The organism is Pseudoalteromonas sp. 3D05 (assembly GCF_002723455.1).
Classification (GTDB): domain Bacteria; phylum Pseudomonadota; class Gammaproteobacteria; order Enterobacterales; family Alteromonadaceae; genus Pseudoalteromonas.
Window position 1 is genome coordinate 93186 of record NZ_PDUS01000008.1, and the last position, 57671, is coordinate 150856.

Sequence of the window (57671 nt, forward strand, 5' to 3'; positions counted from 1 at the left end):
CTAGGTGCTAGGTGCTAGGTCAAAGTTTAAAAAACCAAAGCAAAAAAATCAACCACCCTTGGTACCTTCCAAAACGCCAATTAAAGCAGCAAACCCTCTTCTTATATCTCACGTAAAATTGAAACAACTAATTGAATCAAAATAGGAACTCGGCTATGGTTGATTCATCAATAAAAATAAATTTAAAACGAGTTAATCTACAGGCTCGTTATACGTAAATAATTGGGATGTACCGTACGTGATTTTAGATTGTTCAAATTATGAATCCACCAAAAAGTCTGTTCTAGATATTTTTAGTACCACTGAAGACAAGTTAGCCTCAGCTTTGCAATCTATAAATCCATACGAAAGCAGCTATAAGTGCGCTGAAGATGTCTTATATGATGCAGCTTGTGATATTCTCGGGCATCCAAAAGATAATATAAGCGTTGTCTGGTTTCACGGAACGCGAACCGAAGATGAGAGCCTGTTTAATAAGCTTGGCATCCTTACTAAAAGTGAGGCAAGAAAATTTATAGAGCCACGGCTCAAAGAATTATCAGAAGGCATGAAGAACTTTGGCTCCAATCCATTCTCAATCTCTATTTCTGGAAAGCAAGGGGATCATGATGAAGGCCCATTTGCATTTCTAATTCGAGATATTGCTATTCATGCCCCCTCACCAAACCATAATTATCTAGATTCTCCTGAAATAGTAGAGGATATTGCCGGAACATTGCTTGGTGAGAACTATTCACAATTAGTGAACAGTTTTAAAGGGATAAGCGTTCCTTGCCTAGTCTCTTTCACATCTGAATCTAAAGGGTATGAAGTACCTAAAGCACTGCTTTACTTAAAGCTGGTTGAAGATGGAGAAACGCATTTCGAAGCAGCTTCATCCGCGAATACATTTTTCGATTCAGAAAATATTATCGTGTCTCCTGATAGGATTAAATCTGTTGAGATTATTGAAAATGTATAACAAAGCAATTAACTACGCGCCTGCGGCGACGGACGTTCGTACCAGTTTACGGAAATGCCACATCTTAGACTGTCAGACTTGATTGAACCCTGTGAATCAAATCTGACAGTTCAAGTTAAGGCTTATTAAATTATGGGTGTTAACACCAAGCGCAAAAGCTTGGTAAAGTGCAAGACCCACAATTAAGAGCCGAAACCATCCAAGCCCTTAATAATAGCCCCGCGCGCGAGGCCGCGTTTGAGCTATGGACAAAAGAGAGCCTTGCCCGTGTTGAGCGTTACCAATTAGCTCAGCAAGCAAACAACGCCGCTGGCTTAAAAGCCAATGGCCCACGGCCACAACATAAAACCGTAGTAAGCTTTTTAGCAGACGATATAAACCAACAGCTGATTGATAAAGGTATTGAGGCTGGGCGTGTAATTACCCTCAGCGAACCCATGAATGCCATTGCCGCTGTGATGGAAGGTGCCAGCGAAGATGCCCTAGCAGATCAGCAAAGCCCGGTTGATGGCTCGCCATGGCCAGCACTTAGCGATAATTATTTAAAGAACAGGCCAAGCCGTGTTGGAGAGCAAATACTGCAAGCCACAGCTGGCAGACTCGCGGCCTCAATTACAGCAGACAGCGGCGACTTTTGGGCGCAGATTGGCAGTAACAAACCCTATGCCGCTATTCATAACTTTGGCGGCTTACCTGAAATGGCACCCGGCCCCGCTGCGATACCCCAACGTGAATATTTAGGCATGAGCCGCGATAACGAAACCAAGTTACTGGTGATATTGGGTGACTTTTTATTAGAAAGCTAAAAACGCCACAACGCCCCTAAGAGCGCATGCGGTGTTTTAGTCGCGTGAATGTTGCAAGTGTGGTATTAAATAAGCTAGAAATGGGGTTAGAAACGTTTCTAATATGTTTCTCCACTCTGTATGTAGGTAATTTATAGATAAAGGATTTTTAATGACAGATAAAAAGGAAAATAGGGAAAATAAATATCTTTCAGGTATAAGTAAATATTTTCCGATATTGCTGATTGCAACTTGCATATTAATAGTGTGCTCAATCCTGTGGTTATTTACTACTGCTTATACAGGTACATTTGATTCAATAATTCCACAACAGGATTTTACGCCAGATGAGAGCCAGATTAGAGGTAGTCTTGGTGCCCTCGGTGATTATTTTGGTGGAATATTGAATCCAATATTCTCTTTTGTAACAATTTTACTTTTGTTGATCTCCCTTTTTTACCAACGAAAAGAGCTAAGATTAACACGTGAAGAGTTAGCTAAATCTTCTGTAGCTCTTAGTAAAACAGAAAGTCATGCTGCTGAGCAATCTGAAATAGCAAAGAAACAACTAGATCACCTTTTAGCACAAGAGAATAATAAGGTTATTTGTGGCTTAGTCGAACGTCAGAACAGCAAGTTAAGTGGGTTACTTCATAAACAGCCGTTATCTGTTCGAGATTCCCGTACATTTTCTCTATTAGTATCTATTGAAGTATTTTACTTCATGAACAGATCACCCCCTCACGAAATAAAACTAAGAACACACACAGTAGAAACCTGCGCTTTACATTATGCAGAAGTAATAAAAATTTTAATGGCTGAATGTAGTGTTAAATCTTTAAAAACAACCTATTTACATGAGTTTATTATGCTTATATTCGATCTTATGAACATAAATGGTTGTTTTCTTGGAGGCGGTAGATATAAACGGTTAGTTGCTTCGTTATCTGAAATTCATACTTTGTCAAAAGATGATACTTTAGATGATTTAATTAAAATGATAATCCGTGAAAATCAAGATGACAAATTAGAATGCTACGCAAACTTAGCCAAAGAAAGCAGTTCTAAATTTAGAAATAAAGGATAAAAAATGGAAGTTGTAATTTACTCAGAAGATAATACACCTGAAGTTGAGCCGAGTGAAAACTATTATCGAGCGACTCGACTAGAAGAGTTACCTGAAATCCAATTTCAAAAAGTAAGACATCATATTTTTTGTCCTGGTTGCTTTTCTCAAGCAGCTTTTGTATCAAGAGGTAAAGACGGAAGATCTCCACATTTTAAAAGTGTTCACAAGCAGGTGGATGGTAAAGATTGTGATCGAAAGAGTGCCGATACAATTCATATTGATCCAAATGCATATAAATCAGTTAATGAATTAAAAAATGATGATAACGTCTTTGTTGTTGATTTTAATTTTGGAGCTCCTGAACAAGTTGTAAAACCAGCTAAACCCACTAAAGATGTTGAAAAACTTTACAGAAAAAAGCCAGGTACATATCGTAAATTTGGCGAAGCTAATCAAATAGGTAAAAGTGAATGGTCAAGAAGGCTAAGTACAATACTTAGAACCTTATGTGAAAGTGATGACTTCGTTAAGAGTAATGACAAAATAAAAGTTATGGGATACGTGAAACCTATAAACAAAGCGTTCTATCATGCAAAAAGAGTCGTGAAGTATCTCACTCCAAAACCAATACCAGCGTTTTTTTACGGCATGATCGAATCAACAAAAGTAATGCATGACGGTGCGATATGGTTAAACATTGGAGATAACAAAAATGAGCTATCCATCATGATACCTAAAATCGTCTTGGAAAGTTTGAAGTCTCGTCACCCTCAACTTGAAGAAGATGGAGATACCTATCCACTATTACATGGCGCAAACTTTTTAGTTTATGGTTATTACAATAGCTCAAAAAACAACAAACCTTACATAGGCTTATATGAAAAAGCGAATGAGTTTATAGCGTTTAAGTTTGAATAATAATTATAAATGCAGTCTCAAAAACTACCTGCTAGTATGCTAATAACAAATAAGTAGAGTAGTATCATTTGGATGATAATGTAAAAACACAAGGAATATAAAATGACTACTAAATCTGAATTTTTAGAAGCACACGATGAGCAAATACAGCAAGAATTTAATGAAATAATCGAAACCATTTCACCTCACCTCAAAAAAAATGGTGCGTATATGTCAGAATATAGATTCGATTGTGCATACGGCGTAACTAAAAGAGTTGCGGAACTTCTCGTTGAGAAATATGAACCTGATGGCTGGAATATACACATAAATATGAAAAGTGTTCATGCGAATAGTTTTGAAATATCAATCACATAATTTTTAATTCAGTTTAAAATCTACCTCTAAAGAAATCCCTAATACTGGCTACAAGTTAATTTACTTGTAGCCAGTTACATGCCGTTAAACACTCACAACATAGACTTACCAAATACAACCAGTAGCAGTTTGCCACTGGAAGGCATTTCACTTGCTGTGCTAACGGTAAGTAAACCTGCAAACATGGGCCTTGCGGTATGTCGTTTTAATGCCGATGTAACCGCTGATGGCACGAGTCCGCGCGTGCAACTTGCACCAGATGGTTACTTTAGCGCAGGCGATGGCCGCCCAAGCGACACCGAGCAGAATGCCTGGCTAATGGATGAAACTGCATTTAATACTCTTAAAGCAGATACCAACACACGGCAAAACGATTACCACTTTGACTACGAACATCAAACTCTTCATGCGGAAGAAAACGGCAAGGAAGCTCCCGCCGCAGGGTGGTTTAACCTCAGCGATTTAGAGTACATACCAGGCGAAGGCTTGTTTACACTCAACGTGCAATGGACAAAAAAAGCTGCCCAATTTTTGCGTGATGATGAATACCGTTTTATCAGCCCCGTATTTCATTATGGCCCCGATGGCCGTTTTAAAAACCTCAACCCCTGAAAAGGAAACCACTATGAATGAAGCACTCCAGCTGCTTGCACTCTTGTGGAAGGCAATAGGATCAAAGCTTGACTTCAGACATTAAAACTCTTCAACGCCTGAAATTGGCAGGCTTCAGAGAGCTAGGCTTGGTTAAGTCCTAAAAAACAAGCACATAGATATAAGCCCTTTAAACACTGATACTTACATTTTACGAATAGCGTTTAGTTTATTTACCTTGTTGATCACACCTAAATCAAACAGTTGCTGTGCTGTAGACTTGAGTAATTGGGTTTCCTCTGGTGTTCTATGCTCTTTAATGATTAAGTTTGCATAGCTAATTTGCAGTCGGTTTATTGCACGGGTTTTCTTTCGGCATTCAAAGCACTTTATCTCATGTGCATCAATCCAAAATTTTAATTGTTCAAACCAATATTGCTGCTCTTTGGCAAAAAATATAAATGGCCTGTGACAATCGACACATTGCTCTGCTATATCAACGTAGAGTTGTCTTGGGTATACACAGTAACTTTGTTTTTCTGTTGCTGCGGGGATTGCTGTTTCTGGATAGTAACGCACACTTTCGTATCGCCAATGCGCATTATCGATTTCTTGCTTTGTGTAGCTATTACCAGAGGGAATTGGCTCGTTGCCATAGAGTGGGTGGTTCACATAATTAGCCATAGTAGCTAATTACCCACCACAAATAGGATAGCTAAAGCCCCTACTGCTAGCGCAATTATCAAACTTACATTAAATTTAGAAAACAATGGAGGATTAACCGTTGTTTGTTCTGCCAAGTCGCTTGTGCTGTTATTGGCGCTTTGAGCTTGGGGTCGTGCTGGCAGTTCACTGTCAGTAAGCTGTTTAACAGTCATCACAACGTGGTCTGCACCAACATGGTCACCATTGGCAATCGTTATATTTTCAATAATGCCATTACAATCTGCCATCACTTCTAACACGACTTTATCTGTTTCAACATCAAACAGTACATAGTCTGCATAGACTACTTGACCTTCATTAACATAGAGATTAGTAATTTTTGCTGTTGCTACCGAGTCAGGCAAAGTCGGTATTTTAACTTCTCTGTTCATAATCCCTCCTTGGATGTAATACCGCTAAAACTGACGGCTAAACTATTGCCCAAACGCTACATTAGCAAACACAGCGGTCATTAAAATTGGGCACACAAAACGGATATACTGGGCAAACCAAAACTTAAAACCACTGCTTGCTTGATGCAGTTGGTTACCACGGCGCCACAACCAGCCTACTGTAACAAAATAAAACAAGCCCATTAATGGCAGTTGGTATTGCGTTAACACCATAATCACCAAACCAAATAGCCAATCAAAATTAAAGATAATTAATGAAGAGGCTGCAAGCACGGTCAGGCTCACAATAAAGGTCGCTGATTTACGCTCTACTTGGTGATTTTCAACTAAAAAAGCCACCGGAATTTCGGTGGATGAAATAGTTGAGGTTAATGACGCTATAGACATTAACACAAAAAACAATAACCCTACCACTAAGCCAATTTCACCCATGGTATTAAAAAGCTCTGGTAAAATTGCAAAAATAAGCTGGCCTTCACCAATGAGTTTACCGTCACTAAATACTTGTACACCGTTGTGTTGCGCTACATAAATGGCAGGAATAATTAACAACCCTGCTAAAAATGCCACCCCTGTATCAAGCAGTGCCACCGACGCGGTTAAACGCGGTAAATTAGCATCAGGCTGTAAGTAGGAGCCGTATATCATCATGCAACCTACACCAAGCGACAATGAAAAGAATGCCTGCCCCATGGCGGCTATTATCAAGTTTGGGTCGAGTATATGGCTAAAATTTGGCACTAAATAGGCTGCAAACCCTTCATTTGCACCATCAAGGGTGGCGATGTAGGCAATTAAGCCGACTAACAAAACTAACAGCATTGGCATCAAACGGCGTGACCAAGTCTCAATCCCCGATTTAACCCCTTTTAAAATAATGCTGGCAGTTAAAATAAGCATTAGCGGCGTAAATACAAAGTTACGCGCCATAGAGTCTGTTTGTAAAAAATTACTTATATCGGTAAAACCGAAGAAGGTAGTAATAGGCTCAAGCGCATAGGCAAGCATCCACCCTGCTACTATCGAATAAAAGCTTAGCATAACTATGGCGCCCGCTAGGCCTAAATAGCCCGCTGCCGCACCTACTTTTGGCGCTTGATCTTGCCATGCGTTTTTAAGTGCTTTAACTGGATTAGCTTGCGCTTGGTGCCCTAAATAAAGCTCGGTATATAAAGCAGGCACTGCCAGTAAAAATATAACAATAAAATAAACCAGTAAAAACGCGCCACCACCGTGATTAGCCGCTTGGGTCGGAAAACCCCAAATATTACCTAAACCAACTGCAGCGCCAGACGCCGCTAAAACAAAGCCAAGGCGGCTTTGAAAACCATCACGCAATTGTGCCATACATCTACTATCTGTTATTATTTTTCATTAGGGTGAATTAAACCATATTTCACCACGACTGAGTAATAAATTTGCTAATGCTGGGACAGACCATCGCTAAATGCGCATTTTATACCCAGTTTTTATATTTTCATTGCTAGCCACCTGGACTTTATGCCTAACCAATACTTTGAGCAGCACCTTACTGTAAACCCATTAAGAGTGTCTGATATTAATACGCAGTGTGTTTTGCTACTCAACGCAGAATCTATTGACCTTGCTGATTTCCCATTACCTTATTTACTAAGCCCGTTTGAGCAAACTGTTATTGAACGCAGAAAAAGCAGTAAAGCAAAACAAGAGTACCTCGCCACGCGCTTACTGCTTAAATTTTTAGTTAGACACTGTTTTACAGAATTTGCCGATATTCCCGCTAATCATATTAGCTCTGAATTTGACGAGCAAAGCAGCAAGCTTTTATTGCATATAAAAAATACCAATACCGTTTTGAGTAGTTGTTTATCTCATTCGAATGGTTTTGTTGGTGCGGCGCTGAATATTGAGCAGGTCGAATTTGGTTTTGATATTGAGAAGATAAGCTTAAAACGCCCGTTTGAAAAATTGGCTAAGCATTTTTATCACCCGCATGAAGTCGACTTAATCACCGCAAATGAGCAATGTGCCGCTCAGCGTTTTTTTAGGATTTGGACGTTAAAAGAAGCACTCGCCAAAGCAACTAGCCGCCCTATTGCGCAGCTACTCAGTCCACATGTTTTCACCGAGCTTACAGCCGCTAACTTAAAAGCCAAAAGCGCTGTATTTGAAGGCTTTGATATAACTATCGTGAATAAAAAAAGCACTGACTGGCAGTGCTTTTACATTGATGATTTACGTCAGTTACGCGGCGTGTTCAAGCTCAAGTAAACGACTATGTATAGCTTGCACGACTAAATCTGATTCAGCTTGTTCAACTAAAAAGCATAAATTGTGTTTACTTGCACCATGGCAAATTAATCGAATGTTAAAATCGCTAAGCACATTCATTAAAATAACTTCTTGCTGGCGCAGCTGAATTTCAGAGCCTATTAATGCCACCAGCGTTAGGTTATTTTCAACCGACACATGGCAAAATTCAGCGAGTTTATCTAAGCACTCTTGATCAAGCTCTGGACGAGAGGCATTTGGCGCATTATCAAGGGTAATTGCGACACTAATCTCAGAGGTTGTTACCAAATCAACCGAGATATTAAACTCGCTTAATATAGTAAATACACGGGCTAAAAAGCCACTGGCTAACAGCATTTCTGGGCTTTTTAAAGTTAACAAAATTTGGTTTTTACGTTGCGTAACCGCACGAATACCCGGCACTTGTGACTTTTCACGTTCGATCCACGTACCACCTCGCTCGGGTTCACGGCTTGAGCCAACAAACACACTTATGTGGCTTCTACTGGCTGGTAAAATAGTTGCAGGGTGTAATACCTTTGCGCCAAACGTGGCCATTTCTGCCGCTTCATCAAAGCTTAGGCGGGCAATGGGCGTGGCTTTGGCACACAAACGCGGATCGGTGCTAAATATACCCACAACGTCTGTCCAAATGTGTACACTCTTTGCGTTTACGGCTTCTGCTAATAACGCCGCACTGTAGTCTGAGCCGCCTCGGCCCAGGGTGGTTGTTTGTCCGTGGGCATCACTGCCAATAAAGCCTTGGGTAACGACAACATGTTCTTTAAGTAAGGGTATTAAGTGCGTTTTAGCGGCCATAGCAGTGGCTGTTACATCAGGGGTTGCTTTTGAAAACTGACTGTCTGTTTTTAACACTTGGCGTACATCAAAACGCACTGCGTCTAAACCATTTAGGCGCAGTACTTGCGTAAATAAATACGACGATAAACGCTCACCAAAGCTTAATAATTCATCGTGTTGTTGCTTAGATTTAAGGGCTTCACTGGCAAGGGATTTAAAGGCTTTAATTGTTTCAGCAAAGCCATGCGCTAAATCAGCATCAAGTGATAACTCATTCAAAATAGCGTCTTGAATAGCAATCACGCCGTTAATATGTTCGCAGCGCTCTTGCGCTGTTAAGTCTTTTTGGCATAAGGCAACTAGGTGGTTTGTTACACCTGCGCTGGCACTTACAGCCACAACGCGCACTGTGTTATCAGCTACGATAATCTCGCTACAACGGCTCATTGCTTCAAAATTAGCTACGCTGGTTCCGCCAAATTTAGCCACAACGTAATCTGATTTTGTATTGCTCAATTGTTGCGTGTTATCTGTAACTACTTGGGTATTCATGTCGTCTCCTGTTGTGGTATTCATACCACGATAATACAAGAAGAACTTGGCAAGGGGGTGCTTGATAAGAAAAGTCCACTGCCAGAAGCTCTCCACCTAAATTGGTGACAGTTTTGAGGATTCAGCCCCATAAACCGAAAAACCACTGTGACGTCAGTTGTTCTTCTCGGCGAGTATTTCCCTCCTTAATGATCAAAAGCAAACGTCGCTTCACATTAAGTACCTAAATATCGCACCTCTTCTGAATGTTAGGTTAACCGCTTTAAAAAACAGCCAAAATAACAAAGCCCACTGTAAAGTGGGCTTTGAAAGTTATCGTTTAGACGTCTAGCTGTCAAGTTGTTTTATTAAATCTCACTCCATTAAATAAAACTGCCAGCAACATAAGAGCCAACATAACCTACCGTATAAGCAATCAATAAATAAACCGACATACGCAGATAACTCATAAAGGTCAGTGCTTTCACTTTACTCATAGCGATAATACCCGCGGCCGAGCCAATAATAAGCATAGAACCACCCACGCCAGTGGCATAAGTAAACGATAGCCATTGCTGCGGACTCATCATAATATCGGCTTTAAGTAGTGCTGCTGTCAGTGGCACATTATCAACGGCGGCTGACAAAATACCCATTAGATAATTTGCATATTGCGCTGGCATTAGCTCATATAGGTGTGTGAACTTACTAAGCATGCCCACTTCTTTTAATGCGCCAACGAGTAACAGCACACCAACAAAAAATAGTAAGGTGTCGTATTCTATTTCACGAATGTAATCGATAATTTTTTTGTTTACGTCTTTTTTGCGCATTAAAAACTGGGCGGTTAAAAACATCAGTGACAAGCCAAACAAAAAGGTTAACAACGGTGGTACTTGGTAAAGTACGCTAAGTGTTAACGTAGCCATAATGGTTGATAAGAAAATAACCGCGATGGTGATATCGGTTTTTTCAATTCGGCGCTCTTGTTGTTTGGTAAACTCAACGGCACCATTTAAGCCAAACGACAGCATAATTGCCAACAGTGCAACACTTGTAAGTGCTGGCACAATAAGTAATAGCAAGTTTGCAATGCTGACTTTGCCATCGAGGAAAATCATCAGTGTGGTTACATCGCCAGTTATCAGTGACACCCCACCAGAGTTCACACTAAAAACAATTAACGTAGCGTATTTAATAAGCTTTTTCGGATCGAGTTTTAACGACATCACCACAGCAAGAGAAATTAGCGTGGCGGTAATATTGTCTGAAATCGACGAAAATAAGAAAGAAAACCCACCTATTAAAAACATCAGCCTTCGTTCGCTTATGGCGCTTGGCATTACTCTGTGCACAATATTTTGGATAAAACCTTTGGAGTTCAAATAGGCAACAAAAGTCATTGCAGCCATTAAAAACAACCAGAGTGTGGCAATCTCTAAAATATTGTGATCAAGTTGATGTTGTATATTTTCGGGGCTTTGCCCGTTAAGCGGCGAGATAAATAAGATAATCCAGCATAAAGTACCAAAGAAAAGCGTAGTTTTGGCCTTGTTTACATGGATAATATCCTCTATAACGATGAGCACAAATGCGACCGCTATCAGGGTTAGGATAATTGACGTTACCATGGTGTTTGAACAACCTTTAGAAAAATGTAAAAATTGCATTCTTATGTCACCTGTGTGACACGGCGCGCAGTCTAGCACCAAAGGCTTTGTAAAACTATTGCCATTTACCTATTTTTAACTAATCGCTGAAACTGCCTATATTAGATTTACTGGAGCGTTATGATCCCAGCTAAAAAGTTGCTAAATACCCTTACCGAACACTGGGGAATGTTAGAACTATTATTTAAACGTTTTAAGATGGCTGATTTTAGCTTAAAAGACGTACAAAATGCGATCAAACAAAAACAACCTACTTGGTCAAATGAGCGCATTTATAAAGAAACCAACCGACTTTTAAATCAAGATATTATTATTCCTTTAGCGAAATCGTCTCAGTTGGAAATAAACCGTGCTATTGCCGATTTTGCCACTTTTTTATTGCAAGAAGAGCATTTAGGACTGGCACAAGAAATTAGCGTGTTGGTTGACGATTTAGCCCGATTAGGTAACCGCCTTGCTAATGCGGGTGAAATTGAAGACTACGATGAACTACGCCGCTTTAGCCGTATTATGGATGATCGGGTGCGTAAAATAATGAAGCTGTTTACCCATAATGAAAATGCTATTTTAAATATTGTTGAGCAAGCAAAAGCTAACAATGCAGTGCAATCGCTGCAAAAGCGCTACAAAGCCGTGATTGAAGCCTTTGATGAATACATTGAGCCCATGCTTGAAATGGTAGACATCCGCGGCGATTTTCATGCTTGCTTTAGTAACATTGAAGAACAAATAAGTACCCAAATAGCGCATATCGAGCGCTCAGGCAAAGCGTATCAAGATAAACGCATGCTAGAGCAATTACGTACACGTATTTTAGAGATGCACTTGCTTGGGCGCGAGAGCTTGCGCAAAAGTGCTGATATGCTGATGCCCCTGCGTGAAGAATTACGCCGTAATAATATGATCACCCGCCAAGCGGCGAAGGTACTTGGTTTAATTCGTAAAAATGGCGTGGATAACATGCTAAGCAGTGTGCAACCACACTTTGTGTCTGACGCACAACGTTTTTCATTGGGTCAGCAACGCCATATGGTCGCTTACATGGCAGGCTTGGTTGAATTTGAGCACAGTGAATATGAATTGCCCGACCAGCAAGATGTGCCTGCATACGTAACGCCGAATATTCCTGATTATAACAATGTTAAAACCAGCTTTAAAAAGCGTTTGAATGCTAAACGTAAAAAGCCAGAGCCTTTATTAACTTTCCTGGGGGAAAGCTACCCTGAACTTGAAGCCGACGAAATGCTATTTTTATATCAAAAACTCGTTAGCGATACTGATATTGAAATCAGCCAAAGCGATGCAAAAATGCGGGTCAAAATCGCCGGACAGCACTTTTCGCTCTTTCCATTTAATACCAAGCCTGTTGACACAGAACAAAATCAAACAGGGAATGAGTAACTATTATGAGCCAAATTAATTTACATGAATTAACCCACCTACAAGCCATCAATAAAAAACTGGTAACGGGTTATCACATTAGTGAACAAGACACCTTGATGTGGCAAGAGCTTGATCAACACATTGAGCAATACAGTGCGCTATTTAGCTCACTTGGTCATGACTTACAGCACGATAGCCGCGGCTTTTATTATTTTGCTAGTGACGAGAGCACACCCAACATGGGCAAAATCTCTCGTGCAATCGCACTCACCGTGTATATTTTAATTGAACACTACGCTAATACCGGTAAAGATCCGATGCGTGCACTGTTTGATGAAGTAAACGATTTAGAATTAATGCAAACTTTGGTGCAAATGAACAAACATTTATTTGATCAGTTAGAGATTTTTTCAGGCTCAGATTTACGTAAAGATGTGTACTTACGTATGGTTCGACTCGGCCTTGCTCGTGAAGTTGAAGGTGGCTTTATGCTGCAAGCCCCTGTTTATCGTTATATCGATGCATTGATGGAAGTAAATGAAGAAACTTACCTAGGAGAGGACGAGTAATGCAAAATCTATACGGCCTCAGTAAACTGGCATTATTAAACACCGCAGGTTATGCCAAGTGTGTTATCCCGCTGGATAAAAGTAGCTCTATTTGTGCCCCTAACAACACCGGTAAAAGTTCGGTAATAAACGCCCTACAATTTCCACTTATTAACGATTTACGCCTAACAGAATGGGACGGCCATGATTTAGACGAAACCCGAAAGTTTTATTTTTCGTCTGATCAATCTTACATTTTACTCGAAGCAAACTTACCACAAGGCCCAGTGGTCATTGGTGTTGCGGGGCTTGGTAAAATTGCCGGTTACGCGCATCAATTTTTTTGTTACCAAGGCAAGCTCAACCTTGAGCAATACACTCAAGGCAAAACCATTATTAAGTTCACCAAGCTGTTTAATCACCTAAAAGAGCAAGGCTTTAACCCGATTGAGCTTAAAGCCCAAGAGCTAAACGCCCTACTTACAGGCGGCGCAACACCGTTTGATGGCGACATTAACTTAAAAATGATCCCGCTTAACAATGTGCAAGACTCGGCGATTTATAAAGAGATTTTTCGCCGTATTCTAAACTTACACAAGCTTGGCGCTGCCGATGTTAAACGCTTTATGCTGCGCGTGTTTGAACGCCATATGTCGAACTCGAAAGTTGATTTTTATGAAGTATGGCGCCGTTCATTTGATAAGGTAAACCGAGCTAAACGTGAATTAAAAGCCCTTGAATCGATGCAAGAGCCAATCAGCGCGCTTGAATCAATGCTTGAAAACCAAACTGTTCTCAAAGGCAAATTGGCCGCCTACGCCCCTAAAATTGACCAAGCATTAATTGATTTTGATACTTATCAAGAGGCACAACTTAGCGAACTCAATGTCGCCCTTGAGGACATTGAGCACGAAAAACACGAGTTTGAACAAAAACAACAGCTCTACGTTCAGCAATCAAGAGATATAGAACGTAAGCAAACCCAAATTGAACAATGGTTTTTAGACTTTAATGCGTTAAAAGCAGAGTTTGAACTGGTTAATATGGCAACGCTCAAAGTGAACCTTGGTCAGTTAAAACAAGATTATGAGTCACTGTCGCATTCCATTAATAGTGCGCAGGGGCAAAGCTTACACACCCTTGATTACCGTATCAGCGAAACTCAAAAACAAATTAAAAGTTTAAAGCTACAACTTAAAAACCTTGAATTTAATTTGTTTACTCGCATGCGTGAGGACTTATCACTTAAAGAAGTGGAAGAAATTTCACGTATTTTAAACCCAGATATTCTCTCGTTTGCAACCACCAGCAGTGGCGATATTGATATTAGCGACGAAGATGCCTTTGGCGAATTCCTAGCGCAGTTATCTGATAACGTCAAAGGCGGCATACTTACCCTGCCCGGCGCGACCATTAAACTGAAAAAGCTCTCCCCTGTACAAATGCAAACAGGTGAAAACAAAGAGCAACTTACAGCCCAATTAAGCGCGCTTGAAAATTCATTAAAAGAATTTAAACAACAGCGTGAAGTGGCTGCTAATGTTGCTGATAAACAAAAAGAAAAAGATGCCCTATACGATGAGCTAATGAGCTGTGAAAGCGCGTTAAAACGCTTTGAGCAATTTGATGTCATGCTGCAATCTATCGATGCCCAAGCCATGTTAAAAGAGCAGTTATTAGCCGAGCGCGATCAGGTTGATGACTACTTACAAGATATTCAAAAAAATAGCGGCTCAATTGCGGACAGACGTTCGATTATAAAGTCTAAAAAGGAGTTTATATCACGCCAAGCCGATCGTCTGCGCCAAGTTAAATCTGAGCGAATCGACCACACCCTTGATTTGTACAGCGGTAAAGTCACCCCTTACATGATTGATATTCAAATCGACTTTGATAACTTAAGCGATTTAGTCCATCACTTTAATAAAGACTGCCAAGAGCTGCGCAATTTTGATATCAACGTACGTAATACCTATTTACATATTTATAATGCGGGTATCACAAAGTTTGATAATGAAAATGACGAGTTTACTAAATATCAAAAACTGATCAGCGCATATCATAATATTGATAACGAACGTGATGCCGTTGAACGCCATGCCCGTGTTGCACTGACCGAAGTGGCTGCCACAATAAAAGGCCTACGTGAAGACTTAGACCGCCTGCGCCGTGAAATGAATAGCTTTAATAAAGGCATAAGTCAGCATCGGATTTCAAACTTACAAGCATTTAAAATTAACGTGATACCGCGCAAAATGTTGGTAGATAGTATTGATACTATCATCAGCACCTCAAATCAATTTGAGCAAGGCGATACCCTCGATTTACTAAGCCAAGAGCCTTACAGCGAAAGCGCAGTGAATGAAGCCAAAGATCACCTTATTCAACTGGCCTCTGATAAAGCGGGCTTAACGCTGACCGACTTATTTGATATTCGCTTTGAAGTGGTCAATCGCGCAGGTGAGACTGAACACTTTGATAAAATTGATTCAGCCGGTTCAAACGGCACCCGTATCACTATTAAATTATTATGCGGCATGTTGTTTATTCGCTATTTATTGAGTGATCAAGAACAAAACCTGTACCGTATTCCAATTTACATTGATGAGGCCGCCGATATCGATCCGCAAAACCAAAAGGCGATTATCGAAACAGCCTTAAGCTTTGGCTTTGTGCCAATTTTTGCTTCAGTTAAACCACAAGTCAGTTGTGATTACATTGTGCCTATCCGCTCGGTCAAAGATGGCGCTCAAAACTGGGTAGATGAAAAAGATTGGATTGAAGTAGAACATGAGTAAAGACTGGATTATAGTCAGTTAATCGGTTATTCAGCTAGTAATAACTAATCTTGCTCTATGGTTGTATATATTTTAACTAGATTGACTAAAAAGATAACATTTCGTTGAATTATTTTTATGTTATGTTATCAAACAAATAGAGCTATAAAATTTGCCAAGGAGCAAACCCATGAGAAACCTATTTATTGCAGCTGCTGTATTAATGTTGGCAGCATGCGCTAAAACCCCTGACATTGATTATGATAAGTCAGTTGATTTTAATAACTACAAAACATTTGCTTGGATGCCACAAGCGACGTTAGCTAATGCAGACAATTATCAAATCAGTCCTTTAATGGAACAGCGCGTTCGCGAAGCTGTAAATACACAATTGCAAGCGCAAGGTATGTCACTGGTAGATGAAAGCAGTGCTGACGTATTACTTAACTATCATGCATCTGTAGACACCAAAATTGACTCTGATACATTTAATGTTGGTTATGGCGCTCGCTGGAATTATTGGGGCCTTGGCTACAACACACAAACTACCACTCATGAGTATGAAGTAGGTACTCTTATTCTTGATGTTATTGATCGCGAATCAAACCAATTAGTTTGGCGCGGTGCCCGAGAAGGCCGATTAAAGAAAAAACAGTCACCTGAACAGCGCACTGAAGCAGTAAACAAAGCCGTAGCAACTATTTTATCTGGCTTCCCACCAGGAAAACTAAATAAATAAGACTATATAGAGCTCACTTTTGGTGAGCTTTTTTATGCTTGTAAAGAAACTAATTGGTTTTATATTTATGCAGTAAATCCCGCGGAATGTGGCAGTAATCATTTGGAAAACGACTCAACCTGTCTTGGTGTTCCTCATCACTTTTTACATAATTTATTAGTGGCTTTATTTCCACGACAATTTTGTTTGCATCGTCACGCTGGTTTATGTAATTGGTAGCAGCTGTTAAATGCTCAGGCTGTTGGCTATAAATAGCCGTTCGGTATTTTTCTCCTTCATCTTCCCCCTGCTTGTTGACACTGTAGGGGTCTATGATTTCAAAGAAGGAGTCGAACAACTGCTCTAGCACGATGGCTTCAGGGTTAAAAATAACTTTTACGCATTCCGCATACCCATCATATTCACCCTCTGTTGTATTGCTGCTACCGTTTGCTCGCCCTGCTTGCGTGTTTACAACTCCTGGGACATGCTTCATAAACTCTTGCACTCCCCATAAACAGCCACCAGCAAAATAAACTGTACTTTGCTGCAAGCTTATCGCTTTATCTTCTTTGCTCATTGATAAATTAACCTAAATTCTTAAACACACACAATTTATGCACCCACTGGATTAGCTATTTTCGCATGCAGTTTTTGTGTATTAATGTACAATACGGCGCAAAATCGCCTTGCAATACGCTTATATTATCACGCACATAATGTGATACGCATTTAATTGTTAGCACTAAAACATAAAGAAGATTACTAAAAATGAAACGTGCCCCGCACTTTATTATCCCAGCAATAATGACTTCACTATCAGGCTATACCCTTGCTAATGAGGCAACTGAATTAGCTGAAATAGAAAAAATTACCGTTAGTGCATCCCCCACGGCAAACCAACTACCAGTAGGTACTTTCGATGCCCCTGTGTCTAACTTAGAGTATGATCCTCGAGTTGACTTGCAATCACGCAATATGGCCGAGGCACAAGCCGATGTCACGATACGTGGTGGTATCTTTGAAAACACTGGTTTTAGTGTTGGCAGCGTAACCTTATTCGACCCTCAATCGGGGCATTACTTTGCTGAAATTCCTATTGCGCCACAAATGCTTAGCAGTGCTAAAATATTTACTGGCGTTGATAATGCTTTTTATGGCATGAATAGCTCAGTAGGAACAGTTGCTTTTGGGTGGACACCAATCAAAGCCGGCGGCAGTGCTTCTTTAGGGGTTGGTAGCAACGACTTTAATCTACAAAGCGTGAATGCGGCCGTTGCTATGCCTCTTGAGGGGCTGAAAGACTGGCAATTAGGCTTTCAAGGTGAATATTCGCACTCACAAAGCGACGGCACCATAGAGTATGGCGATCATGACTTTAGCCGTGCATCAGGGCGCGTACAATTAAGTGGGCCACAATCACAAACTGATATTTTTTATGGTTCACAACAAAAGTTTTTTGGTTGGCCAAATATGTATACTCCTTTTGGTGTAAATGAAACCGAAGACTTGGATACAGAGCTGTTTTTAGTTAATCACCAACAAAACTATGCAGCATATAGCTCATTTGAGGTATCAGCTTATTATCGTAAAAACAACGATCATTATATCTATTCGCGTGAGAATCCAAGCGCCTTTGAAGCCTTTCATGAAACGACTGTTAAATCGATAGGTTTCTCTGGTCGTCATGCCCAAAGTCAATCATTTGCTTTAAACTACTCAGCTCAATTTATTGAAGATTCAATTGAATCCACCACGCTTGAAAATAACTTTACCTCGCGTAATTATTATAAATTAAGTGTGTTGCCTGAATATCAAACAGATATTGCCAATAATCAATTACTCACAGTTCGTTTAGGTGCAGCCTATGATGATACCAATAGAGATGATTCAGAATTTTCCCTATTAGGCGATATAAATTGGAACATCGTTAATACTGATGGCTCTGAGCGCACTGTTTATTTATCGTTTGCACAAGCAAGCCAAGTTGCAGGCTACACAGCCATTGGCGGTAGTGATTCCGGTGGGTTATTCAGAAGTAATTACAACCTTGAGCGCGAAACCACACAGAATCTAGAACTTGGTTTGTTACTTGAACAGCAAACTTGGCAACTAAACTCAGCGCTGTTTTATCGACAAGATGAAAACTTAACTGACTGGACTTACAGCTTTGACTCCGTATTTGCCCGTGCTGCCAACCCCGTTGATATTGACACTTCAGGCGTAGAGTTCTTAGCAACCAAACACTTTGATACTCTCGAGCTTATCAGCAGTTATAGTTACTTGCACAAGTCAGAAACCTATAGCGCACAAGATATTGATGCCAGCTTTTACGCACTTAACTTTCCTGATCATCGCATTACCCTTGGCGCAGTTTGGACGCCTACAGATATGTTAGAGTTTCGCATTGATAACGAATGGCGAAAGCAACATGAAAATGCATTACGCAGTGGCGATGATTCGGCGCTATTTACCCACTTAACCGTAAAACTAACACCTACGGGGGTTGATAATTTATTTATTACGCTTGCTGCTGATAACTTATGGGGCGAATCGTTTGAAGAAATACCCGGTACACCGGGTCGCGGTGAACAATACACTCTCAGTGCAACATACAGTTGGTAAAGAGCAAAAAAAGATATGTCAAAAAAACCGCGTTTATTACGCGGTTTTTTTATTTTTTCAGCTCAAAAAATCACGTCATTTGCTCTAATTCTGTAATTAAAGTTAACGCTTGTTCATTTGTTTGCCCACACACATCTAAGGTAGCAGTAAAATCACTGCACACTTTTGGCCTGCTTGCATCACCAAATAACTTACATAAGTTATTGTTATCTAATTGAATACATCGTTCACCGGCTTTTTTACCATTTGGCATACCGGGGATTGGAGAACTAATACTGGGTGCTATACAGCATGCGCCGCATCCCAATCGACAGCTCATTGGTTGTATTTTCACATTTACCCCTTTTTACCTAATAACGCCACTTTGTTAATGATGTAATGACTTGTTACATCTTCACACGACATATAAATACTTTATTCATTATCATTAGGCTGTCACCTAATTATGAGGAAAGCCCTGTGGCTACTAAAAAACAAATAATCTTACCTATTGCCGTATTGGTTGGCGGCATAGCACTGGCAGCTGGTTTCTCATCAATGAAACAGCCTCCAGAAGAAAAACCAGAACAAGATACTCGCCCGCTCGTTTCTGCTGATGTATTGAACCTTGATGCCATCACCTTAGATGTAAAATCATATGGTGTTGTAAAAGCAAAAGATCACACACAACTGGTCGCTCAAGTCAGTGGTCAGGTCGTGTTTGTATCTGAACAGTTTGTTCAAGGTGGATTTGTTAGCCAAGGTGACATTCTAGCACGAATTGACCCAAATGATTATGAGGCTGCATTAATTGAAGCGCAAGCTGGCTTAGCTCAAGCAAGTTCTGATTTAGAAATTGAGCGTGCACAAGCGCATGTCGCTAAAGCAGAGTGGGATCGCATAAAAGATGACTCTAACCAAGTTATTCCTTCTAACCTTTATTTGCGTAAACCCCAACTTGCAGAAAAACTTGCGCGCTATCGCGCGGCACAAGCAGCTGAAAAGCGTGCAGTTAGAAACCTAGAGCGTACCTATATTAAAGCCCCTTACGATGCCATTATTGCTGCACGTGATATTAGCTTGGGCAGCGTCGTCAACCCGGGAAGCCAGTTTGGCTCTTTAAGCTCGACATCAATTGCTGAAATACGTTTACCAGTTGCCGATAAAGAACTCCAGTACCTAGAAAATGGTGGGATTGGCGCAATGGCAACCTTAACCGCAGAATTTGCAGGTAAGCCAACAACATGGCAAGCTAAAATAGTGCGCAGCGAAGGGGTAATTGACCAGAAAAGTCGCATGAGTTATCTGGTTGCGCAAGTAAATACACCCTACCAGAGTAAACAACCACTGCGTTTTGGGTCATACATTAACGCGACTATTACAGGGCAAACATTAGCTAACGCAATCGTTGTTCCACATCACCTTGTAAAAGACGGCAAAATTGCCGTATTGAATGATGATTTAACGTTATCATTCAAAACACTCAACATTGTGCGTGAACAAAATGGCATGGTAATCGCCAATGAAGGACTCAATCAAGGTGAACAATTAATTACCTCCGCGTTAGAGTTCCCCACCGAAGGGATGCAAGTAAAGCTGAATGATTTAGTATCTCCTAAAGGCGCAACACAGCTTGCGTTAAAAGAGGAATAAGCCATGACCATTCACAGTGAAAAAGGCTTAATAGCCTGGTTTGCACGCAACCCCGTTGCTGCAAACTTACTTATGATTTTTATCTTAGTAGGCGGTATCTTAACGGCCTTTTCAATACGCAAACAAATGTTTCCACAGTTTGAAAATAACTGGATCAGCGTACAAGCAGTCTACCCTGGCGCAGCGCCTCAAGAGGTCGAAGAAGGTATAACGATTAAAGTTGAGGAAGGCCTCGAAGGGCTAGAAGGCTTAAAACGTAAAATTACCTATTCAAATCGTGGCTTTTCACAAGCATGGATTCAAGTAGATGAAAAATACGATACTAAGGAAGTACTCGACGAAATAAAAATGCAAGTTGACGCTATCAATACCTTTCCTGCAGGTATGGAACGCCCTATTGTTCGTCACAATAAGTTCGAGCAAGAAGTAATGATACTCGCACTATACGGTGATATGAGTAATTATCAGCTTAAAGAGCTGGGTAACAACATAAAAGATGAGCTACAAGCACTACCACAAATTAACCTCGTTAATTTTAACGGTGGCTTAGACTACGAAATAGGAATTGAAGTAAGCCCAGATAAACTGCGTGAATATGGCTTAACCTTCAGAGATATATCAAGCGCTGTTCGTGCCTTTTCAGCGAATATGTCAGCGGGGCAAATACGCTCTGAAAATGGCTATATTTCGATGCGTGTTGAAAAACAAGCCTACCGTGGTAATGAATTTGAAAAACTGCCTCTGATATTATTACCTGACGGCGCACAAGTCTATTTAGGAGATGTAGCCACGATTAATGACGGCTTTGAAGAAGGTTTACAATACTCTAAATATAACGGCAAGAACTCCCTCTCTTTCGAAATAAATGCATCCAAAGATCAAGACATAACCAAAGTTGCTAAAGTTTTAAAGCAATACTTAGCGGATAAAGCTGACACTCTTCCTGCTGGCGTAAAATTAACACCCATTGTTGATTTAACGTACTACCTTGAAGGGCGTTTAGACATGATGATCGACAACATGGTATGGGGCGGCATTTTAGTTATGGTCGTGCTGGCACTCTTTTTACCATTACGCTTGGCATTTTGGGTAATGATGGGATTACCTGTATCGTTCTTGGGTGCTTTTTTAATGATGCCTATGGGCTTTTTAGATGTCACTATCAACTTGGCCTCATTATTTGCATTCATACTGGTATTGGGGATAGTGGTTGATGACGCCATTGTTGTTGGTGAGTCTGCCAGTGCTGAAATTGAAAAACACGGCCACTCTCTTGATAACGTCGTGCGCGGCGTTAAACGTGTCGCAATGCCTGCAACCTTTGGGGTATTAACCACCATTGCAGCCTTTTTACCACAAACGTTAGCGACAGGCCCAGGGGCGGCGTTTTCTAAAGCTATTGGCGGGGTTATTATTCTCTGCTTAATTTTCTCATTAATTGAGTCAAAACTGATACTCCCTGCTCATTTAGCAGCAATGAAAGTGCGTAAGCCAAACCCTAAAAACCCACTTCATCGTTTACGTACCGTGATGGATGGTGGGTTAAAACGTTTTGTAGAAAATTACTACACACCGTTTATTGCCCGTTGCATTCATTATCGCTATACCGTAATCATTGGGTTTGTGTGTGTACTGATTGTGAGTGGCGGTATGTTCGCGGGTGGTTTAGTTAAATTTGTTGCAAACCCTAAGATACCGCATGATTTTCCACGCATTTCTGTAGAAATGAATTTGGCGTCATCTGAGCAAGCGACACTCGCAACGGCACAACAAATTGAACAAGTTATCTTAAATGTTGATAAGCAACTAAAAGAACAGTATGGCACGGCGATGGTACGCGATTTATCAGTGAGCCTGCGTGGCCGCACAAATGCCAGCATCATGGCGGTATTAATTGAGCCAGATTTACGCCCTATTGATACGTTTGCCCTCAGCGCCTTATGGCGTGAACAAATGCCACCTCTGCCTGGTGTTAAAACGCTAACAATTCAAGACAGTATAATGAATGGCGGTCGAGATGATGGCGATATTAGCTTCCGTTTAGAAGGTAAGGACAGTAAGCAACTTAAAGAAGTTGCAGCCAAGCTGAAAGAAAAACTAAATAGCATGGAAGGTGTGGGTGATGTAAATGACTCAATGCAAAGCGCTACTGACGAAGTACAACTTGACCTTAAACCACTTGCTTACAGCATGGGGCTGACACTGTCAGATGTTGCATCACAAGTGAGCTTTAGTTATTACGGTCTTGAAGCACAACGTATTTTACGTAATGGCGAAGAAATCAAGGTCATGATCCGTTATCCAGAAGAAGCACGTAACTCAATCAGTGATATTGAAAGTGTACGCATTATTACACCAAGCGGTGCTGAAGTGCCATTGGCAGAAATTGCACAAGTAAATCTAGTTGATGGTGTTAACCGTATTCGCCGCGAAAACTCAAAACGTACAATTAATGTCTGGGCAGCGGTTAATTCTGAGCAAGTTGAACCATTTGCAATAGCACAAGAAATACGTGATGAATACTTACCTTCCCTACTGAAGAATTACCCAGGCGTACAAAGTAGTGTTGCTGGACGTATTCAAGAAGAAATGGACAGTGTGGCTGAGCAAGTACGCGATTTTGCACTTTCAATGATGATTATATTTGCATTATTAGCGATACCACTTCGTTCGTATTCACAGCCACTCATCATTATGTCAGTGATCCCATTCGGGGTGATAGGCGCCATGTTTGGGCATATGATTTTAGGTATGACCATGAGCGGTTTATCAATTTTTGGCATAATTGCCGTAGCGGGTGTTGTTGTTAATGACTCATTAGTTATGGTTGATTTTGTTAACAAAGCCCGTGCTGATGGTGTGTCCATTAAAGATGCGGTTATGCAAGCGGGTGCTCGTCGCTTTAGAGCTATATTACTGACTTCAATCACCACATTCATCGGTGTACTCCCGATCATAATGGAAACCAGCTTACAGGCTAAAATCGTCATTCCGATGGCTGTATCGCTGGCATTTGGTGTGCTGTTTGCCACCGTAATTACTCTGATTTTGATTCCGTGCCAATATGTAGCACTGGAAGATCTTAAACGTGTGATTCGTAAAGCCCGTGGTAAAGACCCTGTTATTGATGTTTATGCAAAAAATGGTGCTATTGATAACAAAGCTAACCCGACTCAGTTATAAAATTTAACATCCCAACCAACAAGCCCGCGTTGTTTACAGCGCGGGCTTTTTATATTCTAAAAAGCAATAATGCATATTTTAATCACAATAAATCAACACGATATAGATTTACTTTGTCAACTATCCGCGCTAACAATAGTTCACTAAATAAACGGTTTTATTAAAGGATAAACATGAAAGTCACCGTTTCTACTCTTTATTTTATCTTGCTGACGATTGTACTGCTAACCACGGCACAGGCAGTAAAGGCTAACTCAGTTGCCAAAGAAATGGATAATTTTGTCAATTCGTTTCATCAGTTAAAACAATTTAACGGCAATGTGTTGGTGGCAAAGCAAGGCGATATTCTGTTTGAGAAAAGTTATGGCCATGCTAATTTCGAATGGGATATTAAAAATACCGCCCAGACAAAGTTTCGAATAGGCTCAATTACTAAACAGTTCACTGCGTTGCTTATTTTACAATTAGTACAGCAAGAAAAATTACAACTCGATGCGCCTTTAAGCACATACCTGCCAAGCTACCGTCAAGATATTGGTAATAAAATTACTATAATGCAGATATTAAACCACACATCAGGGCTTGATAATTACACTCGTACAAAAGACTTTAGAGCACGAATTAGCCGTAATCCATACACAGTTAATGAGTTTATTGAATTATTGTGTAGCGAGGACCTGCTCTTTGAACCGGGTACACAATTTAGTTATAGCAATTCAGGCTACTTTATTTTAGGTGCGGTTATTGAAGCGGTAACTCAAAAGCGCTACCAAGATGTATTACAACAGCGTATTTTAACCCCGCTAAATATGCATGATACAGGTTATGACTCACACACAAAAATAATCCCACAGCGTGCATCAGGGTATAGCAATAATTTAGATGGTTATAAAAATGCTGATTACTTAGATATGTCAATCCCCTACGCTGCGGGCTCTATGTACTCAACTGCACGGGACCTTGTTAAATGGGATCAGGCTCTTTACACAAACGTATTATTAAATGAAGAACTAAAAAACCAAATGTATACGGTCTCGGAACAACGTAATTATGCTCTTGGCTGGGAAGTAAATCAGTTAGAGTCTAATAAATATGGTAAACCCCTCACACAAATTCAGCACGGCGGAGGAATTGATGGATTTAATGCATTTATCAGCCGAATCATTGAAGACCAATTATTGGTCGTTATTCTTAATAATACCGGCGGTGCTCCACTTACACCTATGAGCAGAGGTTTGACTGATATTTTTTATGGCAAGTCATATAAGCCTGCAACTGAAAATGTCGATAGCCAACTTTATAATGCTTTGAAAACTGGCGGCATTGCAAAACTAAAGAGCAAGTATAACCAGTTGGATGTGCAAAATATCGCACTTAGAGAAAGAAGTATTAATTATTTTGGTTATGAATTGATGGCAATGAAAGAGCTGGAGGCCGCAATAACTATCTTTGAGCTAAATGCTATTAAATACCCTGATTCAGCCAATACCCATGATAGTTTAGGTGAAGCATATATGGCAGCAAAAAAATATTCACTTGCTTTACAAAGCTACCAACGAGCGCTTGAGTTAGAGCCGAAAAGTGAAAGCGCTCAGCAGGCTATTAATCAGTTGCGAACAGATAAAAAGCACAGCCAGTAAGCGACTAATTAAAATAAAAAATGCGCTTGTTTTTACTCAAGCGCGTTTCAATTTATTCCTTCAACACACTCTTATCGAGTATACCTTTATCTATTAATGCCGTAAGTTTTGCTTTTGCTTTTTCGCGACATACATCGCGAAGCAACCTCACCGCAGGTGTAATTGATTGTCTAGTTGGGCAAATAAGCCACAGCTCGCCGCAGGTATGTTGGTAATCAGGCATGAGTGTAATTACTCTGTCATTAATAAGATCATCTGCAATATCCAGCGCCGATTTTACGGCAAGTCCTTTACCGCCAACACACCAACGCCTCACTAAATCGCCATCGTTAGATGCCCGCCTACCTTGCATTTTTACTTTGTATTTGTTTTGACCGTCCGTGAATTCCCATACATTATTGATTATGTCTTGGAGTTGATAAAAAAGGCCTTGATGGTTCAGTAAATCGTTCGGGTGTTGTGGGTTTCCATGCTCAAGGATGTACGCTTTAGTTGCACATAATAAACGCGGAACATTGCAAATTTTAAAGCCATATACGTTTGTATCACTAGGCGAACCATAGCGAAGTGCAATGTCTACAGAATCACGATAAAAGTCTATATTACTATCACTTATGTGGGTACGTAAGCTGACTTTAGGGAACCTATCTATTATTTCATCTATCCAGGGGATCACCAAATTGCGTCCCAAATCTGATGAAAGCGCAACGCGTAACTCCCCTTCTATTTCATCGTGTTCACCTTTGAGGTTTTGCTTTGCAATTTCGAGCACCGCAATCGCCTGCTCACATTGAGGGATATAGCGTTCACCCGCTGCAGATAACCTTAAATGACGAGTGGTGCGTACAAAAAGTTCAGTACCCAAAGATGCTTCAACCCGTTTTATGGCTGCACTGGCTGTTGCAGCGCGCATATCAAGTTTTGCTGCTGCTAAGGTAATACTTTTAAGCTCAGCAACTTTTAATATCAGCTTTAGATCATCAACCTGCATATTATCTAATTATATTTGATAATGATTCGATTATTATGCTGTTTATTAACCCTAATGCAAGCGTTAATATTCGTGCAACGCCAAGCAATTGTAAAAGATTTATACAGGAACCCATTATGACACACCCAATCATTACTGATTTAACAACACGCTATACGGCTAAAAAATACGATAAAACTAAACGTGTATCTGCTGAAGATTTAGCTGTCCTCATTGAAGCTATCCGCCTTTCTCCTTCATCGATCAACTCTCAACCATGGAAGTTTATTGTAATTGAATCAGATCAAGCAAAAGATCGGATGCACCGAACTTTTGAAAACAAGTTTCAATTCAATCAACCCCATATTAAAGCGGCTTCGCACACTATTTTATTTGCTTACAACCCAACATATACCCGTGATGATTATGCGCAAGTAATCGATACAGATATAAAAAGTTGCCGCACTAAAAGTGAAAACCGCGAACAAGCTTTTGGCGCTTACGCGTTTGTAGATTTAAATACTGACGAAGCTGGTAACAATGCCACTTGGACCAAAGCACAAACTTATATTGCTTTAGGCAACGCTATGCACGCAGCGGCACGTTTAGGTATTGATTCCACCCCAATGGAAGGTGTTGATGCGCAGCTTATCGGTGAAGAATTTAAACAAGAATTGGATGGTTATATTTGTGATGTAGCCTTAGTTATTGGCTACCATGACAGTGAAGAAGACTACAATGCTAAATTGCCTAAGTCTCGTTTAGCAAAAGAGCATGTTATAACACTATTATAAATAGTAAAGCCCATGCCTGTGCATGGGCTACTCAGTCTATTTTAATGAAGTTGTTACACTCACTTCACTGGCTAGTCCTTTATTAATTTTCGCTTTTAAAGTACAAAAAGCACCATTAATTAAGCTCATATTGGGTGCAACATGACCAATGTCGGCATCAATGATTACGGGGAAAATACATTTACCGAGGGCAAGCTCAATTGCATCATAATAATCAATATCTTGGTAAGGTGATTTTACTAAGGCACTTCGCCCCAAAACAATACCATTGATGTCTGCAAAAACACCATTGAGCTTCAATGCCATTAAGCTACGCGCTACAGCCGTAGGAGACAGTTCTGCATTTTCGAGATAAAGCACCAAACCCTCTTGCGCATAACTTTGTTTAAATGAATGTAAATCAAGGTATCGCGTCGCAAGTAAAACATTGAGACTGTCTAAACAGCCACCAAACAACCGCCCTGTGAGCTCAATGTCTCTGACATCCTTGTAATTTAAACAACGCCATTGGCTAGGCTGCGTAAGATTAAATAATGCATTAGGCTCTGTTGCATAATTGATTGTTTTGTCTTGATAATACTCGGCGGGTAGTTGCTCAAACTGCTCACCCTTGTTAAGCGCTAGTACATCAAATACTTGCAAACAATGAGGGTCTGTTTCATCAGGGTGCTGTTGCATCAAATTTGCAGTGTGTAATGTAGCCCACCCGCACCGCGCTGTTAGTATGCACATAAAAGTGCTGACATCAGAAAAACCAACAATCCATTTTGGGCGATAAGATTTAATGGCATCAAAATTAATATACTGCAGGATTTCCATTGCCAACTCGCCCCCCCAAGGTGGCATAACGGCAGCAATTGAATCATCCTGTAAAAAACGAGTTAGTTCATCGGCTCTTTCTTTCGCTGACTTTAAATGTCGAAGACACTCTCCTTCAACAACCTGATAACCACGTAACTTTAGTCCATGAATAACTGCATCTAAGCGAACATGATAAGGCTTTTCAACACAGCTAGAAAAAGCACATATGGCAATTTTGTCACCTCTATTTAGAGGCGCTGGGAAAATTATTGACTCCATAAATCTCCTTGTACTGACGTTAAATGCAAAAATATCCCATCAAAAATGGGTTCCGTAAGCCCAACGTACCTAAATTTTTTACAGATGTCGAGTTTTTAACTGTGCTCAGTTAAATCTTCTAATGCAGATTTCAGGCATAAAAAAACCGCTGAATATCAACGGTTTTTTTTAAACGCAAAGTCAGTAAAGTATTTAAACGTACTCAACTTCGATTACTTCGTATTCAACGTCGCCATTTGGCGTTTTGATAATAACAGCATCATCTGCCTGCTTACCAATCAAGCCACGAGCAATCGGTGAATTGACCGAAATACGATTGTTTTTAATATCCGCTTCATCATCACCTACAATTTGGTAGGTTACTTCTGCATCTGTTTCAACATTTACAATTGTCACAGTGGTACCGAAAATAACTTTACCTGTATTTGGTAATTTTGTTACGTCTATAATTTGTACGTTTGAAAGCTTCGCTTCAATTTCTTGAATACGGCCTTCACAAAAACCCTGTTGCTCACGCGCAGCATGATACTCAGCGTTTTCTTTTAAGTCACCGTGTTCACGCGCATCAGCAATATCAGCAACGATTTTAGGACGGGTAACTGTTTTTAATTCGTTAAGCTCTTTACGCAGTAACTCTGCGCCACGAACTGTCATCGGAATTGTTTGCATACTTTTCTCACTTAATCCCAAGGCCGCGAATAACGGCCTTGGCACATTTCCTTAGTTCAATCGCTGGTGTAGTTCTTGAACTGACGTCACTTTGCTGCGGTCGTCTGCTTGGTTTGCAGTACAGTTAGCAAATGCCGCATTCAAGGTCGTGGTATAGTTAGTTTTGTGTTGCAATGCACCACGACGTAACACCTTCGAATCTTCGATCGCTTGGCGACCTTCGGTGGTATTCACGATATAGCTATACTCGCCATTTTTGATTCTATCAAGAATATGCGGGCGACCTTCAAATACTTTGTTTACTCGACGAACGGTAATTCCAGCGTCTTCAAGGGCTGCAGCTGTGCCACCTGTAGCATCTATTTCAAAACCGAGGTCTGTCATGGTTTTTGCAAGTTCTACAATACGTGGCTTATCGCTATTACGAACAGATAGTAACGCGCGACCGCCGCGTGGTAAAGTATTGCTTGCACCTAATTGTGCTTTAGCGAATGCTTCGGCGAAAGTATCACCAACACCCATTACCTCACCCGTAGAGCGCATTTCTGGGCCACGGATTGGATCAACACCTTGGAACTTAGCAAACGGTAGTACAACTTCTTTTACGCTGTAATACGGTGGGATAACTTCTTTGGTGATGCCTTGGCTTGCAAGTGATTGACCCGCCATACAACGTGCCGCTACTTTTGCAAGTGCTACACCTGTCGCTTTAGATACAAATGGTACTGTACGCGCTGCACGTGGGTTTACTTCGATTAAATACACTTTGCCATCTTTAACAGCAAACTGAGTATTCATCAAACCAACTACGCCAAGCTCAAGTGCCATATCGGTTACTTGCTTACGCATAACATCTTGTACTTCTTGCGTTAATGAATGCGCAGGTAATGAACAGGCAGAGTCACCTGAGTGAACACCTGCTTGTTCAATATGCTCCATGATGCCGCCGATGATAACTTGTTCGCCGTCGCAAATTGCGTCAACGTCAACTTCAATCGCGTTATCTAAGAAACGGTCAAGTAGGACTGGTGCTTCGTTTGACGCAGATACGGCTTCAGTCATGTAACGACGTAAGTCTTGCTCGTCATACACGATTTCCATCGCGCGACCACCTAGTACGTACGAAGGACGTACAACCAGTGGGAAGCCAATTTCAGCTGATTTAGCAATCGCTTCTTCTGTTGAAGTCACGGTTGCGTTTTCTGGCTGTAATAGGTCTAAACGTTCAACTAACTGCTGGAAACGCTCACGGTCTTCAGCGCGGTCAATTGCATCCGGTGAAGTACCAATCACTGGCACGCCATTAGCTTCAAGCTCACGAGCAAGTTTTAGTGGTGTTTGACCACCGTATTGCACGATAACGCCTTTTGGCTTTTCAACACGGACGATTTCTAGTACATCTTCAAGCGTAATTGGCTCAAAGAACAAGCGATCAGATGTGTCATAGTCAGTTGAAACCGTTTCAGGGTTACAGTTAACCATGATTGTTTCATAACCGTCATCACGAAGCGCAAGCGCTGCGTGTACACAACAGTAATCAAACTCAATACCTTGACCGATACGGTTAGGACCACCACCGATAACCATGATTTTATCGCGGTCAGATGGGTTCGCTTCACACTCTTCATCGTATGATGAATACATGTAAGCAGTATCAGAGCTAAATTCAGCTGCACAGGTATCTACGCGCTTATAAACTGGCACGATGTTTAATTGATGACGCTTTTTACGAATTTCAGCTTCAGATACACCGGCAATTTCAGCGATACGTGGGTCTGCAAAACCTTTACGCTTTAATTTACGTAGGAAGTCAGCATTTAAGCCTGCCATGCCTACTTCTGAAATTTTTGCTTCGTCTTTTAAGATATCTTCAATCTGTACTAAATACCAAGGGTCAATCTTAGTCAGTTCAAATACATCATCAACACTCATACCGTGACGCATTGCATCAGCAATGTACCAAATGCGCTCTGCACCCGGCTCGCGTAATTCACGAATGATTTTTTCTTTCGCTTTCGGGTCATCAAGTGCCACTATCGGGTTAAAGCCCGTTGCGCCAACTTCAAGACCACGTAATGCTTTATGTAATGACTCTTGTTGGTTACGACCAATCGCCATTACTTCGCCCACTGACTTCATTTGCGTTGTTAGACGGTCGTTTGCACCGGCAAATTTTTCAAAGTTAAAGCGAGGAATTTTTGTTACAACGTAATCGATTGACGGCTCAAACGATGCTGGAGTTTTACCGCCAGTGATATCGTTTTGAAGTTCATCAAGGGTGTAACCTACTGCTAGCTTTGCTGCGATTTTAGCAATTGGGAAACCCGTTGCTTTAGAAGCAAGCGCCGATGAACGTGATACACGAGGGTTCATCTCAATGATAACCATACGGCCATCAACAGGATTAACACCAAACTGTACGTTAGAACCACCGGTTTCAACACCAATCTCACGTAGTACTGCCATAGAGGCATTACGCATGATTTGGTATTCTTTGTCGGTTAATGTTTGTGCTGGTGCAACGGTGATTGAGTCGCCTGTGTGCACACCCATTGGGTCAAAGTTTTCAATAGAACAAACGATAATGCAGTTGTCTTTTTTGTCGCGAACAACTTCCATTTCGTATTCTTTCCAACCGATTAATGATTCATCAATCAATAATTCACTGGTTGGTGAAAGGTCTAAGCCACGCTCACAGATTTCTTCAAATTCTTCCATGTTGTAAGCCACACCGCCACCGGTGCCGCCCATCGTGAAAGAAGGACGAATGATACATGGTAGGCCAATGCGCGTCATAGTGTCGCGAGCTTCATCCATTGAGTGAGCAATTTCAGCACGTGGACATTCTAAGCCGATGTTTTTCATTGCAACATCGAAACGCTCACGGTTTTCTGCTTTATCGATTGCATCAGCCGTTGCGCCAATTAGCTCAACGCCGTGCTTAGCCAGTACACCATGCTTATCTAAGTCTAGCGCACAGTTTAATGCAGTTTGACCACCCATAGTTGGAAGGACTGCATCAGGCTTTTCTTTTTCAATAATTTTTTCAACAACTTCCCAATGAATTGGTTCGATGTACGTCGCATCAGCCATTTCAGGGTCAGTCATAATTGTTGCAGGGTTAGAGTTAACTAAGATAACTCGATAACCTTCTTCTCTAAGTGCTTTACACGCTTGAGCACCAGAGTAGTCAAATTCACAGGCCTGGCCGATTACGATCGGGCCAGCGCCTAAAATAAGAATGCTTTTTAAATCGGTACGTTTTGGCATTATTACTCCAGTCTAATTAGTTGTTACGCGCTTGCATCAGGTCGATGAAGTGGTCAAATAATGGGGCTGCATCATGCGGGCCTGGGCTTGCTTCTGGGTGACCCTGAAAGCTAAACGCTGGCTTATCTGTGCGATGAATACCTTGCAATGTACCGTCGAATAATGATTTGTGCGTTGCACGAAGGTTAGCTGGTAAGCTTGCTTCGTCAGCAGCAAAACCGTGGTTTTGCGCCGTGATCATCACAACATCTCGGTCTAAGTCTTTCACAGGGTGGTTACCGCCGTGATGACCAAATTTCATTTTTGCGGTTTTTGCACCCGATGCTAATGCTAATAATTGGTGCCCTAAACAAATACCAAAAATTGGCGTTTCTGTTTCTAAAAACGCTTTAATTGCATCAATTGCGTAGGTACATGGTTCTGGATCACCTGGACCATTTGATAAAAAGATACCATCTGGGTTTAGTGCTAACACGTCCGCTGCTGAGGTTTGTGCAGGTACAACGGTTAGTTTACAACCACGGTCTACTAGCATACGTAAGATATTACGCTTTACACCGAAATCGTAGGCTACAACGTGAAACTTTTCATCAGCCGCGTCTAAGGTTTTAAACCCTTCGCCTAATGTCCAGCTTGATTCACGCCACTCAAAATTTTCCTTGGTTGAGACTACTTTTGCTAAATCCATGCCTTTTAAGCCAGGGAAGGCTTGCGCAGCTGCGAGCGCTTTGCTTTCATCGATATCATCACCTGCAATAATACAGCCGTTTTGAGCACCTTTGTCGCGCAAAATACGAGTCAACTTACGAGTGTCGATATCTGCAATACCTAAGATATTGCGTTGTTTTAAGTAATCATCTAACGATTGCTCGTTACGGAAATTACTTGCTAGCAGTGGCAAATCACGGATCACTAGGCCTTTCGCCCAAATGTGACCCGCTTCTTCGTCTTCGCTGTTAGTACCCGTATTACCGATATGTGGGTACGTCAAAGTTACGATTTGTTCCGCGTATGAAGGGTCAGTCAGGATTTCCTGATAACCAGTCATAGACGTATTGAATACTACTTCGCCGACTGACATGCCGTCAGCGCCGATTGCAGTACCGCGAAACACTGTGCCGTCTTCTAGAACTAACAGAGCGGATTTAGTCAAGTTAACCTCCTAACAGTAAAAAACGGGCGTAAAGTCATTTGCTTTACTACCCGTTTATAGCGATTGGAAACACGCAATTATGAATTTTTGGCAAATTGGAGCTATTCTATAGTAATTTACGCTTTAGGTCTAACGGTAATTCATTAAATAGCAAAAATAAGCGCTATTAGCTGGAAAACACGTCAAACCGCCAAAAATGCACCTTAACTACTTCAAGTCAAGCACATCTTGCATATCATAAAGTCCAGCTGGTTTGTTTTTCAACCAGCCTGCAGCTCTTACAGCACCTAATGCAAAGGTCATTCGAGAACTTGCTTTGTGAGTTAATTCAAGCCTTTCGCCAGAAGTTGCGAAATATGCGGTGTGTTCACCAACTATGTCGCCACCTCTAAGCACTGAATAGCCGATTTCTTTTTGTGATTTGGCTTGCTCAACTTGACTTCGATCGTACACCGCAACGTCATCATGATCCCACCCTTTCGCCTGGGCAATTGCTTCTCCAATGGCTAACGCAGTGCCCGATGGGGCATCGATTTTATGGCGGTGATGCGCTTCAAATATTTCAATGTCTAAATCGTCACCAAATTTAGTGGCGGCAGTTTGTACTAAGTTAAGCAGTAAATTAACCCCAACGCTATAATTACGCGCAAAAACTATCGGGATATGTTTTGCTGCATCGGCTAATTCTTGCATATCTTCACCATTGAGGCCGGTTGTACCAATAACCATTGGGATTTTATTTTTCAATGCTAAAGCTAAGTGGTTTTTCATACCCGCAGGCAACGTGAAGTCAATCGCTACCTCAACATGAGCAAAACCTGAATCTTCTTGTGTAAAAATGATATTTGAATCAACACAATTAACGACACTTTTAACGTGCGTACCTATCAAATCATTTCCTTCACGCACGTAGGCAGCCACTAACTCGTTACCCGCTGAAGCATTGGCTGCTTCACATAATACTTTACCCATTCGGCCATTCGCGCCGAAAACAGCAATTTTTGTCATAGTGAATCCTCATTCAAATTTTTATTGTTATACCGCATCCATCGTGATGTCGACTTTCGTGGCATCATAAGCACTGCATTGGATAAATCGCTTTTAATCCCAACGACACTCGTGTCTTATGTGAATTTTGGCATATTACTACAAATACCATTGAACAATCATTACCACTTTTTAAATAGAGCTCGCTCGCGTTGAATGAACATGAGCGATAAATCGATACAAAATAAAACTAAATGCTGCCGTTAATGCAGCGCTGACTAAACCATAAGGCATGCTCAACGATAAGTTGACACATAAAGCGCCAACGGCATAACCTAAGGTATGAAGTGTCGCTATATAGTTTGTGAACTGCTTCCCTGCCTTTGAAACAATGATATTGGTATAAGCTAGCGTTGCACTATTGAGTGCAACGAATGTAAATGCAATAAACACACAAAGCGCCATAATAGAACTCATTAGTGAACTAATCAAAGCCATTAAAAAAGCAGCCCCGACACTTAAAACAAGCAAGGATTCTGAATCAATCTTTTGTTTTTTAATAAAATATAATTGAAAAAATGTACTCAGCCCCGCTGTTAATGCGAGATTTACTGCCACCCACTGACTGACTGCAACGCTATTAGCTGTGAGGGTTTTAGACAGTACTTGCACAAGACTGAATTGCCCATAACAAAGACTAAATGAACATATAAATGCAACGGCCAGCAGCCCCCACTGTTGATTGGGCTTTGCTGGTTCATGAGCTTTTATATCACAATGAGGTATTACCGGTGTTGCCAATAATACGAACACACCCAATATGATCGGCAGTGCAAATACCCATATTGGCGAAACAAGTAATAAACCTAAACATACTATGGGTGTGAGGCACCTCGCTAAAGTGCCACCTAAACTGACCTTTGCTAAAGCACCAATACTATTTTTTGAAAAAATCTGCAAAGCACTAATTTGCAATTGAGGCACAACCCCACTGCTGAATATCCCGTGCATAATGCGACTCAAAATAAACAGGGTTAACATTAATTCGACTGAATAATTTGTTTGTACTAACCACACACACATCAGGAGTAAATTGCTGAGAATAAATCCTGCAGATGACACTTTTATAACAAAGCTACAGCCTTTATTAGCGACCACTTTAGCCCAAAAAACACTTGAAAATAAAAATAGAAATGAACCAGCAGCCTGCCAATTAACAAGCGCCTCATAGGGAGTTTGCATTACATCAGCTAAAAGCGGCAACACGACTAACGCAATCTGTTGGCTCACACCTAACAATCCACCACCGACCACCAACCAAATAACGCGATTTTTCATAAGTTCTCAAAAAAGGGTCAAATTTTCATTGACACAGTAATGCAAACCCTTATCATTCGCAATAACTTTATTGTTCTAAGGATTCAGACAGTGTTAAATAAAAGTTTTTGTTGGTCGAGTTTTGCCAACGCCTACTTGCGAGAAAATAGCAATTGGGATGTTATCCCCCACACTGAGGGGCTTAAAGCAATTAGCATTCGCCTTGAAGAGCAGCACCACCTTCTGTTACCACTTCATTATTTTTCAAAATTAGGGGTTCACGGCTTTACCGGTGACGTGCTCCTACAATCCAATAACACGCAAACCAGCATTGAATTTGAACAAGCAATACGCTTATTAATGCCTCGAGCTGATAACAGCGCCGCATTTTCAAAATCCCAAATTGATGAATTCATTACCCAAGTGCTTCAAAGTCAACGCTTCATTGCTCAATCTTTAGATAATCATCCTAGGCTTGCACAATTAAAAACGGGTCCTTTGAACTTTATTGAGGCTGAACAAGGCCTTCTGGCGGGACACAACTTTCATCCTGCGGCAAAAAGCCGACAACAGCTCACCGATGATTTATGGGCTAAATATAGCCCCGAATTTGCAGCAAAATTTAAACTTGTGTGGTTACGCGTTTCAAAGAGTATAGTGGTTGGTGAATCAGATGGCGACTCACTTGATGGCTACTTATCTGAGCTTGTTTCTCAAAGTGCCCCTCAACTGTTGAGCAAACACAATGAGCAATATGCAGTAATTCCGATGCATCCATGGCAATGGCAGCATTTAAAAACGCTTTCTACTATTCAAATGCTGTTAAATGACAAGCTCATAATTGAATTAGGCGAGCACGGTTTAGCATGGTCGGCCACCTCATCTGTTCGCGCAATTTGTCAACCCGACGTCACATTTCAGCTGAAATACTCTTTAAATATTAAATTGACTAACTCTGTTAGAACCTTATCAGTCAAAGAATGTAAACGTGGGCTACGTGTTTTTGATGCATGCCAGACTAACAAATATAAAAAATGGCAAGCGCAGTACCCTGAATTTAATGTTCTACAAGAGCCTGCTTGGTGTGGCTTGAGTTTTAATGGTCAGGTGATCGAGCAAAGCATTTTCTTATTCAGAGAGAACCAACAACTAAATCATAAAAATGAAAGCCTCGTATTAGCCACACTTTGTCAATTGCCAATAGACGATGAACATCACCTATTACTTGAGCAACTTAAACAGGTGAGCCTAAATCAGCAGGTCACATTACCTGAGGCTGCTGAGCTTTGGTTTAAAAAGTTTAGTGAGAAAGTCATCTTGCCACTCTTTGATTTGCAAGCAAATTTAGGCTTAGTGTGCCTTGCCCACCAGCAAAATATCGTTATTGAATTTAACCAGGGACTTCCTTTCAAAACCTTTATTCGTGACTGCCAAGGCATTGGCTTTTCTACATTGGGGGTTGAGCAGTTTAGTGCGTACTGTAAAGACATTTCCGGTGAAATTGAACACCACTGGAGTCAAGATCAAATATCACGTTACTTTCCTTATTACGTCATTATAAACAGTAGCTACGCGCTCATCGCTGCACTTTCGATGTTAGGGTTTGGTGATGAACAAGCCTGGTGTAACAAATTACACCGCACATTAGCCAGTATCGCGAATTCTGCAATCGATCCAATCTGCCTTCAACAAGTACTCCAACAACCTCATTTCCAATGTAAAGGCAATTTTTACTGCTATTTAACTGGTGATAACGAAAATACCATCGAAGACCCTGCAATCATCTATTTTGACATGCCTAATTTAGTCGCTCAAACCGACCAACAGGAGCGTTAGCATGTTATTAAAGCACCACCTTCCCATTGAAAAATCTCCTTCAGGTGTGGTTGATCATTACAACAATATATCGCTTCAGGGTGAAATCTGCTTTGGTTATAACTTTGTTGCTGAATATGATGAAAACATTCATTCTTTGCCACAGTTGCTATGCCTGCTTGATGCCCTTTTTTATCTAAACGATCATATCAAACACGTTCAATTGCCAAAAAAGCAATGGCAACAATCTAAACCATGGCAAGCGTTGGTTCGGGCTTTTAATACTGAGAGCTTGTCACGGTTCGAATTTTATAGTCATCCTTTGAATGGCTTAAATGAAACACAAAGACCACTGTTTAATCACATCGATTCTCAAAGAATGAGCCCTAAACGCCCTATTAATTTAACGCAAGAAGTTTATCGTCGCTTTGATAACGAGCTAGGCAAATTCATAAGCTTTAAAGTAGCGGATCCTGATGCAGATATAGGCATTTTTCACCAGTGGATGCACCACCCCCGTGTTAGTGAGTTTTGGGAGATGGACTTACCCAAAGAAGAACTTAAAAGCTATCTAACCGATAAATTTAATACCCCGTTTAACTTGCCCTTAATTGGTTACTTTGACGACGAAGCATTTGGCTATTTTGAAGTTTATTGGGCTGCTGAAGATAGGATCGCGCCCTACTACGCATGGCAAGGATACGACAGAGGCTTGCACCTGTTAGTAGGTAATGATGCATATAGGGGCACGCGCTTTTTTAAAGCATGGTGTAAAGCTATTAGTCATTTTATATTTTTAGACTGCCCCATGACACAAAAAATTGTCCTTGAACCAAGACACGACAATCAAAAATTGTTCAATCAAATCACTAAACTTGGATTTATAAAGGAATATGAATTTGAGTTCCCGCATAAGCGTGCAGCGCTTATATCAATCGAAAAAGTTAAATTCTACAAGGAGAATTTTCAATGTTAGATCTAGCAGGGATCGGAATTGGTCCATTCAATTTAAGCATCGCCGCACTTTTGAACGAATCCAACGAGCTTAATTATCGTTTTTTTGATAACAAACCCAGTTTTGCATGGCATCCAGGTTTACTGTTACCCGATGCCCACATGCAAACATGTTATCTAAAAGACTTGGTAACTGCCGTTGCACCGACCAGTCGCGTAAGTTTCTTGTCTTATTTAGTTGATAAAAAGCGGTTTTACCGATTTTTATCAACTGATATTGCCATGATAAGCCGAACCGAATTTTCTGACTATATGGCGTGGGCAGCAAGCAAATTAAAGAACCTCAATTTTAACGATGCAGTCTCTGCAATCAATTATTCCAACGGTCAGTTTGTCATTACAACGAATAGTGGCGAATACACTGCGAAAAACATTTGTTTGGGAACTGGTAAAGCGCCATACATTCCCCACGAATTCGTATCGCAACTGGGTGATAAAGTATTTCACGCAGCTGAGATTATGAGCCGTGATATTGATTTAACAAATAAAAGCGTCGCTATTATTGGTGGGGGGCAAACAGGTGCAGACATTGTACTTAATGCCTTAGGGGAATATTGGGGCAAACCGAGTTCGTTATATTGGGTGTCCCGTCGCCCTAACTATCAGCCTCTTGATGAAGCGACTTTTACAAACGAATTTTTTACTCCGCAATATACTGAGTGTTTCTTTGATTTACCTGAGCTAAGCAAAAAACGCGAGATTAAAACCCAAAAGCTTGCAAGTGACGGTATTACAACAGAATGCTTAAAACAAATTTATCAATATTTATATCAACACTTTGACGTCAAAGGTGAAGAAAAGTGGGTTCATTTACTCCCCAATCGGACAGCGCAAACTATCTCACCTAATAATAACGGCTTTACTGTGAAGTGCCATAATACATTGAATCAAAGCGATGAAGTACTTAATGCTGATTATGTTATTTTAGCTACAGGCTTTGAGTCTAAATTACCCACATACCTTGAACCACTAAAGCCACTACTTCACTTAAACGAAGACGGCGGACTTCAGCTAGATAGTCATTTTAATATTAAATGGCAGCACCAAAGCGAAAACCAAATTTACGCAGTCAATGCTGGCCTTGATAGCCATGGCATCGCCGAACCTCAACTGAGTTTAATGGCATGGCGAAGTGCCACAATTATTAACCATTTAGCAAACAAAACTTTATTTGATCTCAGTGAAACGCAAAGCTTTATCGACTGGACATTACCCAACTCATCTCATTTTTTACCTTTAACAACGGCAGTTTAAATTAACATGAAAAAGTATACTCTTACATTAGTAGCCTCTAGCCTTCTATGTGCATTTAACTCATATGCGGCCTCACAAACGCAAGTGCATCAACCGTTAGATCGAATCCTTATAACGGCTAACCGAACAGAGCAAAAAATATCAGATATTGCTGGCACTGTGTGGCTTGTCGATCTTGAACAACTGCAAGCACAAATCAATGCAGGCCACGATTTTAAAACGTCATTAGCGCAACTAATTCCAAGCCTTGATCTAGCCAGTACAACCCGAACTAACTATGGCCAAAATATGCGTGGTCGCCAAATGGTGGTAATGATAGATGGCGTGTCTTTAAACTCTTCTCGTGGTATTAGCCGCCACCTTGATGCTATTGATCCATTTAACATATCACGAATTGAGGTACTTTCAGGGGCAACCGCTATATATGGGGGTGGCAGCACCGGTGGTGTAATTAATATCATTACTAAACAAGGCATCGAAGACAATGCTGTTAAAGTCGGTTTTGTTTCTGGCTTTGCTGGCAGTGATGATTTTGACACAAACTTAGCCGGAGCATATGGCTTTGCTAACAAACACACTAAAGGTCGCGTTTCAATTGCCTATAATAAAACTGACGCCATGTATGACGGTGAAAGTAACCCCATAATAATGGATACAACTCAAAGTGGCCTGCAATACTCTGAAAGTCTTGATTTAATGGCGTCGATATCTCATCAACTTACAGCAAACCAATCACTATCAGCCATGGTGCAAAAATATGAAAACCAAAGTGATGGTGAGCATGGTTTGTATTTTGGCCCAAACGCTAATGCGTTATTTGGTGATATGGCAGGTGTTGAAATTAGAAAAGGGCTAGCATCGGACCATATTCCAAAAACAGAACGCACATTGATTAATCTCAACTATGTAAATAAAGATCTTTTCTCACAAACTTTAAATATACAAGCGTTTATGCGCGAAGAGGTTTTTGATTTTTATCCTCGCCCCCGTCTAAAAGGCAACGCGATTTCAAGTTTCTCAAGCTCAGAGCAGAACACAGATGCGCACGGCTTTAAAGTGGTTATGTCTGGAAAAGCAGACAAACTGACTTACGCTTACGGCTTTGACTATGATAGTGAGGAGTTTGAGGCTATACAAACTTATTACGATACTGAGGTTGCACAAAGTTCGGGCGGGTTGGTAATGAATGAACTGTACGGGGTTGACCGCTACCCTGGCTTTAAAGTTGATGCCCGTGCTTTGTTCGCTCAACTACAATATCAGCTACTAGACAATCTAGGCCTTGCTGTAGGCTACCGCCGACAATCAATGGATAATACTGTAAATGATTTTGTTGGTACTAGCGCTGCAATTAAAGTGAAGACAGGGGTTGCATCAGAAGCTGAAGCCATCAAAGGCGGCAGCACAGATTATGACGTTGGACTATTTAATTTAGGTGTCATCTTCGATATAAACGATAGCCAACAAATGTGGTTTAACTCAGCTGAAGCTTTTGAGCTACCTAATGTAGCAAAATACTATGGCAAAGGCAGTTATGAGCAATCAACCAATACAACTGCATTAACATTAGTTGAAGGCAGTGTGGTTGATGTAAATAGTTCTGCGCTTTCAGGTATTAAAACCGACTCTATGGAACTTGGTTGGCGTTTTGATGACGGAGCATTACGTGCACAACTGGCTGCCTATTACAGCACTTCAGATCACAAAATTTCATATAACTCTAAGACATTGCTTATCTCAGTATCAGACTCTAAAACCCGCACAAAAGGGGTTGAAGCACAACTAGACTATGATTTTGAGAACGCGTGGCAAGCGGGATTTTCTGCGCATTTAATAACAAAAGAAGCTGAAAACGCGCAAGGTGATTGGGAAAAGGTCACGGTTACACAAGCCTCAAGCTCAAAACTAACCAGTTATATTAGTTGGCAAAAAGCGGACTTTAATCTTCGCTTACAAAGCAAAACAATGTTTGATTTAGAAGATGATGCGGATAAAAAAATTGATGGTTATACGCTTTTAGACCTGACAGCGCGCTACCCGCTAGAACACGGCCAAGTATACTTCTCTATCAATAACGTGCTTGATAAAACTTACACAACACAATGGGGTAAACGAGCCATTTACTTCTACAGCCCTAAATATGGCCCAGAAACACTTTATGACCATAAAGGGCGTGGAAGAAGCTTCGCTTTGACGTATCAATACAATTTTTAAACCAACGGTTTGATGTGAAATTATAAGCCGCTAACGCGGCTTATAATATGTTTAATTTTATTCAATTGATTACCACCAAAGTAGTACCGTCTATTTATAATTTTATCTTTGCGGACATAAGTGAACTAGATTTTATTTTAAACTCATGTAATAGTCAGAAAACTCTTTTAAAAATAATAATAATAGATACCCATAGACTTTAGCCGTCTATACATTTAAACTTCCTTCTTTGCGCCGATTTGGTCTTTGGCTTGCGGGCGCTGTTGAATTACTTATCACTTTGATAAGAGAACAACGAAATGCTGCTAAAAGAAGGATATTTTGGCTGTAGTAGTTGTTTATGAGTTATCTAACGAGGAATATGATGCAGCCATCATTTAATAAAACTAAAGCAAAGTTATCTTTGCTGCCACTGCTTACCTTTGTAGCCCTATTTTTAGGCGCTGGTTTGTATCTTCAATCGCAAGGTGTTGATTATGCTTTCTATCAACTGCCCGCTCCTGTTGCCATTCTACCAGCGATTATGCTGGCGTTTATCCTAAATAAAAACACCATTAACCACAGTGTAGAAACCTTTATAAAAGGTGCTGGTCACAATAATATTATAACAATGTGTTTGATATACCTTCTTGCAGGTGCATTTTCTGCAGTTGCAGGGGCAACTGGGGGTGTTGATGCGGTTGTGAATGCGGGTTTATCACTGATCCCCCCCGCTTTACTATTGCCTGGCCTCTTTTTAATTGCCGCGGTTGTGTCAACTGCAATGGGTACATCGATGGGAACTATCGGAGCAATTGGCCCGATTGCCTATGCGGTATCAATGAAAACGGGTATCGATCCGGCCTTAATGGCAGGTACTATCGTATCGGGTGCGATGTTTGGCGACAATTTATCAATTATTTCAGATACTACAATCGCAGCCACAAGAACTCAGGGCTGTGAAATGAAGGATAAATTTCGTGAAAATTTAAAAATTGCTCTTCCCGCTGCAATACTTACTATCGCGTTACTTGTCTTTTTAACACCTGCATCACAGGCAGTTGAAGCGAAAGAGTATGATTTGTTATTAGTCTTACCTTATGCCTTTATACTCGTGCTTGCGGTAATGGGCTTCAATGTTTTTGTTGTTCTATTTAGCGGAATCATTTTTGCTGCGTTGATGGGCTTTACAGGCAGCTACGAAGGCGCAAGCTTTGTAAAAGATATCTACAAAGGCTTTACCGACATGCAAGAAATCTTCTTGCTATCGATGTTTATTGGTGGTTTATCTGAGTTTATCCGCATTAATGGTGGTCTTGACTACTTAGCACGCAAAATTCAAGCAATAACAAAAATCATTGCTAAATGGCACAGAAAAGTAGCTGACCAACTTGGGATTGCAGCGCTAGTGATGACTAGTAACCTGTGTATTGCGAACAATACAGTTTCAATTATTGTCGCGGGACCTGTGGCTAAAAAGCTAGCAACAGATGGTGAAATTAGCGGTAAACGCTCAGCAAGTTTATTAGATATATTCGCTTGTGTTACTCAAGGCTCATTGCCTTACGGCGCTCAAGCATTATTACTTGGCGCAACCTTCAAAATTAGCCCTTGGGAAGTATCTACATCTTCTTATTACTGTTTTATATTGGCGTTTACAGCAGTGACTGTTATTTGCCTCAGACGCAACAAAACTGAGATTTAACGTTTTTTAATAGCAGATACGCTCAATTCTAGGGGTATCTGCTATAATCTCGATTAGAAATAGTAAATATTTAAATCCGAGATTCCTACATTGAATAAAACAATCGTTTTTACTGCCATTTTCATGGCTAGCGCTTCAAGCCACGCTGCTAATTGGAGCACCACTGCGTTACACCTTAATAAAGGGGATTTTAAAAACCCTTTCACAGGACAAAAATCAACCACCACGATTGCTTCACTACAACATGCCTCTGGTTATGATTATGGTGATAACTTCTTCTTTATTGATTATATAAATGATACCACTGACGATGGCTACCAAGACAAAGACTTTTATGGGGAATGGTACTCTACTTTTAGTTTATCCAAAATATCGGGTAGCGACATGTCTTATGGTGCAATTGCGGATATTGGCTTAACGGCAGGATTTAACGCCGCAGGCGATTCTAAAGTATTAAAGTACTTACCTGGCGTAAAGGTAAACTGGCAAGCACCGGGGTTTAGCTTTTTGTCAACGCTAGTCACAGCATACATCGATGATAATGAAGGTGTATCACGTGGTGGAGCTCCTATTGAAACCAATAGCTGGATGCTTGATATTGCGTGGGGCTATCCGTTTTCGATTGGCACACAAAAGTTTAATGTGACAGGCCACATTGAGTATATCGCCGCACGTGAAAATGAGTTTGGCGAAGATGTTAAAGCTTGGGTCTTAGCGCAACCTATCATAACGTGGGATTTAGGTAATGCGATTAGCATGAAAGAGAACACCTTACTTCTAGGAATTGAGTGGCAATATTGGCACAACAAACTTGGCACAGATACCGCAGAGTCTGTACCACAATTACATATTGAGTGGACGTTTTAAGGACCGCCTAAAACTTCTCCCTCGCGAAGCTAAAAATAAAGGCACAACATTGCATGTTGTGCCTTTTTAAATTTATTTAAAACTACTATGGCAGCAAACTAGAGCGTACAGGCTGGCGTTTTTCCTGACTTGTTGGCATTATTCTTTGCTACTACCGCGCCTGACATGTTTGCTTGTAACTCTTTTATACGATTACCAGGTGCTGGATGAGTCGACATAAACTCAGGTGTTGCTCCACCTCCAGCTTGGCTCATATTTTGCCATAATGTGACTGACTCTTTCGGGTTAAACCCTGCTTTAGCCATTAAGTCTAAGCCGATAATATCGGCCTCTGACTCATGAGAGCGACTAAAGGGTAAAATAATACCAAATTGCGCACCCAAACCGAGACCTTGCATTATCTCATTACGGTATTTTACATCGCCTATATCAAGTGCTGCACTGCCTACCTGCATGCCTGTTTGCAACAGTGAACTTTGTGATACACGTTCATTTGAATGCTCCGCGATAACATGCCCCACTTCATGACCAATGACTGTTGCAAGTTGGTGTTGGTTTTTAGCTACATTGAGTAATCCGGTATGAACACCAATATAGCCCCCAGGTAATGCAAAAGCATTGGCTGAATCGTCTTCAAAGACGACCACTTCCCAATTTTGGCTTGCGTATTGTTGAGGCAAAACAGCAATTACATCCTTGGTAATGCATTTAACATACGCATTCACAGCTGGATCTTTATTTACTTTTTGGGTCTCTTTCATTTGAGCAAAGCTTTGCTGGCCCATTTGGCTCATTTGTTGATCACTATACAAAGCGATTTGTGTCCGACCCGTTGGTGATGTTTTACACCCGGCTAACACGGCTGTTGCGAGTACTGCTAAAACTAGTTTTTTCATTGTATTCCCCAACTAACATTCCGTTTATTGATATTTTGTCAATATAGCAAATAACGCCTTAACATAATATTACTATTGAACCCCCTAAGCACGCTGACAAAATTAATCACAGACTAACCCATACACTGGCTATCGCATTGTAAATCTCGCAGATATACCTAAACCACCTCAAGATGCACAATTCAGCGCTCCACAGTGACTTAATATCAAGATGTTGCTTTGCAAGAGTGGCACTCCCTTTTAAGAAGGAACAACGATGAGAGTAAGTGCCAGTGAAACACCCAGCGGGTTGGTTTAAAAGCGATTTATACCGCGTTATTGATTTTAACGAGGAAACAACCATTATTTGCAATCAATGCCTTGCCTAAATCGTTTTTAATTCCAACGACGCTCGCATCTTGAGGTGGCTTGGGTATACAATGCGCACCAAATTCTGTTCACGAGTAGCGCATGCAAATTCAATCTTCTCTCCTTAACAAGCGTATCTTACTGCCTCTTTTAGCGAGTATCGTTGCTATTACCCCCCTCGCAATCGACATGTATTTACCTGCAATGCTAATTATTGCAAACGACCTCAATACAAGTATGCCTAATGTACAAATATCACTCAGTTTGTACCTAGCTGGTTATGCTCTGGGCATGCTTTTCTTCGGCCCAATTGCCGATCAAATAGGACGGCGAATACTCGCAAAGATCGGGTTAGCCTTATTTGGATTAAGTTCCCTTGCTTTAGCATTTTGTAATGACATACACCTTTTTTGGTTTTTGCGTGTTGTTCAAGCTTTCACTGGTGCGGCAGCAACAGTGGTTGTGCCAGGTATTATTCGTCACATTTATCAAAAGGACACGGCTAAAGGCATGTCTTATGTGTCTATGATCATGATGGTGGCTCCTCTCGTGGCGCCTACTGTTGGTTCAATGATAATGGGGCTTTCTCATTGGCAGACGATTTTTATCGTACTCGCTTGTTATAGCTTTACTATTTTAGCGCTAACTCAAAGATACTTGATTGATATTCCAATATTTAAAAGCCCTCTTTCAGGTTTTGCACTTTTTTTTGATAGTTATAAAACCGTATTTAAAAATAAAAATGCGCGCGCAGACATAGCCAGCTCAATGTTTGTTTCTTTTGGCTTTTTTTGCTTTTTAACTGCTGTGCCCTTCGTATACCTTGATTACTTTGCTGTATCTGAACAACTATTTGGATTATTGTTTGCATTTAATGTGATGGCATTGATGTTTGGTAACTTTTTAAACACGCGTTTAGTACCGCGAATTGGTTCTCGAAAGATGCTCTATTATGGTTTGTTTGTAGGGTTTATGTCGGGAAGCGCGTTGTTATCATTTAGCATGTTTCATTTATCGCTGTACTTTATAGTTGCAGCTATTGCACCTCTTATGATGAGCCTAGGTATTATTGCCAGTAATGCAGATGCACTTATTTTGATGCAGTTTGAAGAAAAGTCAGGAACGGCAACCGCCGTCATTGGTACTTTACGCTTTGGCAGCGGTGCACTTGTTGGGCCAATACTCGCATTAATGCATGCGCAAAGTGCCGTGCCCTTTTCAAGTTTAATGTTCAGTGCGTTAGTGCTAACTTTGCTTGCTCAAGTTTGGCACCGAATACAAAGCAAAAAAAATGCCCGTAATTAACGGGCATTTCTAAAATATTTTAGATTACTCAGCGGCTTTTGACACCATCACCATTGCAGGGCGAAGTAAACGACCATTTAAAGTGTAACCCTTTTGCATTACTGCTAGTACTGTATTAGGTGATACATCATTACTTGGCTGGATAGACATTGCTTGGTGAAATTCAGGGTTAAACTGCTCACCTTGTGGGTTTACAATTTCAACACCAAACTTAGCAACAGCATCATTAAAGCTCTTCACTGTCATATCAATGCCTTCAAGTAACGGCTTAAGTGTTTCGTTCTCTTTGTCTGAGAATTCAATTGCACGTTCTAGGTTATCAATCACTGGAAGTAGTTCGTTAGCAAACTTTTCTAAAGCAAATTTATGCGCTTTTTCAACATCTTGAGCTGCACGACGACGAATATTTTCAACATCAGCTGCAGCACGAACAACACCATCTTTTTGGTCATTGATTGTTTGCTTTGCCGCTTCAAGCTCTGCGTAAAGCATGGCGATTTCAGCTTCCGGGCTAACTTCTTCAGCCTCATGTGCATCAGCAGCCTCTACCGCAGCTTCAACGTCTGCTTGCATTTGCTCTAACTCTTCATTTAATTCTACTTCTTGCTCTGGTGATTTTGTCTGCTCAGACATAATAAACGTACTCCAATTCTTTTCAATTGCGGTAATTATGGGGATTGAATAAAAAGATTCAAGAGTCAGATGACTCGATTAGTTTAAATTCTTGGATGATTGCTTCAATTTGCGCCGATTTTGGACAAATAATACAAAAACGACTTTGATATTCTTGATTTTGAAAATACGGCACACTTATCACCATTAACTCAGCGCAATCTTCAAATGGCAGTTGTTCTGAATTAAGTACAGAAACACCATTTTTGAAAGCCAGTTTATCTTCCACATAATTTAAAAATGATACGCCAATATTTAAACTTTGCTGACAATCCATTTGCTTATATAAGTAGTTTTCCCCTACCACAATACTGTTGTCTGAACCAAGCTTTTGGCTTAGTTCGCGGGTCCACTGTGTTAATGAATCATGGCAATTACGTGGCGCTGTATTTGCCATTGCCTGCATACGATACAAGCCTTCCATCAGCGTTTGTTGACTAAATACCGTGTTCAGCCAAGTCGCAAATTGATATCGAACAGCGTCTGATGAATCAGACGGTTTGTGAATACAAATATTATGACTTTGGCCAGCTCTATCAATCAATAAAATAAGCCAATCATTGCTATCGAAATCAAGTACTTCTACTCTAAAAACATGCTGAGAGCGGACTTGAGGCAAGCCAACACAACAACACACTTTAAAACGTTGACTTAAATCGTGGGCTAACTCTACAAGTTTTGACTGCGCTGGGTGCCAATATTGGGCTATCTCATTTAACGCAAAAAACTCCGTTAACCAGTACTCAAAACCGGCATTAGTCGGAACGCGTCCAGCAGATGTGTGGGGGGAGTATAATAACCCCACTTTTTCAAGCCGAGACATTGCATTACGCACGGTGGCCGAGCACACTGCCATACCTTTTTGCTTTGCAATTTTACTTGATGCCACAGGCAGGCCTTCACCATCACAGTACAAACTCATAACGGCGGAAAATATTTGCTGATCTCGAGGATTTATATTCATATTATCTACATCTTGGTGCATAAAGCATATATCGGGGCAAAGAGAGGTTATTTCAAGGCACTGAGGTTTTCAATTCACTCATTTTTAAGTACTCTAGCATTATTATAATTATTTGCGTGAATATCATGGAATCACCTTTTAAAACCATAGGCTTAATTGGAAAAGTAAATCACGATGGCGCAACCGCAACATTAATACGCTTATACACTTTTTTAAATGCATTAGGCTTTTCTGTTATTGTTGAGCAACGAACTGGACAGCAAATAGACGATATACCTAAAGACAAACTTGTCAAATTAATTGAGCTTGGTGAAAAAGCTGACTTAGCAATTGTGGTTGGAGGCGACGGCAACATGCTAGGTGCCGCACGTGTACTTGCTCGCTTTAATGTTGCTGTTATTGGAGTGAACCGAGGGAACCTAGGGTTTTTAACAGACTTAAACCCCGATGGCTTTGAAGCAAGCTTGGAGCAAGTATTGAGTGGGCAATTTATCGAAGAAAACCGCTTTCTGCTTGAAGTTGAAGTCTATCGTCATGCTGAACTCAAAAGTGCAAATTCGGCTGTGAACGAAGCAGTTCTTCACGCAGATAAAGTTGCTCACATGATAGAATTTGAAGCATTTATAAACAATGAATTTGTCTTTTCTCAGCGTTCTGACGGTTTAATTGTTTCAACTCCCACAGGTTCAACAGCTTACTCACTATCTGGCGGCGGACCTATTTTGACCCCTGAGCTGAACGCTATTTCGCTGGTCCCAATGTTTCCTCATACCCTATCAAGTCGTCCTTTGGTCGTCGATGCCGATAATGAAGTTCGCTTAAAACTAAGTTTAGAAAATACGGATAGCTTACAAGTGAGCTGTGATAGTCATGTTGTGTTGGCCGTTTTGCCTGGTGATGAAGTCGTGATAAAAAAGGCTGATAAAAGACTTCGGCTTATTCATCCTAAAGAATACTCTTACTATCATGTTTTACGTACAAAGCTAAATTGGGGTAGTCGTTTGTATTAATTATATTGCGCTAACTCATACTTTAGCGCAAAATATCATGAAATTTATAATCACATAAATCAGGAATGTTTATTAGCGATGACCTACGTTGTATTTTTTGCTATTTTGTTATTAATAACGTTATTAGGTACATACCTTGTAATTGAAAATAACCGCCGTAATGCACGAGAGGCAGAAAAAAAGCTGTTTAATAACCGTGTAGCAGAAGTAACGAGCAATTTAAAAGGGAAATTAAATTACTTTTCTGAGGCTCATATACTTAGGCCTAAATATATCCCGCGATTACAAGTCATTGCTAGCAACTTTTTTGTTGTACAACCCCATAGTGATGAAAACCTATTGTATTTAGAACGAATTGTCGAATCTTTCATCTCAACAGTAAATAGCGAACTGACTAAATCGTTTGTCACCGGTGAGCGTGACAAATTAGCTGAGCAACTTTCTCTTTTTGTTGCTGAATTACCCTATGCGGGAATTGAATATAACCGTGATTTTTATTATGAAATACTACCTTCATTAATTAAAACATTAGAATCACCGGATATCGCCAGTGATCAAGGTGTACCCGAGGTAGAGGTAGATGAAGAACAAGAATCTGATGATTCAAATACTCAGTCTTTTACACAACAATTAAGTACTAATAGTTAAATCACAGGGTGCTTCTGCACCCTAACCTTTGCATTTCAAGCCCTTTCCCGACGTCATATCAACTTTTCTCGTTACATCTACTGCTTTGTAATCCGAACAAAATAGAAATTTTATTTGCAAAAAAACAAAACACTGTATAAATTAACAGTTAATTGACTGGATGGATGAACAGTATGTTAATCGGACTCGAAATTAAAAACTTTGCCATTGTAAATAACCTTAGCACCGAGTGGCATAGCGGTATGACCGCTATTACAGGTGAGACTGGCGCAGGTAAATCAATTGCAATAGATGCATTATCACTTTGCTTGGGTGAACGTGCTGATGCCGCAGCGGTGCGCCCTGGTACAGAGCGCGCAGAAATAAGTGCTCACTTTGATATTGCTAACCTGCCTAATGCGACTGACTATTTACAACAACAGTTATTAACAAATGATGAAAACGAATGTTTATTAAGACGTGTCATTTGTAAGAACGGTCGTAGTAAGAGTTATATTAATGGTAGTCCTGTAACAGCCACACAGCTAAAAGAATTAGGACAACACCTAATTTCGATTCATGGGCAACATGCGCACCAATATCTTTTGAAAGCAGACCACCAACTCAATTTGTTAGATGCCTACGCAGGACACACTGATTTAGTCTCTAATGTGCGTAAACGCTATCGCGAACACCAAAACTTGCAAAAAGAGTATGCCATTCTCGAGCAGTCTCAACTGAAAGAGGCGGCGCAAAAACAACTGTTAGAATACCAAGTAGCCGAACTTGACGAATTTGCTTTACAAGAAAATGAATTCCAACAGATTGAAGCTGAACACCATAAGTTAAGCCACAGCCAGACGATACTTGAATCGTGCCAACGTGAGCTACAGCATTTATACGAAAGTGATGAGCAAAATGCTTGCTCAATATTACAGCATAGCGCTCAACGCTTTGCTGAGTTAGCGCATTACGACAATAGCTTAACGAGTGTCGCTACTTTGTTAGAAGAAGCCGCTGTGCAAGTAGAAGAAGCCAGTCGCGAGATTAGAAATTATGCTGATCAAACAGAGCTAGACCCAAGCCGACTTGTTGAAGTCGAAGAGCGCTTGAGTGGTGCTTTAGATTTAGCGCGTAAACATCATATAAAACCTGAAGAACTAGTAGATTTTCATCAATCAATCAGTAGCGAGTTGGAATCAATTAGCAATAATTCATCACGGTTAGAACAGTTAGAATCTGAAATAACCTTGTCCTTGGATCTTTATAAAGAAGCCGCTCGTGTATTGAGTAATAGCCGGATAAAAGCTGCCAGTGATTTAAATAAACTGATTAGCCAAAGCATGGCCAACTTATCGATGGAGAATGGGCAATTCGAGATTGCACTTAGCCAAGAGCCATCACGCGTACCTACTAACCTAGGCTATGACTGCATTGCTTTTTTAGTCTCCACAAATCCAGGACAACCTTTACAACCCTTGTCAAAAGTTGCATCAGGTGGAGAGCTTTCACGAATAAGCTTGGCCATACAAGTCATTATTGCGCAAAAAGTAACAACGCCAACACTTATTTTTGATGAAGTAGATGTGGGTATTTCTGGCCCTACGGCATCTGCTGTAGGAAAATTATTACGCCAACTAGGCAAATCAACACAGGTCATTTGTGTGACACACTTACCTCAAGTGGCAAGCTCTGGTCATCAACAGTTTTTTGTAGCCAAAGAAATTGCAAACGGTGAAACATTTACCCATATGAAACCCTTAAATAAAGACGGCAGAATCGACGAAATTGCAAGGCTGCTCGCTGGTGATAACATTAGTAAAATGGCCAAAGCGAATGCCAAAGAGCTTATCTCTGCACATGGCTAAACTTTGCGTGCCCGATTTATTTAAACATTTTAAGCCACTATAAAATTAGACAGAATTTATGAAGAATTACTTATTAAGGACCTCAGCCCTGTTATTAGCTTTAATTATGCTTGCTGGGTGTGAAACAAAAATAGCTCAGTCAATAAATACTAATGGATTTCATTGGGGTCCGATTCTAACACTTATCTACGCCAGTATATTATTGACCCCCATAGTGAGCACTGTATTACTGGTATTTAGCCAATATAAGCCACTTTCTTTTAAGGTTAAGTTGCAACAAATTATCCACATATCGTTGCTTGGAATGCTTTTACTCGCGTGGTTTATAGAGTTAAGCAACATAAATATCATCAATAGTCGGTTGGATTTAATCATCATGCTAGCTGCACTATTTATACAAATGTTGGTCGCAATTTTAGTTTTTGTTTCTGTAAGTAAACACCAAAAGAAACATAACAAAGACAGGTACTTTTTGTAATGGCAGTTTTACAACAATAAAGCAAAGTTTTATTTACAAATTTGACACACTCCAACTGACAGCATAATATTTTGTTTAATCAATCATGGAGCGAATTATGGGTATGCTATTTTCTGACGTTACGCAGCTAAAAAGCAGCTACGCAACACTGCAACTTGGTTCAGCAAAAGCTGATGGCCGATTAACGTTGACCGAACATTTGCTTCACTTTGAATCACTAAATAAACAATTAAATTAAACACCATTAGTCGTGTTGAACGCTGTGCAGGAAAAGCCGCTGGTATTATTCCAATAACACAAAGCGGCATTAAGATTACGACCAAACAGAACCATAATATCGAGTTTCTTTTGCCCGACCCTGAACAATGGCTAAACAGCTTAAGAGCAGATCATTAGAGAAAAATCTGTCTTTAGTAGTTCATTAGTATGATTTAAAGGGCCGTTTTGATTTGTCTGCCTCGCTTTTTCTTAAAGCTTATTATCATTAGTTTAATTGCAATAACATGAACTACGCTTTTAGTACTAAAAAATGTCACTAAATCTAATTATTACTGCTATTAAACTTTACATCTTTATTAATTCGTCTCACACTTGAATCATCTGGAATCTGTAAAACAATTTAAAATGAAATATTTATTAACGCTTTTTACACTCATTTCTATTCTTTCACTATCAGGCTGTGGTAGTGAAGAGTCTACTTCTGGTGACTCAAGTACACCAGGGGAAGGTGCGACTATGTATTTTGATGCCTTGTATAATGCGAAAGACCTCAATAAGGCGATGACAATGGCTACGCCTAAATTAGGCAGAATAATGAAGTCATATGGTACTTCTAAACAATTCGCTCGCAATTTAGTTAATATGCAATATGACGAAGTAGTTATTGAAGTAGACATGACAAACATGAGCCTTCGAGAGCAGTATGGTGATAAGGCTAATATAAACCTTATATTTACCGGTTACTTTAATGGTAACAAGGTTGATGATATGCGCAGTGTTAAAATGGTACGTAAGAAAGGCAAATGGTACGTGGATAAAATAAACCCAGACCCATTTGCCAGATAATTTTCAATAACCTAAGCTCTGGTTATGAGATGTATTACATATTGATATTAAATACTGAAAGCCTTTATTTTAAAGGCTTTTTTCGTTTTAAAGTGTGCCTTTTGAAAAGTTATCTACCGCTATGGCTTGTTTCCTAAGCTCATTTGCGTCTTGTAGACGCCTACCCTCTTGCTCTGTAATCAGTTGTTTTTCAACTGCTTCATCAATTACTACTTCGACCGATGCATTACGATTTAAAACGCCCTCACGCTGCCACTTCTTTATACGTTTGAATGCATCAGCAGTGTCATTCATTGCTGCAAATGCTTGCTCCATTACACCTGTACCTGCATTATCATCAACATAGCATAAGTGAGTTAATCGATTTCTGAAAACGCCCGGTTTAGTCATATGCTCGCATATTGTTTGAGCTATATTATCACTAGGACGATGGTAATGATTACCCAGTGGGAAAACTATTCGTTTGAGTAAAAAATTAACGAATGGATTTGAAAAGTTTTTAAAGAAGCCATCAAACGCTTGCCCAATTTCAAATAAATTTCGCTCCACTGAATACTGAACAAATGCCAAGTCTGCTTGTTGTCGGCCTTCATCTTCAAAGCGTTTGAGTACAGTTGAGGCAATATATAGGTGGCTCAACACATCACCTAAGCGTGCAGAAATCATTTCTTTTCGCTTCAGCTCTCCGCCTAAAATAAGCATAGCTACATCAGTGCAAAATGCTAATCCGCGACTCATTCTGCCTAACTGCTTATAATAGTTCGTTGTTGCGCCACTCACAGGAGACTTAGCAAAATAGCTTCGAGTCAGTCCATGTACAAACGCCATGCCTGCATTGGTACCGGCAAATATAATATGCTGTAACAACAACCCATCAAATTGCTTTAAAGCAAGCTCATCATCTTCCATGCCAGCCGCTTCCATTTCTTTAAGTACAAATGGGTGACAACGTGTTGCGCCTTGTCCAAAAATCATTAAATTACGTGTTAATATGTTGGCGCCTTCTACGGTTATAGAAACCGGGATCCCCATGTATCCATGAGCTAAATAGTTATTTGGCCCTACTTGAATACCCTTACCTGAGTGAATATCCATTGCATCATTCATCACGGTTCGACCCATCTCTGTCATATGGTATTTCGCAATAGCTGTGACAACCGATGGGCTGAGTTTTAAATCAATTGCACCTGCGGTCATTAGTCGGCAAGACTCCAAACTATAAGTTAAGCCACCAATACGCGCTAACGCTTCCTGGACCCCCTCAAACTGTCCTATTGATACACCAAACTGCTGTCTTACCACAGCATAAGCTGATGTCATGCGTGAACATAAATGCCCTGTAGCACTACTCAATGCAGGAAGTGAAATACCACGACCTGCACTAAGGCACTCAACGAGCATCCGCCAACCTCTGCCTGCGCCCTGTTGACCACCAATAATCCACTCTAGTGGTATAAATACATCTTTACCGTAGGTCGTTCCATTCATAAACGCCATATTAAGCGGATAATGACGCTCGCCGATTTTAACACCCTCATGATCTGTGGGTATTAGCGCACAAGTAATACCAAGCTCTTTCTCTTTACCCAGCAAGCATTCGGGATCGTACATTTTAAACGCAAGCCCAAGCACTGTGGCCACAGGTGCCAATGTTATGTAACGTTTAGACCAGTTTAAACGAAGTCCAATTACTTCTTCACCATTGAACTCACCTTTACACACCACACCAGAATCAGGAATACTGCCCGCATCGGAGCCAGCTTCAGGCCCTGTTAGGGCAAAACAAGGCACATCTTCGCCAGTTGCTAAAGTTGGCAACCATCGTTCTTGCTGCTCTTTGGTACCATAGTGAAGCAATAACTCACCTGGACCTAAACTGTTTGGCACCATAACGGTAACCGCAGCAGTTAAGCTTTTAGTCGCAATTTTTGCCACAATAGTAGAATTTGCAATCGCTGAGAACTGACGTCCGCCAAACTTTTCAGGAATAATCATTGCGAAGAAACCATTTACTTTGAGGTAATCCCAAACCTCTTTAGGCAAGTCTTTATCTTTTTGAACAATTTGGTAGTCATCAAGCATTGCTAGTAATGTTTCTACCTCATTATCTAAAAATGCACATTCCTTTTTACTCAACTCTGGCTTAGGGTAGCTATGAAGAACTTTCCAGTCAGGGTTACCACTAAACAGCTCCCCATCCCACCAAACATCGCCAGCCTCCATAGCTTCCCGTTCTGTTTGTGACAAAGGCGGCAATACTTTTTTAAAAAATTTAAAGGCTGGGCGACTAATTAAGCTGATGCGGATATCTTTTACAGCAAATACAACTATCACCAAAACCAGTAATAAAATGAACACTGACATGGAAACGATCCTTTTCAATTGATGGAAATTAATTGTTTTAAGTATGACCGATCCTTTTATAAATACAATAAAACCATCATTCTCTGGTTACACATATGCAAACAAAAACTTAAACCAATTCGCTTAATTAAGTGCTCTATTTTGAGGATAGAAAAAAATGTTGATAGCAAGGCAAAAAATTTGCTATCTAGTTGCTCTAAATGAGAGTTTTTTAACGCAGGTAGCCACACGTTTATCCCCGCAAAATGATTAAGTACTGTTACAGATTGGAATTATATATTTTGCCATGCTTTGAGACACTGCTATCATCCATAGCGATAAATAACAAATATAAGGGTAAATATGACTACTCCACATTTTAAGCTTAGTCTGAGCGTATTAATGGCCACGAGTGCATTAGCACTATCAGGTTGTGACCAAAACACTTCTGAAAAACAACACACTACTGTTAGCACTTCAGTAAGCGCAGCTGATGCACGAAACTTTATAGATAAAACGGAACAAGAACTTAACGCACTCTATTTAGAATCAAGCCGCGCAGAGTGGATTTATGCGAACTTTATTACGCATGATACCGCTGCGCTTTCAGCAGAAGTAAACCGCAAGATGACGGAAGCGGTTGTGCGCCTTGCAAATGAAGCGGCTCAGTTTGATTCTTTAGACCTTGATTACGATGCCCGACGTAAATTAGATAAGCTAAAATTGGCACTCACATTACCTGCGCCTCAAGATGCTGAAAAAACGGCTAAACTATCGCAGTTAGTGGCAGAGCTTGGTGGTATCTACGGCAAAGGTAAGTACTGCAAAGAAAATGGCAATTGTTTAAGCTTAGGCGATATGACAGCAAAGATGGCCACTAGTCGTGATTACAATGAATTACTTGACCTATGGCAAGGCTGGCGTCAAGTTTCTAAGCCAATGCGACCTCTTTATGAGCAACAAGTAACTTTAACAAATGAAGGTGCTAAAGAGCTTGGTTACGCTGATACCGGCGCGATGTGGCGCAGTAAGTATGATATGCCTGCAGATGATTTTGCAAATGAACTTGATCGCATTTGGGGACAAGTTAAACCACTTTATGATTCATTGCATTGTCATGTACGTGCAAAGCTAGGCGAGAAATATGGTGAAGATAAAGTACCACAAGACCAACCAATTCCTGCACATATATTAGGCAACATGTGGGCACAAACATGGGGCAATATCTATGACGTTGTTGCCCCTGAAAATGCAGATCCAGGCTATGATGTAACAGCGTTACTCGCTGAGCATAATTATGATGAACTAAAAATGGTGAAAGGTGCTGAGACGTTTTTCACTTCAATGGGGTTTGAGCCTCTCCCAGAGACGTTTTATGAACGTTCACTATTTACCAAACCCAAAGATCGTGATGTGCAATGCCATGCAT

Annotated in this window: 47 protein-coding genes and 1 riboswitch (1 of these 48 only partly in view); of the genes, 29 read left to right on the forward strand and 18 right to left on the reverse strand. The window is 40.6% G+C overall.

The annotated features are described in order from the left end of the window. Window positions 1-238: 238 nt before the first annotated feature. The 6 genes from CSC79_RS10255 (at window position 239) to CSC79_RS10280 (ending at window position 4702) form a co-directional block, all read left to right on the forward strand. Entirely contained in the window at window positions 239-961 is a 723-nt protein-coding gene (locus tag CSC79_RS10255) for a hypothetical protein (protein WP_099295715.1), read from the forward strand. A gap of 167 nt (window positions 962-1128) precedes the next feature. Continuing rightward, window positions 1129-1767 (forward strand): phage virion morphogenesis protein, encoded by a 639-nt coding sequence (locus CSC79_RS10260; protein ID WP_343255898.1) that lies wholly within the window; start codon window positions 1129-1131, stop codon window positions 1765-1767. A 151-nt stretch (window positions 1768-1918) separates the two neighbouring features. Beyond that, a complete protein-coding gene (locus CSC79_RS10265) occupies window positions 1919-2833 on the forward strand; it encodes a hypothetical protein (RefSeq protein ID WP_099295716.1) in 915 nt (304 codons plus the stop codon). Between the two features lie 3 nt (window positions 2834-2836). After that, window positions 2837-3733, forward strand: a complete 897-nt coding sequence (locus tag CSC79_RS10270) for a hypothetical protein (RefSeq protein ID WP_099295717.1) — start codon at window positions 2837-2839, stop codon at window positions 3731-3733. Window positions 3734-3835: 102 nt separating this feature from the next. Continuing rightward, window positions 3836-4090: a hypothetical protein gene (locus tag CSC79_RS10275; RefSeq protein ID WP_099295718.1), complete on the forward strand. Its 255-nt coding sequence runs from the start codon at window positions 3836-3838 to the stop codon at window positions 4088-4090. Window positions 4091-4168: 78 nt separating this feature from the next. Then, entirely contained in the window at window positions 4169-4702 is a 534-nt protein-coding gene (locus CSC79_RS10280) for a phage protease (RefSeq protein ID WP_099295719.1), read from the forward strand. A 183-nt stretch (window positions 4703-4885) separates the two neighbouring features. Here the strand turns inward: CSC79_RS10280 and CSC79_RS10285 are convergent, their stop codons facing one another. Genes CSC79_RS10285 through CSC79_RS10295 form a run of 3 tightly spaced genes read right to left on the reverse strand, consistent with a single transcriptional unit; the run spans window position 4886 to window position 7146 of the window. Further along, window positions 4886-5365, reverse strand: a complete 480-nt coding sequence (locus CSC79_RS10285; RefSeq protein ID WP_099295720.1) for a zinc-ribbon domain containing protein — start codon at window positions 5363-5365, stop codon at window positions 4886-4888. A gap of 5 nt (window positions 5366-5370) precedes the next feature. Beyond that, complete coding sequence (locus CSC79_RS10290; protein ID WP_099295721.1) at window positions 5371-5778, reverse strand: biotin/lipoyl-containing protein; 408 nt, start codon at window positions 5776-5778, stop codon at window positions 5371-5373. 42 nt (window positions 5779-5820) lie between these two features. After that, the gene (locus CSC79_RS10295; protein ID WP_099295722.1) at window positions 5821-7146 is read right to left on the reverse strand and encodes a sodium-dependent transporter; all 1326 of its coding nucleotides are present in this window, start codon (window positions 7144-7146) and stop codon (window positions 5821-5823) included. 153 nt (window positions 7147-7299) lie between these two features. On the opposite strand from CSC79_RS10295, the gene CSC79_RS10300 reads away from it, so the two are divergent. Beyond that, a complete protein-coding gene (locus tag CSC79_RS10300) occupies window positions 7300-8049 on the forward strand; it encodes a 4'-phosphopantetheinyl transferase superfamily protein (protein WP_099295723.1) in 750 nt (249 codons plus the stop codon). Here CSC79_RS10300 and lysC read toward each other — a convergent pair. Further along, the gene (lysC, locus tag CSC79_RS10305; protein WP_099295724.1) at window positions 8023-9423 is read right to left on the reverse strand and encodes a lysine-sensitive aspartokinase 3; all 1401 of its coding nucleotides are present in this window, start codon (window positions 9421-9423) and stop codon (window positions 8023-8025) included. The genes CSC79_RS10300 and lysC overlap by 27 nt on opposite strands. 77 nt (window positions 9424-9500) lie before the next feature. Continuing rightward, window positions 9501-9672, reverse strand: a riboswitch (Lysine riboswitch). A 113-nt stretch (window positions 9673-9785) separates the two neighbouring features. Beyond that, a complete protein-coding gene (gene nhaD / locus CSC79_RS10310) occupies window positions 9786-11033 on the reverse strand; it encodes a sodium:proton antiporter NhaD (RefSeq protein ID WP_099295789.1) in 1248 nt (415 codons plus the stop codon). Between the two features lie 159 nt (window positions 11034-11192). Here nhaD and CSC79_RS10315 point away from each other — a divergent pair, with 159 nt between their 5' ends. The 4 genes from CSC79_RS10315 (at window position 11193) to CSC79_RS10330 (ending at window position 16519) form a co-directional block, all read left to right on the forward strand. Next, complete coding sequence (locus tag CSC79_RS10315) at window positions 11193-12473, forward strand: hypothetical protein (protein ID WP_099295725.1); 1281 nt, start codon at window positions 11193-11195, stop codon at window positions 12471-12473. Between the two features lie 5 nt (window positions 12474-12478). Then, window positions 12479-13024 (forward strand): hypothetical protein, encoded by a 546-nt coding sequence (locus tag CSC79_RS10320; protein WP_099295726.1) that lies wholly within the window; start codon window positions 12479-12481, stop codon window positions 13022-13024. Continuing rightward, on the forward strand, window positions 13024-15801 hold the full coding sequence (locus tag CSC79_RS10325) for an ATPase (protein ID WP_099295727.1): 2778 nt from the start codon (window positions 13024-13026) through the stop codon (window positions 15799-15801). The genes CSC79_RS10320 and CSC79_RS10325 overlap by 1 nt, the downstream gene beginning before the upstream one ends. Window positions 15802-15970: 169 nt before the next feature. Continuing rightward, complete coding sequence (locus CSC79_RS10330; protein WP_099295728.1) at window positions 15971-16519, forward strand: DUF4136 domain-containing protein; 549 nt, start codon at window positions 15971-15973, stop codon at window positions 16517-16519. Window positions 16520-16568: 49 nt separating this feature from the next. On the opposite strand, the gene CSC79_RS10335 is transcribed toward CSC79_RS10330, so the two are convergent. Next, window positions 16569-17078: a peptide-methionine (S)-S-oxide reductase gene (locus tag CSC79_RS10335; protein ID WP_099295729.1), complete on the reverse strand. Its 510-nt coding sequence runs from the start codon at window positions 17076-17078 to the stop codon at window positions 16569-16571. A 191-nt stretch (window positions 17079-17269) separates the two neighbouring features. Between CSC79_RS10335 and CSC79_RS10340 the strand changes: the two genes are divergently transcribed. Then, window positions 17270-19123 (forward strand): TonB-dependent receptor, encoded by a 1854-nt coding sequence (locus CSC79_RS10340; protein WP_099295730.1) that lies wholly within the window; start codon window positions 17270-17272, stop codon window positions 19121-19123. Between the two features lie 70 nt (window positions 19124-19193). Here the strand turns inward: CSC79_RS10340 and CSC79_RS10345 are convergent, their stop codons facing one another. Then, a complete protein-coding gene (locus CSC79_RS10345; RefSeq protein ID WP_180270416.1) occupies window positions 19194-19442 on the reverse strand; it encodes a YkgJ family cysteine cluster protein in 249 nt (82 codons plus the stop codon). 140 nt (window positions 19443-19582) lie between these two features. On the opposite strand from CSC79_RS10345, the gene CSC79_RS10350 reads away from it, so the two are divergent. The 3 genes from CSC79_RS10350 (at window position 19583) to CSC79_RS10360 (ending at window position 25578) form a co-directional block, all read left to right on the forward strand. Beyond that, window positions 19583-20755: an efflux RND transporter periplasmic adaptor subunit gene (locus tag CSC79_RS10350; RefSeq protein WP_058558537.1), complete on the forward strand. Its 1173-nt coding sequence runs from the start codon at window positions 19583-19585 to the stop codon at window positions 20753-20755. A gap of 3 nt (window positions 20756-20758) precedes the next feature. After that, window positions 20759-23938: an efflux RND transporter permease subunit gene (locus CSC79_RS10355; RefSeq protein WP_099295732.1), complete on the forward strand. Its 3180-nt coding sequence runs from the start codon at window positions 20759-20761 to the stop codon at window positions 23936-23938. Window positions 23939-24111: 173 nt separating this feature from the next. Then, window positions 24112-25578: a serine hydrolase domain-containing protein gene (locus tag CSC79_RS10360; RefSeq protein ID WP_099295733.1), complete on the forward strand. Its 1467-nt coding sequence runs from the start codon at window positions 24112-24114 to the stop codon at window positions 25576-25578. A gap of 52 nt (window positions 25579-25630) precedes the next feature. Here the strand turns inward: CSC79_RS10360 and CSC79_RS10365 are convergent, their stop codons facing one another. After that, entirely contained in the window at window positions 25631-26569 is a 939-nt protein-coding gene (locus CSC79_RS10365) for a LysR family transcriptional regulator (protein ID WP_099295734.1), read from the reverse strand. Between the two features lie 116 nt (window positions 26570-26685). Here CSC79_RS10365 and CSC79_RS10370 point away from each other — a divergent pair, with 116 nt between their 5' ends. Next, entirely contained in the window at window positions 26686-27342 is a 657-nt protein-coding gene (locus tag CSC79_RS10370; RefSeq protein ID WP_099295735.1) for a nitroreductase family protein, read from the forward strand. 36 nt (window positions 27343-27378) lie between these two features. On the opposite strand, the gene CSC79_RS10375 is transcribed toward CSC79_RS10370, so the two are convergent. From CSC79_RS10375 to CSC79_RS10400, 6 genes are all read right to left on the reverse strand, one after another. Continuing rightward, window positions 27379-28422, reverse strand: a complete 1044-nt coding sequence (locus CSC79_RS10375; protein ID WP_099295736.1) for a S66 peptidase family protein — start codon at window positions 28420-28422, stop codon at window positions 27379-27381. Window positions 28423-28614: 192 nt separating this feature from the next. Next, window positions 28615-29091 (reverse strand): transcription elongation factor GreA, encoded by a 477-nt coding sequence (gene greA, locus CSC79_RS10380; protein WP_087531652.1) that lies wholly within the window; start codon window positions 29089-29091, stop codon window positions 28615-28617. Between the two features lie 51 nt (window positions 29092-29142). Continuing rightward, the gene (gene carB / locus CSC79_RS10385; protein WP_099295737.1) at window positions 29143-32361 is read right to left on the reverse strand and encodes a carbamoyl-phosphate synthase large subunit; all 3219 of its coding nucleotides are present in this window, start codon (window positions 32359-32361) and stop codon (window positions 29143-29145) included. Between the two features lie 16 nt (window positions 32362-32377). Next, window positions 32378-33514: a glutamine-hydrolyzing carbamoyl-phosphate synthase small subunit gene (gene carA, locus CSC79_RS10390; RefSeq protein WP_099295738.1), complete on the reverse strand. Its 1137-nt coding sequence runs from the start codon at window positions 33512-33514 to the stop codon at window positions 32378-32380. Between the two features lie 207 nt (window positions 33515-33721). After that, on the reverse strand, window positions 33722-34522 hold the full coding sequence (dapB, locus tag CSC79_RS10395) for a 4-hydroxy-tetrahydrodipicolinate reductase (protein ID WP_099295739.1): 801 nt from the start codon (window positions 34520-34522) through the stop codon (window positions 33722-33724). A 171-nt stretch (window positions 34523-34693) separates the two neighbouring features. Then, on the reverse strand, window positions 34694-35839 hold the full coding sequence (locus CSC79_RS10400) for a hypothetical protein (RefSeq protein WP_099295740.1): 1146 nt from the start codon (window positions 35837-35839) through the stop codon (window positions 34694-34696). Window positions 35840-35929: 90 nt separating this feature from the next. Here CSC79_RS10400 and CSC79_RS10405 point away from each other — a divergent pair, with 90 nt between their 5' ends. The 6 genes from CSC79_RS10405 (at window position 35930) to CSC79_RS10430 (ending at window position 44666) form a co-directional block, all read left to right on the forward strand. Further along, window positions 35930-37654, forward strand: a complete 1725-nt coding sequence (locus tag CSC79_RS10405) for an IucA/IucC family protein (protein ID WP_180270413.1) — start codon at window positions 35930-35932, stop codon at window positions 37652-37654. Between the two features lies 1 nt (window position 37655). Then, window positions 37656-38609: a GNAT family N-acetyltransferase gene (locus CSC79_RS10410; protein WP_099295742.1), complete on the forward strand. Its 954-nt coding sequence runs from the start codon at window positions 37656-37658 to the stop codon at window positions 38607-38609. Then, window positions 38603-39901 (forward strand): SidA/IucD/PvdA family monooxygenase, encoded by a 1299-nt coding sequence (locus CSC79_RS10415; RefSeq protein WP_099295743.1) that lies wholly within the window; start codon window positions 38603-38605, stop codon window positions 39899-39901. The genes CSC79_RS10410 and CSC79_RS10415 overlap by 7 nt, the downstream gene beginning before the upstream one ends. Before the next feature lie 6 nt (window positions 39902-39907). Then, window positions 39908-42115, forward strand: a complete 2208-nt coding sequence (locus tag CSC79_RS10420) for a TonB-dependent receptor (RefSeq protein ID WP_099295744.1) — start codon at window positions 39908-39910, stop codon at window positions 42113-42115. 364 nt (window positions 42116-42479) lie between these two features. Further along, a complete protein-coding gene (locus tag CSC79_RS10425; RefSeq protein WP_099295745.1) occupies window positions 42480-43799 on the forward strand; it encodes a Na+/H+ antiporter NhaC family protein in 1320 nt (439 codons plus the stop codon). 123 nt (window positions 43800-43922) lie between these two features. Next, a complete protein-coding gene (locus tag CSC79_RS10430; protein ID WP_099295746.1) occupies window positions 43923-44666 on the forward strand; it encodes a nucleoside-binding protein in 744 nt (247 codons plus the stop codon). A 98-nt stretch (window positions 44667-44764) separates the two neighbouring features. On the opposite strand, the gene CSC79_RS10435 is transcribed toward CSC79_RS10430, so the two are convergent. Then, complete coding sequence (locus CSC79_RS10435) at window positions 44765-45562, reverse strand: M48 family metallopeptidase (RefSeq protein ID WP_099295747.1); 798 nt, start codon at window positions 45560-45562, stop codon at window positions 44765-44767. Between the two features lie 450 nt (window positions 45563-46012). On the opposite strand from CSC79_RS10435, the gene CSC79_RS10440 reads away from it, so the two are divergent. After that, window positions 46013-47215 carry a Bcr/CflA family efflux MFS transporter gene (locus CSC79_RS10440; RefSeq protein WP_099295748.1) on the forward strand — a complete coding sequence of 401 codons (1203 nt, stop codon included), beginning with the start codon at window positions 46013-46015 and terminating at the stop codon, window positions 47213-47215. Between the two features lie 24 nt (window positions 47216-47239). Here CSC79_RS10440 and grpE read toward each other — a convergent pair whose 3' ends face one another. Both grpE and CSC79_RS10450 read right to left on the reverse strand, forming a co-directional pair. Then, window positions 47240-47848 carry a nucleotide exchange factor GrpE gene (gene grpE / locus CSC79_RS10445; RefSeq protein ID WP_099295749.1) on the reverse strand — a complete coding sequence of 203 codons (609 nt, stop codon included), beginning with the start codon at window positions 47846-47848 and terminating at the stop codon, window positions 47240-47242. Between the two features lie 58 nt (window positions 47849-47906). Continuing rightward, complete coding sequence (locus tag CSC79_RS10450) at window positions 47907-48872, reverse strand: HrcA family transcriptional regulator (protein WP_099295750.1); 966 nt, start codon at window positions 48870-48872, stop codon at window positions 47907-47909. A gap of 104 nt (window positions 48873-48976) precedes the next feature. On the opposite strand from CSC79_RS10450, the gene nadK reads away from it, so the two are divergent. The 5 genes from nadK to CSC79_RS10475 all read left to right on the forward strand — a co-directional run bounded on the left by nadK (window position 48977) and on the right by CSC79_RS10475 (window position 53899). Next, window positions 48977-49861: an NAD(+) kinase gene (gene nadK, locus CSC79_RS10455; RefSeq protein ID WP_099295751.1), complete on the forward strand. Its 885-nt coding sequence runs from the start codon at window positions 48977-48979 to the stop codon at window positions 49859-49861. 78 nt (window positions 49862-49939) lie between these two features. After that, window positions 49940-50509 carry a hypothetical protein gene (locus CSC79_RS10460; protein WP_099295752.1) on the forward strand — a complete coding sequence of 190 codons (570 nt, stop codon included), beginning with the start codon at window positions 49940-49942 and terminating at the stop codon, window positions 50507-50509. A gap of 173 nt (window positions 50510-50682) precedes the next feature. Then, window positions 50683-52356 carry a DNA repair protein RecN gene (recN, locus tag CSC79_RS10465; RefSeq protein WP_099295753.1) on the forward strand — a complete coding sequence of 558 codons (1674 nt, stop codon included), beginning with the start codon at window positions 50683-50685 and terminating at the stop codon, window positions 52354-52356. A gap of 575 nt (window positions 52357-52931) precedes the next feature. Then, complete coding sequence (locus tag CSC79_RS20085; RefSeq protein ID WP_180270414.1) at window positions 52932-53072, forward strand: hypothetical protein; 141 nt, start codon at window positions 52932-52934, stop codon at window positions 53070-53072. Between the two features lie 386 nt (window positions 53073-53458). After that, complete coding sequence (locus CSC79_RS10475; RefSeq protein ID WP_099295755.1) at window positions 53459-53899, forward strand: hypothetical protein; 441 nt, start codon at window positions 53459-53461, stop codon at window positions 53897-53899. 87 nt (window positions 53900-53986) lie between these two features. On the opposite strand, the gene CSC79_RS10480 is transcribed toward CSC79_RS10475, so the two are convergent. Beyond that, window positions 53987-56263, reverse strand: a complete 2277-nt coding sequence (locus CSC79_RS10480; RefSeq protein WP_099295756.1) for an acyl-CoA dehydrogenase — start codon at window positions 56261-56263, stop codon at window positions 53987-53989. Between the two features lie 342 nt (window positions 56264-56605). Here CSC79_RS10480 and CSC79_RS10490 point away from each other — a divergent pair, with 342 nt between their 5' ends. After that, window positions 56606-57671: the 5' portion of a M2 family metallopeptidase gene (locus tag CSC79_RS10490; protein ID WP_099295758.1), read on the forward strand. The gene runs 776 nt beyond the window's last position; 1066 of the gene's 1842 nt are visible here — the first part of the coding sequence; its start codon is at window positions 56606-56608; the stop codon falls past the right edge of the window.

What these genes read in the sequence shown, in the direction of transcription:
- CSC79_RS10265 (WP_099295716.1), top strand. Translation starts at nt 1,919, where the DNA reads ATGACAGATAAAAAGGAAAATAGGGAAAATAAATATCTTTCAGGTATA.
- CSC79_RS10270 (WP_099295717.1), top strand. Translation starts at nt 2,837, where the DNA reads ATGGAAGTTGTAATTTACTCAGAAGATAATACACCTGAAGTTGAGCCG.
- CSC79_RS10275 (WP_099295718.1), top strand. Translation starts at nt 3,836, where the DNA reads ATGACTACTAAATCTGAATTTTTAGAAGCACACGATGAGCAAATACAG.
- CSC79_RS10280 (WP_099295719.1), top strand. Translation starts at nt 4,169, where the DNA reads ATGCCGTTAAACACTCACAACATAGACTTACCAAATACAACCAGTAGC.
- CSC79_RS10285 (WP_099295720.1), bottom strand. Translation starts at nt 5,365, where the DNA reads ATGGCTAATTATGTGAACCACCCACTCTATGGCAACGAGCCAATTCCC.
- CSC79_RS10290 (WP_099295721.1), bottom strand. Translation starts at nt 5,778, where the DNA reads ATGAACAGAGAAGTTAAAATACCGACTTTGCCTGACTCGGTAGCAACA.
- CSC79_RS10295 (WP_099295722.1), bottom strand. Translation starts at nt 7,146, where the DNA reads ATGGCACAATTGCGTGATGGTTTTCAAAGCCGCCTTGGCTTTGTTTTA.
- CSC79_RS10300 (WP_099295723.1), top strand. Translation starts at nt 7,300, where the DNA reads ATGCCTAACCAATACTTTGAGCAGCACCTTACTGTAAACCCATTAAGA.
- lysC (WP_099295724.1), bottom strand. Translation starts at nt 9,423, where the DNA reads ATGAATACCCAAGTAGTTACAGATAACACGCAACAATTGAGCAATACA.
- nhaD (WP_099295789.1), bottom strand. Translation starts at nt 11,033, where the DNA reads ATGGTAACGTCAATTATCCTAACCCTGATAGCGGTCGCATTTGTGCTC.
- CSC79_RS10315 (WP_099295725.1), top strand. Translation starts at nt 11,193, where the DNA reads ATGATCCCAGCTAAAAAGTTGCTAAATACCCTTACCGAACACTGGGGA.
- CSC79_RS10320 (WP_099295726.1), top strand. Translation starts at nt 12,479, where the DNA reads ATGAGCCAAATTAATTTACATGAATTAACCCACCTACAAGCCATCAAT.
- CSC79_RS10325 (WP_099295727.1), top strand. Translation starts at nt 13,024, where the DNA reads ATGCAAAATCTATACGGCCTCAGTAAACTGGCATTATTAAACACCGCA.
- CSC79_RS10330 (WP_099295728.1), top strand. Translation starts at nt 15,971, where the DNA reads ATGAGAAACCTATTTATTGCAGCTGCTGTATTAATGTTGGCAGCATGC.
- CSC79_RS10335 (WP_099295729.1), bottom strand. Translation starts at nt 17,078, where the DNA reads ATGAGCAAAGAAGATAAAGCGATAAGCTTGCAGCAAAGTACAGTTTAT.
- CSC79_RS10340 (WP_099295730.1), top strand. Translation starts at nt 17,270, where the DNA reads ATGAAACGTGCCCCGCACTTTATTATCCCAGCAATAATGACTTCACTA.
- CSC79_RS10345 (WP_180270416.1), bottom strand. Translation starts at nt 19,442, where the DNA reads ATGAGCTGTCGATTGGGATGCGGCGCATGCTGTATAGCACCCAGTATT.
- CSC79_RS10355 (WP_099295732.1), top strand. Translation starts at nt 20,759, where the DNA reads ATGACCATTCACAGTGAAAAAGGCTTAATAGCCTGGTTTGCACGCAAC.
- CSC79_RS10360 (WP_099295733.1), top strand. Translation starts at nt 24,112, where the DNA reads ATGAAAGTCACCGTTTCTACTCTTTATTTTATCTTGCTGACGATTGTA.
- CSC79_RS10365 (WP_099295734.1), bottom strand. Translation starts at nt 26,569, where the DNA reads ATGCAGGTTGATGATCTAAAGCTGATATTAAAAGTTGCTGAGCTTAAA.
- CSC79_RS10370 (WP_099295735.1), top strand. Translation starts at nt 26,686, where the DNA reads ATGACACACCCAATCATTACTGATTTAACAACACGCTATACGGCTAAA.
- CSC79_RS10375 (WP_099295736.1), bottom strand. Translation starts at nt 28,422, where the DNA reads ATGGAGTCAATAATTTTCCCAGCGCCTCTAAATAGAGGTGACAAAATT.
- greA (WP_087531652.1), bottom strand. Translation starts at nt 29,091, where the DNA reads ATGCAAACAATTCCGATGACAGTTCGTGGCGCAGAGTTACTGCGTAAA.
- carB (WP_099295737.1), bottom strand. Translation starts at nt 32,361, where the DNA reads ATGCCAAAACGTACCGATTTAAAAAGCATTCTTATTTTAGGCGCTGGC.
- dapB (WP_099295739.1), bottom strand. Translation starts at nt 34,522, where the DNA reads ATGACAAAAATTGCTGTTTTCGGCGCGAATGGCCGAATGGGTAAAGTA.
- CSC79_RS10400 (WP_099295740.1), bottom strand. Translation starts at nt 35,839, where the DNA reads ATGAAAAATCGCGTTATTTGGTTGGTGGTCGGTGGTGGATTGTTAGGT.
- CSC79_RS10410 (WP_099295742.1), top strand. Translation starts at nt 37,656, where the DNA reads ATGTTATTAAAGCACCACCTTCCCATTGAAAAATCTCCTTCAGGTGTG.
- CSC79_RS10415 (WP_099295743.1), top strand. Translation starts at nt 38,603, where the DNA reads ATGTTAGATCTAGCAGGGATCGGAATTGGTCCATTCAATTTAAGCATC.
- CSC79_RS10420 (WP_099295744.1), top strand. Translation starts at nt 39,908, where the DNA reads ATGAAAAAGTATACTCTTACATTAGTAGCCTCTAGCCTTCTATGTGCA.
- CSC79_RS10425 (WP_099295745.1), top strand. Translation starts at nt 42,480, where the DNA reads ATGCAGCCATCATTTAATAAAACTAAAGCAAAGTTATCTTTGCTGCCA.
- CSC79_RS10430 (WP_099295746.1), top strand. Translation starts at nt 43,923, where the DNA reads ATGGCTAGCGCTTCAAGCCACGCTGCTAATTGGAGCACCACTGCGTTA.
- CSC79_RS10435 (WP_099295747.1), bottom strand. Translation starts at nt 45,562, where the DNA reads ATGAAAAAACTAGTTTTAGCAGTACTCGCAACAGCCGTGTTAGCCGGG.
- CSC79_RS10440 (WP_099295748.1), top strand. Translation starts at nt 46,013, where the DNA reads ATGCAAATTCAATCTTCTCTCCTTAACAAGCGTATCTTACTGCCTCTT.
- grpE (WP_099295749.1), bottom strand. Translation starts at nt 47,848, where the DNA reads ATGTCTGAGCAGACAAAATCACCAGAGCAAGAAGTAGAATTAAATGAA.
- CSC79_RS10450 (WP_099295750.1), bottom strand. Translation starts at nt 48,872, where the DNA reads ATGCACCAAGATGTAGATAATATGAATATAAATCCTCGAGATCAGCAA.
- nadK (WP_099295751.1), top strand. Translation starts at nt 48,977, where the DNA reads ATGGAATCACCTTTTAAAACCATAGGCTTAATTGGAAAAGTAAATCAC.
- CSC79_RS10460 (WP_099295752.1), top strand. Translation starts at nt 49,940, where the DNA reads ATGACCTACGTTGTATTTTTTGCTATTTTGTTATTAATAACGTTATTA.
- recN (WP_099295753.1), top strand. Translation starts at nt 50,683, where the DNA reads ATGTTAATCGGACTCGAAATTAAAAACTTTGCCATTGTAAATAACCTT.
- CSC79_RS20085 (WP_180270414.1), top strand. Translation starts at nt 52,932, where the DNA reads ATGGGTATGCTATTTTCTGACGTTACGCAGCTAAAAAGCAGCTACGCA.
- CSC79_RS10475 (WP_099295755.1), top strand. Translation starts at nt 53,459, where the DNA reads ATGAAATATTTATTAACGCTTTTTACACTCATTTCTATTCTTTCACTA.
- CSC79_RS10480 (WP_099295756.1), bottom strand. Translation starts at nt 56,263, where the DNA reads ATGTCAGTGTTCATTTTATTACTGGTTTTGGTGATAGTTGTATTTGCT.